This window comes from Brevibacterium yomogidense, assembly GCF_016107685.1.
In the GTDB taxonomy this organism is placed as follows: domain Bacteria; phylum Actinomycetota; class Actinomycetes; order Actinomycetales; family Brevibacteriaceae; genus Brevibacterium; species Brevibacterium yomogidense.
Window position 1 is genome coordinate 747,362 of sequence record NZ_JABASY010000002.1, and the last position, 57,671, is coordinate 805,032.

Below are 57,671 nucleotides of genomic sequence, written 5' to 3' on the forward strand. Positions count from 1 at the left end.
GTTCAGCCTCAAGGGCTGCTTCGATCGACTCACGAAGATCGAAATCGACGTCCTCGTCGTAGCCGATCTCCTGTACGTACTGTCCCCGCTTGAAATCGAGCGGGGTCGATGCGGAGTCTCGCGATTTCCTCTCTGAGGCAGAAGTGCTCATGCGACCATTCTCCACATCCCTGCCCCCCGGGCAAACGCCGGGGGGCTCATTTCCTGCTGTGAGAGGCGAACAACACACGGACAGGCGCTCAGAGGCGCGGAACACCCCATATGCTGGAGACAACCCCAGAGCGGGCTGCGCCACCGCCCTCGAACCCAGTAGAGCGGCCACGGCGGAACCCGCTGGTGCTGTCACCCAGCACCGCAACTTCGATGAGGAGGAATGCCGTGCCGACTAATCCTGGAGGACCGATCCTCAACGGGCTTCCCAGCCAGGTCCCGGATATCGATCCGGAGGAGACGCGAGAATGGCTGGAGTCACTGGACGGGCTCATCGCTGAAGCCGGTCCCGTACGTGCCCGCTACATCATGCTCAGCCTGCTCGACCGGGCACGCAAGAGCAATGTGGGCGTCCCCAGCCTCACGGCCACGGACTACATCAACTCGATCAGCCCGGAGGACGAGCCCTGGTTCCCCGGCGACGAGGAGGTCGAGCGCACCTTCCGTCGCTGGAACCGCTGGAACGCGGCGATGCTCGTGCACCGCTCGCAGCGTCCCGGCATCGAGGTGGGCGGCCACATCTCCACCTACGCGTCCTCGGCGACGCTCTACGAAGTGGGCCTCAACCACTTCTTCCGCGGGAAGGACCACCCCGGAGGCGGCGACCACGTCTTCTTCCAGGGCCATGCCTCCCCCGGAATGTACGCGCGCAGCTTCCTCGAAGGCCGCATGGACGCCGACCAGCTGGACGGGTTCCGCCAGCAGGCCAGCCACATCGTCGACGGCAAGAACCTCGGCATCCCGTCCTACCCCCACCCGCGGCAGATGCCGGACTTCTGGGAGCACCCGACCGTGTCGATGGGCCTCGGCCCCATGAACGCGATCACCCAGGCGCAGTTCGACAAGTACCTGCACAACCGCGGCATCAAGGACACCTCGCAGCAGCAGACGTGGGCGTTCCTCGGCGACGGTGAGCTCGACGAGCCGGAGAGCCGCGGCATGCTCCACGTCGCGGCGTACGAAGAGCTCGACAACCTCAACTTCGTCATCAACTGCAACCTCCAGCGCCTCGACGGGCCGGTCCGCGGCAACGGCAAGATCGTGCAGGAGCTCGAATCGTTCTTCCGCGGTGCCGGCTGGAACGTCATCAAGGTGATCTGGGGCCGCGAATGGGACGCGCTGCTCGCGCAGGACCGCGACGGCGCACTGGTCAACCTCATGAACCAGACCCCGGACGGCGACTACCAGACGTACAAGGCGGAGGACGGCGGTTTCGTCCGCGACAACTTCTTCGGTCGCGACCCGCGGACTAAGGCGATGGTCGAGGACCTCACCGACGAACAGATCTGGAACCTCAAGCGCGGTGGGCATGACTACCGCAAGGTGCACGCCGCGTACCGTGCGGCGCAGAACCACACGGGTCAGCCCACCGTCATCCTCGTGAAGACGGTCAAGGGCTATTCGCTGGGCCCGTCCTTCGAAGCGCGCAATGCGACGCACCAGATGAAGAAGATGACGATCGAGGACCTCAAGCTGGCCCGCGATCACTTCTCCATCCCGATCACGGACGCCCAGCTCGAAGCGGATCCGAAGAAGCCGCCGTACTACCACCCGGGCGAAGACGCCCCGGAGATCCAGTACCTCCAGGAGCGCAGGCGCAAGCTGGGCGGCTACGTCCCGGAGCGCAGGTCGAAGTACACGCAGTTCGACCTGCCCGGGGACAAGGGATACGAAGCCGCGAAGCGGGGCTCGGGCAAGCAGGAGATCGCCACGACCATGGGCTTCGTGCGCGTCCTGAAGGACCTCATGCGGGACAAGAACATCGGTCACCGCATCGTGCCGATCATCCCGGACGAGGCGCGGACGTTCGGAATGGACTCGTTCTTCCCGACGGCGAAGATCTACAACCCGCACGGTCAGAACTACATCTCCGTCGACCGCGACCTGTTCCTCGCCTACAAGGAGGCGACGGACGGCCAGCTGCTGCACGTGGGCATCAACGAAGCCGGGGCGACGTCAGCGCTCACTGCGGCGGGCACGTCGTACGCGACCCACGGCGAGCCGATGATCCCGTTCTACATCTTCTACTCGATGTTCGGGTTCCAGCGGACCGGCGACTTCTTCTGGGCCGCCGGCGACCAGATGACGCGCGGCTTCGTCCTCGGCGCGACCGCGGGACGGACCACGCTCACCGGTGAGGGGCTGCAGCACGGCGACGGCCACTCGCACCTGCTCGCCTCCACGTACCCGTCGATCGTGTCGTACGACCCGGCCTACGTCTACGAGATCGGGCACATCCTCCGTGCGGGCCTCGAGCGTATGTACGGCCAGGACCAGGACAATCCTGAGATCGATCCGAACGTCATGTACTACATCACGATGTACAACGAGCCGATGCGACAGCCGAAGGAGCCGGAGGGCCTGGACGTCGACGGCCTCCTCAAGGGCATGTACAAGCTGGCGGACGGACCGGACACGGACGGGCCCAAGGTCCAGCTGCTGGCCTCCGGTGTCGCGGTCGCGTGGGCGTACGAAGCGCAGCGGCTGCTGGCTGAGGACTGGGGCGTGAGTGCGGACATCTGGTCCGTCACCTCCTGGAGCGAACTGCGGCGCGACGGGCTGGCCGCTGACGAGGCGCGCCTCCTCGATCCTGCGTCCGAACCGCGCGTCCCGCACGTGACGAAGGCGCTGGAGGGGACGGAGGGCCCGGTCGTCGCCGCGAGCGACTACATGCGGGCCGTGCAGGACCAGATACGCCAATACGTGCCGAACCACTACACCTCGGTGGGCGCGGACGGCTACGCCATCTCGGACACGCGCCCGGCCGCACGTCGGCACTTCCTGATCGACGGACCGTCGATCGCCGTGCAGGCCCTCATCAGCCTCGCGGACACCGGGAAGATCGACATCGAGAAGGCCGCCGAGGCCGCCCGGAAGTACCAGCTCGACGACCCGACCGCAGGATCGTCGGGTTCGCTGGAGGGTGGCGCCGCCTGACCTGCTGAGCTCCCCTGGGTCGACGGGGGCCGACACGCCCACGCGGCGTGTCGGCCCCCGTCCGCATTCCCACCCGCTTTGTCGAGTGTCCACAACGCAGTAGGGGCCGACACACGATAGTGTGACCCTCATGCTGGCATCGAAACCGCCCCACAAGGCCTCCCCCGGGCGCACCGACACCGCTCGCAGACTCCAAGCCCGTGAAGAGCAGCTGGGCACGGTCGTCACACAGCGCCTGGACGCGCAGCTCGCCTGGTTCCGGAGCATGGATCCGGCCGACCGACAATGGGTGTCGGTGGTCGCGAAGTCCGGCATCTCCTCGTTCATCGCGTGGTACCAGGACCCGACCACTCCCCTGCGAGGGGTGCTGGACGTGTTCCGGTCGGCCCCTCGAGAACTCGTCCGGTCCGTCTCCCTGCAGCAGACGCTGCAGCTGCTGCGGGTCGTCGTCCAGGTCGTCGAGGAGCGTGTGCCGGACCTCGCGCAGTCGCAGGAGCAGCCGGAGCTCAAGGAAGCCGTCCTCGTCTATTCGCGGGAGATCGCCTTCGCCGCCGCGGACATCTACGCGCGGGCCGCAGAGGCCCGCGGCAGCGGGGACGCACGCCTGGAGGCGATGGTGATCGATGCACTGGTCCGCGGCGACTCCGTCGACGAACTCGCCAGCAGGTCCGCGGCGTTCGGATGGCAGTCCCAGGGCAGCGTCGCGGTCCTCATCGGCCGCGCTCCGCGCCGGTCGGCGCACAAGAGCATCTCCGAGATCCGTCGTGCGGCCCGCACGTGGGCAGAGGACGTGCTCGTGGGGATCCACGACGACCGCCTGCTCATCGTCCTGGGCGGCAGCGACGACCTCGACGCCGCAGCCCAGTCCCTCTCCCACTACTACGGGCCGTCCGATGTGGTGGTGGGGCCGGAAGTGTCGTCGCTGGCGGAAGCGGGGACGTCAGCGGCCTCCGCGCTCTGGGCACTGCGGACCGCCTCCGCGTGGCAATCCACCCCGCGGCCGGTGAACGCCGACGATCTCCTCCCCGAACGGGCCATCGCCGGCGACCGCACTGCCGTATCGGCACTCATCGACGACGTGTACGCCCCTCTTGCGGCGGGCAGCGGGAGCCTCCTGGAGACAGTCGCCTCCTACCTCGACCGCGGGGGATCACTCGAGGCGACCGGTCGGTCGCTCCATGTCCACCCGAACACCGTCCGGTACCGCCTGAAGAAGATCACGGGGCTCATCGGGCACGACCCCACGGACTCCCGCGCCGCGTTCGTCATCCGCATCGCCTTGGTGTTCGGTCGACTGTCCACGGTGGGACAGTTATCGCCACCCCACAAACCCTCTCCAGGATCCTGACAGCTGTCGTAGTCTGCACTATTGAATCGAACGATGGGATATCACTGCTCGTGCTAGTCACCGCATGCCCTGGACAGGGCGCTCAGAAGGCCGGATTCCTCACGTCCTGGCTCGAACTCCCCGGGTTCGCCACCTCATTCGACTCGCTCGCGGAAGCGTCCGGGATCGATCTGCGCATTCACGGGACGACCTCCGACGACGCCACCATCACGGACACCTCGATCGCTCAGCCGCTGCTCGTGGCCGCCGCGATCGCGTCCTACACGGAGATCTTCGGTGATGAGCTGTCGACCGACGCCGTCGCCGGCCACAGCGTCGGTGAGCTGGGGGCTGCCGCGATCGCGGGCATCCTCTCCCCCGCGCAGGCCATGACCCTCGTGCAGGCGCGCGGAGCCGCCATGGCCGCCGCTGCGGCAGCGGCCCCGTCAGGCATGGCCGCGGTCGTCGGCGGTGATCCCGACGATGTGCTCGCCGCCATCACCGACGCTGGTCTCGAACCCGCCAACGTGAACGGTGGTGGCCAGACGGTCGCCGCAGGCGCGAAGGACCGCATCGACGCGTTCGCGGACAATCCGCCGGAGCGCGCCCGCGTCATCCCGCTCAAGGTCGCCGGTGCCTTCCACACCTCGTTCATGGCACCCGCGTCAGAAGCCGTCGCTGCGACGGCGGGGACGCTCGCGCCGCAGGACCCGACGGTGACGATCCTCACGAACGCGGACGGGACCGCCGTCGCTTCGGGCCCCCGGTATCTCGATCTGCTCGTGTCCCAGGTGACGAATCCCGTCCGCTGGGACCTCTGCCAGCAGACGCTCGTCGACTCCGGCGTGACGGGGATCCTCGAGCTGGTGCCGGGCGGAACCCTCACCGGACTTGCCAAGCGTGCCATGAAGGGCGTCGAGGTCTTCCCCGTGAAGTCGGCCGACGACATCGACGCTGCCCGCGAATTCGTACGCGCCCACGCGGGCGCCTGAGACCACACCTTCCGGGAAGGACTCCCCCAGTGACCACACTCAAGACAACCCCCGCCTCGTCGTACTCGCGGATCTCCGGGATCGGCGGATACCGGTCGGAGCACGCGGTGCCCAACGAGGCACTCGTCGGCCCGATCGACTCCTCCGACGAATGGATCCGCCAGCGCACGGGCATCGTGACCCGCCACCGCGCCGGTGCGGACGTGGGCGTGCTCGACATGTCCGAAGAAGCGGCGTCCGAAGCGATCGCGAACGCCGGGATCAAGCCCGGTGACGTGGGCGGGATCATCATCGCCACCGTGACGTTCGGATACCCGACCCCGTCTGCTGCGTCAGCACTCACAGAGCGTCTGGGCACCGGCCCCGTCCCCGCCTGGGACATCTCCGCCGCGTGCGCCGGCTACTGCTACGCGATCGCTCAGGCGGACGGTCTCGTGCGTTCGGGCGTCATGGACAACGTCCTGGTGATCGGCGCGGAGAAGCTCTCCGACTTCGTCGACCCGACGGACCGCTCGATCTCCTTCCTCCTGGGCGACGGCGCTGGCGCGGTCATCGTGTCCTCCTCGGACACACCGGGGATCGGACAGAGCGTCTGGGGCTCGAAGGGGGAGAACTGGGAGACTATCCGCGTCACCAACTCCTTCCTCGACATGAAGAAGGACGCCGAGGCACCATTCCCCACCCTGCGACAGGACGGGCCCAGCGTCTTCCGGTGGGCCGTCTGGGAGATGGCAGAGGTCGCTCAGCAGGCGCTCGACGCCGCCGGCATCGGGCCGGAAGATCTGGCCGCGTTCATCCCGCACCAGGCGAACATGCGGATCATCGACGAGCTGTCGAAGCAGCTCAAACTGCCGGAGTCGGTGATCATCGGTCGTGACATCGCGGAGAACGGCAACACGTCGTCCGCGTCCATCCCGCTCGCCACGGAGCGCCTGCTCCGCGAGAACCCGGACCTGCACGGCAAGCTCGCCCTGCAGATCGGGTTCGGGGCGGGCCTGGTCTACGGCGCGCAGGTCGTCGTCCTCCCCTGAGAGACGTCCGACCATGACGTAAGATCACGCTGGGATCGTCGTCGAATCACGTTTCCTGCAAGCCGTCGCGGTGGTCCACAAGCCCCCGGCGGGAAGAAGAGAGAAGGATAGAAAATGGCACACAGCGAAGCTGACGTCCTCGCCGGACTGGCAGAGATCGTCAACGAGGAGACCGGCCTTGAGACGGACGCCGTCGAAGCCGGCAAGTCGTTCACGGACGACCTCGACATCGACTCCATCTCGATGATGACCATCGTCGTGAACGCTGAGAAGAAGTTCGGCGTGAAGATCCCGGACGACGACGTGAAGGACCTCGTCACGGTCCAGGACGCAGTCGACTACATCGTGAAGGCCCAGCAGGCCTGATCACCTCCCTTTCCGCGGGGTCGGCGACCCCGGCCCCGCGGAGGCCCCACTCAACGATTCGACGAGGTTTCTCACAATGACATCCACTGTCGTCGTCACCGGCATCGGTGCCGTCACGCCCCTGGGCTCGACGGCCCAGGAGACATGGCAGGCTGCGCTTGCGGGCACCAGCGGCGCCCGCACCCTCGACAACGACTGGGCTGAGAAGTACGAACTGCCCGTCGATTTCGCAGCCACCGTCGCCCCCAACGTCGTCGAGGAACGGCTCAAGAAGGTCGAGGCGAAGCGCCTGGATCCCGCCAGCCGCTTCGCACTCATCGCGTCACGTGAGGCGTGGGAGGACGCCGGAGCCCCGGATGTCGAACCCGAGCGCCTCGCGGTGTCGTGGGCCACCGGCATCGGCGGCGTCTGGACGCTGCTCGACGCGTGGGACACCCTGCAGGAAGAGGGCACCCGTCGCGTCATGCCCCTGACAGTTCCCATGCTCATGCCGAACGCACCGGCAGCGGCGATCGGCATGGAGTTCAAGGCCCGCGCGGTCGTCCAGACGGTCGTGTCCGCCTGCGCATCGTCCACAGAGAGCGTCGGGCAGGCCTTCGAGATGATCCGCTCCGGCAAGGCGGACGTCGTCATCGCCGGTGGGGCTGAGGCCGCTGTCCACCCCATCACTCTGTCCGCCTTCTCCTCGATGCGGGCGCTGTCCCGCCGCACGGATTCGCCGGAGACGGCGTCGCGCCCCTTCGACGTTGACCGCGACGGCTTCGTCATGGGTGAAGGCGGTGCGACCCTCATCCTCGAGAGCGAGGACCACGCGCGCGCACGCGGCGCCCAGATCTACGCCGAGGTCGCCGGCTGGGGGACATCGAACGACGCCTACCACATCACCGCCGGTGAGCCGGAGGGCGCCGGGTCGATCCGGGCGATGCGCACCGCGATCGAATCCGCGGGCATCGACCCTGCAGACATCAAGCACATCAACGGGCATGCGACCTCGACACCGGTCGGCGACATCCCCGAGTCGATCGCGGTGAACAAGCTGCTGGGCGACGGAGTCGATGAGGCGCTGTTCTCTGCGACGAAGTCGATGACGGGCCACCTGCTGGGCGGTGCCGGCGCGGCCGAGGCCATGTTCGCCGTCAAGGCGCTCAAGGAGCGCACGGCACCGCCGACCATCAACATCCAGACGGTCGACCCGGACGTGCACCTCAACATCGTGCGCGACACGCCCGCTGAGCTTCCGAGCGGGGACATCGCTGCGATCACGAACTCGTTCGGGTTCGGCGGGCACAACGCGGTCGTGTCGTTCAGAAGCGTCTGAGCGTCAGCGTGACGACGTGACAGGGGGCCGGTGCTCATGCACCGGCCCCCTTCCTGCTCACGTGGTGTTCCGCGCGCTCAGCTGGCGCTGTTCTTCGTCCTGCGGTCGCTCTCCCTCTTCAGAGCATCGACGAGTTCGTCCTTCGTCATCGAGGACCGCCCTTCGATCCCCAGGTCCTGCGCCTGCGAGTACAGCTCGTCCTTCGACGCGTTCGCGTTCACTCCCCCGGCGGTGTCTCCCCCGCCGCTGCGCCTGCCGTGCGCGGCACGGGAATCGGAGGGCCCGGCCTCTTTCTTGGGCTGCCAGCGGTCGCCGACCTTCTCATGCGTGTGCTTGAGCGACGACCAGGCGGTCCGGGCGGCGCGCTCCTCGTCGTCGTACTCCTCCATCGCGGAATCATAGGTCTTCGCCCATGTGCGCTGCGCTTCCTGGTCGGACCGCTCCAGTGTCTGCGGGATCTCGTTCTTCCGCGGTTCTCCCTGTGCTGTGGTCTTCGGCATCGCGTACACCTCCTATGGCAAGCTGTCTTGCTTCTTCTCCACGGTACGCGGCGGGACGCGAGGGAGGAAGGGGGGGGAACGCGAAAGGGGCGCCGTCCGTGTGGACGACGCCCCTTCCCTGCGTGCTCCCCCGGCTGGGCTCGAACCAGCGACCCTTCGATTAACAGTCGAATGCTCTGCCAACTGAGCTACGGAGGAAGAGTGCTCGACGTTGCGAACACGAGTTGAAACATTATCACCCGCCCCCCGGCAGTGCAAAACGGACTGCCGCACCGTGCCGGACGTCACAGCGAGGACACCGCCCCGTCATCAGCAACGCTTCAGGGGAACTCAGTATCGTAGAGCCGATGACTGTTCTCGCCATCGGCCTGGCTTTCCTGTCAGCCGTCTCACTCGCCTACGGGGCGCTCCTCCAGCATCGGGGTGTCTCAGGCCTGCACGCTGACGAGGGTGCGCTCAGACTGCGGACGCTCGTGCGGCTGCTGGGCTCTGCGCAGTGGGTGTGGGGGCTGGTCATCCTGGCGGCCGGCATCGTGGCCAACGTGACCGCTCTGGCGCTCGCCCCCGTCATGGTCGTCCAGCCCGTCGGAGCCTTCTCCCTGGTCATCTCGATCCTCCTGGGCGTCTTTCACCGGGGGCTCGCGATCGATCGACGGATCCTGCTGACGGTGGCCCTCTGCATCGTGGGCGTCACGGGCTTCGTGACGGTGTCGGCGCTCATCGCGACGACGTCGCCGACGACCCCGCAGGAGTCTCTCGTACTCGCGATCGCGGCGCTCGTGTTCGCCCTCGCGGGTCTCACGACGATCATCGTCGTCTCCCACCCTCGGCAGCTGCTCCTCATCACGGGTGCCGGGGTCCTCTTCGCGTTCTGCGCGACGAACATGCATGTCGTGAGCTCCCACATCGTCGCGGTCGGACTTGCGGAGGGCCTGTCCACGCTGCCGTGGCTCAACGCCGTCGCGCTGGCGGCCTCGGGGCTCGTCGGGTCGTGGTTCGTCCAATCGTCCTACGCTTCCGGCCCCCCGGAGATGGTCATCGCAGGCCTCACGGTCATCGACCCGATCGTGGCGGTGCTGCTGGGCTCCATCGTCCTGGGCGAGGCCGCCGGTGCCACCGTCCTGTCGCTCGTCGGGATGGGTGTGTTCGGCGCGCTCGCCTGCGTGTCCGTGTTCTCCCTGTCACGTCACCATCCCGATGCCGTCGAAGCCGAGGCGCGCCGCTCCCGGATCAAGCACGGTCCTGCAAACGGTCCTGCAACAGGGCCGTCGGCCCAGGAAGAGGTGTCCGATCGTGCCGGCTCCTGACCCCGCGGTTCCTGACTCCACGGCCTCTCCCACCACTGCAGGGCGGCCCCTGCGCATCCTCGTCGCAGCAGAGACCTACCCGCCGGAGATCAACGGCGCGGCCGCTTTCGCGAACCGGCTGGCCACGGGTCTCTCCTCTGCCGGCCACGAGGTCCACGTCGTCGCGCCGTCCGCCTCCGGTCTCCCCTCGCACGACTGGGAGGGCGGGGTGCGCGTCCACCGGCTGCGCTCCCATCACTGGCCGCTGCACCCCACGTGGATGATCTGCATGCCGTGGCAGGTGGCGCCCGCGCTGTCCCGCCTGCTCGACGACATCAGACCCGACGTCGTCCACACGCAGGCGCACTTCGTCATCGGGCGCTACGCCGTGTCGCTGTCGAAGAAGCGGGACATCCCCGTCGTCGCGACGAACCACTTCATGCCGGACAACGTCCGCCCGTATGTCCGTGCCCCGCGCCCCGTCCTCGACGCCGCCGCATCGGTGGCATGGAAAGACCTCCGCAGCCGCTTCCAGGAGGCGGACCACATCACGGTGCCCACGCAGCTGGCGAGCGACCTCCTCACGGAGAACGGCTTCGACCAGCCCGTCGAGGCGGTGAGCTGCGGAATCGACCTCACCCGGTTCGACGGTGTGGACCCCGCCGCCGAGGCCTCAGCCGGATCCCCTCCCTCCGTCCTCTTCGTGGGGAGGCTGTCGCAGGAGAAGCGGCCCCAGGACATCGTCACGGCACTCGCACGGACGGACCCGGCACTGGGACTCGAGGCGCGGATCGTCGGCGCAGGGGATCAGGAGGAGGTGCTCCCGCGACTGGCCCGGGACCTCGGCGTCGGGGATCGTGTGCACGTGCTGGGCAAGGTGAGCGACGCGCAGCTGGACGCCGAATACCGGCGGGCGACGCTGTTCTGCATGCCGTCGACGGCGGAGCTGCAGTCGATCGCGACGCTCGAGGCGCTCGCGTCCGGTCTGCCGGTCGTCCTCGCGGACGCCGTGGCTCTGCCGCACCTCGTGCGCGACGGTGTCAACGGTCACCTGTTCCGCCCGCGGGACGTCGACGATCTTGCGCGGGCCTTCACGAGTGTCCTCACGGCGAGTGAGGCACAGCGGCGTGCGATGGGTGAGGAGTCGAAGGAGCTCGTCCGGGTTCACGACATCCGCCGGACGATCGCCCGGTTCGAAGAGATCTACCGGGACGTCGTCACCCCGCGGCGGTGAGCGGAGGCGGGTCGAACACGACCGCCTCATGCGTCATCCGCGCCGGATCGAAGCGCATCAGCGCGTCGTCGATGTCACGCCACGGGCCGAAGCCCAGCGACTCCCCCATCCAGGCCCACAGGTCGAACCCGTGGACGGCCAGCTGTGCGGGTGTGACGGCACCGTCCCGTTTCGCCAGGCGTGCACCGGTGGGCCCCAGCACCAGGGGGACGTGGACGTACTCCGGCACCGGCAGACGCAGCAGTGCGCAGAGGTGGGCCTGGCGCGGTGCGGAGGAGGCGAGGTCGTCGCCGCGCACCACCTGGTCGATGCCCATGTCCGCGTCATCGACAACGACGGCGAGGTTGTACGCCCATACCCCGTCGCCGCGCCGCAGGACGAAGTCGTCGACGTGCGACGTGACGGAGCCGAGCATCGTGTCCTCCACCGTGTGCTCGCGCACGTCGGACGCCAACCTGAGTGCCGGCGCACGGCCGACCGCCGCCAGTCGCGCACGTGCCTCCCCCCGCTGCGCCTCCGTGAGGTGCCGACACGTGCCCGGGTAGGCGCCCGGTGGCGCGTGCGGAGCGCTCGGTGCTGACTGGATGTCCCGGCGCGAGCAGTAGCACTCGTACACGAGTCCCCGACCGGCGAGGTCGTCACATGCCGACGCATACAGATCGGTCCGGTGCGACTGTGTCACGACGTCCCCGTCGATGCGCACCCCCAGTCCGCGGAACTCCTCCAGCTGACGCTCCCCAGACCCTTCGCGCACGCGATCGAGGTCCTCGGTCCGCCAGCGGAAGGCACGCCCTGACCATCGAGCCCACAGATACGCGACGACGCCCGTGCGCACATTGCCGATGTGGAGGTCGCCGCTGGGTGAGGGTGCGAAGCGTCCGGCCGGTGTGAGCATGGACTCAAGAATAGTTGTCCCGGTTGCCCCTTGTGCCCACAGGGCATATAAGGGGAGCGTGAGAGATTCCGCCGCAGCTTCCTCAGCAGCGGGTGCAGAGAGCTTCACGACGGAACAGCGACGCATCCTCCTCGTGTCCTTGATCGTCGCCTTCCTGTCCCTGCTGAGCGTGTCCATCGTCAACGTCGTCCTCCCGTCGATCGAGCAGTCGATCGACGCGAGTTCCGCCGCACTCCAGTGGATCCTCTCCGGATACGCACTCGCATTCGGCGTGGTCCTCGTGGCGGCCGGCAGGGCGGGTGACATCTACGGGCGCGGGAAGGTCTTCGTCGCAGGCCTCCTGCTCTTCGGCATCGGCTCGTGTGTCGCCGGGTTCGCAGCCGACCCGCTCACGCTCAACATCGCCCGCGTCGTCATGGGGCTCGGTTCCGGCTTCATCAACCCACAGGTCACAGGGCTCATCCAGCAGTACTTCGCCGGCGCACAGCGCGGGCGCGCATTCGGTCTGTTCGGCGGCATCGTCGGTGTGTCGGTGGCGATCGGACCGGTGCTCGGCGGCACTCTCGTGGCCGCGTTCGGTGCGGAATGGGGCTGGCGGTCGTCGTTCCTCGTGAACGTGCCGTTCGTGGCGCTCGCGATCGTGGGGGCGTTCCTCTGGCTGCCGCCGTCGGCGTGGCACGCAGCAGTCGGCAGCAGCCCCGCGAACTCGGCCGTCATGAGCGCCCAGGCCGGCGGAGCCGTCGGAGAGACCCCGCAGGCCTCCCGCGTGAGCATCGGCCTGCAGAAGATCGCGGACCTCGACCCCGTGGGCGTCGTGCTCCTCGGTCTGGGCACACTGCTGGTCATGCTACCCTTCGTCGAGAGGAACGCCGGCGCCTGGATCTGGTCGACCCTGGCGGTGGGGATCGTCCTCGTCGTCGTGTGGGTCCGCTGGGAGAAGCGGTCCAAGCGGAAGGGCCACCCGCCGATGGTCGACATCGACCTGTTCCGCACCCGCTCGTTCTCGAACGGGACCCTGCTCGTGAGCATCTACTTCCTCGGGATGACGAGCGTGTGGGTGCTGCTGGCCCTCTGGATGCAGTCCGGGCTGGGCCACACGGCACTCGCAGCTGGACTCATCGGCCTCCCCTCCGCCATCGCGAGTGCGATCTTCGCCCCCATCGCGGGCCGTCACATCACCCGGATCGGACGGCCGCTGGTGCTGTGGGGCTTCGCGTTCGCGCTCAGCGGCCTCGGCCTCACGATCGGTGCGGTCGCCCTCCACTACGCAGTGGGGACGAGCGAGTGGTGGCTGCTGGGCACACTCGCGCTCCTGGGGGTCGGCCAAGCGCTCATCATCAGCCCCAACCAGACGCTGACGCTGTCGGAGGTCCCGCTGCGGTACGCGGGATCGGCCGGCGGGGTGCTGCAGACCGGACAGCGTGTCGGGACGTCGATCGGCATCGCGATGATCACGGGTGTGACGTTCACGGTGCTCGCCTCGTACGGGTGGATGACTGCCTTCATCGTGGGATTCGGGGTCATCATGACCGTTGTCGCGGCAGCGGGCGCGGTAGGAGTCGTCGACCTCGTCCAGGGTCGTAGACGGCGACGCACCTGACCCCACCGGCCAACGGCGCTTCTGACCGCACTGCACGTCACGGAACACGTCACAGAACAGGTTTACTTGTCACACGAATGTGACATCCACCACCCCTCCCCGTGAGGAGCGCATGAGAGAATGGGCGTTCGAGACGGACACCTGAAGGGAACGACGACGTGGGAACGACCGATGCCGCTGTGCGCCTCGATTCGGACCTCGACCTGGAGAGGCTCGTCCGCTCCGGTCTCATCACCACCTACTTCTCTCCGGTGGTCGATCTCGACACGGATGCGGTGATCGCCCATCGCGTCTTCCATGGCAGCGCGGAAGTCCCGTCGTTCGGCATGGACGACTTCGTGGCGCTGCGCCGGGCGGTCCGCGGGTCCCCTCTCGCGGGTGATTTCGACTCCTCCCTCCGCTCGATCGCCCTGAGGGAGGCAGAGACCCTCGAACTGCCCCCGTCCAACCGGCTGCTGCTCACGACGGAACCGCAGTCGCTGGTGACCGTCGAGGATCGCACCGGGGAACCCGACCGCTCCGCGATCCTCCACCTCCATCCGGAACGGGTGGCGATGGCGCCTGCGATGACGATGCGCTCTGTCCGCCAGGCACGGTCCCTGGGCTGGGGCATCGGAATGTCGTCGATCGGCGCGGACCTCACGACGACGTCGTTCCTCCCGCTGGTGAACCCCTCAGTCGTCATGCTGCACCGCGACGTGCTGAGGATCGACGACCCGAAGCACATCGCGGAGCTCATCCGCCTGCTCCACGCGCACGTGGAGCGGACTGAGGCGATCATCATCGCGGACGGGATCAACGACGAGGCCGACGTGCTGACCGCGCGGGCGATGGGCGTCCGCTTCGGCACGGGGCCCTACTACGGGAACCCGTCGCGCACTCCCGTCCCCGTCGACGCGGCCCGCGAGGATCCTCTCGCGTCCCACTACACACGCAATCTGCCGGCGCAGGGTACGCCGTTCACGATCGCGCAGGCGCTGCGGCGGGATCCGATGGTCATGGACGGGGTCATGCTGGAGGCACAGCTCGCGTCGCTCGAGGAGCGGACGCTCACCGCGGGGAAATCCGCGGTCGTCATCGGCGTCTTCGCCGGCAGCGAGACACTGCAGGACACCACCATCGACAGGTACACCCGGGTCGCGGAGAAGGTCGGGTACACCGTGATGCTCTCGAACGGCTTCGACACTCCCCCTGTCCCGGCCGCGTGGGGCGGTCCGGTCGACACGTCGGATCCGCTCGGCCAGGAGTACGCGGTCGTGACCGTGGGGCCGGACTGGTCGGGGATGACTGTCGGCAAGCGGCGACCCGCACCGGGTGCGGACGGCAGGACGGAGTACGACGTCTACGTGACGACGGACCGCTACGCCTGCGTCGACGCCGCACGGTCCGTCATGAGCCGTATTCGCGCACTGCGCTGATCCTGGGTTTCACGTCCTGCGACGTCCTGCGGGCATGCATGCGTGTCAGCGGGGCTGGCAGCCTGCGCACCAGTAGAGCTTGCGCCCCTGCATGTCTGCCAGGCTGATCGGCGTGCCGCACACTCGGCAGGGCTCCCCCGCCCGCCCGTATACGTGGTGCCGGTCCGCGACGGAGTCGAGCATCGCCTGCTTCGCCCGTCCCCGCAGTTCGGTCCGGGTCACGATGACGCCGGTGTCGATCCCGACGGGCAGCAGTCGGCACCAGTCGTCCCAGAGCGTGCGCAGCTGCGCCTCGTCGAGGTCCACGGTGCGCGTGTAGGGATCGATCCCGGCGCGGAACAGCATCTCCGCGCGGTAGATGTTGCCGATTCCCGCGATCATCGACTGGTCCATGAGGAGCGACCCGATGGGGGTCCTCCGGTGCGCGGCCTTCTCCCGGAACCGGGTCCAGCCGCGCCGCTTGCCGTCGACTGCGGGGTCCGGTCCCAACCTCTCGAGGTGTGCCGCCGCCTCCGGGGGCGTGATCACCTCGCACACCGTGGGCCCACGCAGGTCAGCACACACGCGGTCGGTGAGGAGACGGACGCGCACGGCACCCACCGGTTCCGGTGGCCACACACCCTCCGTTCCCGAGGTGCCGGTCACCTCTTCCTCCCCCGCCCGGACCCGCGCGACCCGGGCAGCGCGCGGGGCGCCCATCGAACCGGACGCGGCGTCCGCGTACTCACCGGTCTGCCCGTCACGGACCGTGTCCGGTTCCCCATCGGTGAGGCGGGTCGAGAAATCCCAGGCGCCGTAGATGCCCAGATGCACGCGCAGATGCAGGTCGTCGGCGAAACGGGCGAACATCTGCTTGCCCACCGCGTAGCAGTCCTGCATGACCTTCCCCTCCAGCAGTGCGGCGCCGTCGGCAAAGCGTCCCTGAGGGGACGACGCACGGATCACCTCACCCACGAACGTGGAGCGGAAGCGTGCGGCGATGCGATGGACGGAATGGCCTTCGGGCACAGAGGGCACCTTTCAGGACGGGACGGAAGGACGGACGAGGACCTTCGTCGGCAGAGGAACCACGGCGTCACCATCCTATGGTGGTGCCGCCCTGTGGCAGACTCGTCGTGACCGAACAATCGTTCAAGACTCTCGACGGAGTGAGTGCACATGGAGCCGTTCTACCGGCAGGTGGATGAGAACCGTTTCGAATCGACGAGCGCCACGAGCGGGCCCTGGAGGGCGGACGCGCAGCACGCAGGCCCGCCTTCAGCTCTCCTCGCCCGCGCGATGGAGGTTCATGCTCCCCGCGAGGGGATGCGCTTGGCGGATGTGCGGACTGACATCCTGGGGCCCGTCCCCGTCGCACCCCTCACGGTCACGGTCCGGACTCTTCGCGGCGGACGCTCCATGGAGCTCCTCGAAGCGGAGGCGACCGCCGATGACGGTCGTCCCGCACTCATCGCCCGCGCGTGGCGGATCATGCGTGCCCCGGAGGATTTCCCGCGCCTCGCAGCCGACGGGGAGACAGCACCGACCGACTTCCCCACGGACGCGCCCCGTCACGCGGGAACCGTCATCCCCGGGTCGGACACGAGCGGGTACGCGCGATCGGTCGAATGGCGGTTCGTGTCCGGCGGTGTCGGCGGTCGTGGCGAGACGGTCGTGTGGGGACGGCAGCTCAACGCACTCGTCGACGGGGAGGATCCTTCACCGTGGCAGCGGGTCCTGGTCCTCGCCGATTCGGGTGGCGGCGTGACGTTCTCCCTCGACCCGGCGAAGCACCGCTTCATCAACTGCGACCTCCATGTCGCCCTCGAGCGGGACCTGGAGGGCGAATGGCTGCGGATGGAAGCGGCGTCACGCGCAGCGGGCGGGCACGGCGGCATTGTCCACGACGTCCTGTCGGATCGACAGGGACGGATCGGTGTGGGACTCCAGGCGATGGTGGCGCAGGACGTCGGCTGACCGGTCGACGCCGTCTCACCCTCTGCGCAGCCGTCGTGCGGTCCACAGGACCAGCATCACCGCGACGACGACCGCTGCCGCGAGCGCGACGGGCGTGAACCGCGCCGCATAGACGAATCCCACGGTGACGCAGATCGAGACCACTGTGCCTTCGATCTGCCACATCACGACCCTCACACCAGCGGCATCGCCCAGCGGACTGGGGATCGGGGTGAGCAGTCGAACTGGCAGGGGGCCTCGGGCGCTGTCCGCTGCGCGTGTGAGGACGAGCAGTCCTGCGCAGACGCATGCGGTCACCCCCGCGACGAAGGGGATGCCGGATGCCGCGCCGACCACGCTCGCGACGACCCCTGACAGCACCGCGACGCTCGCGGGCATCACGGAATGGGCGAGGAACAGGGATGCGGAGGAGACGCCGAACAGTCGCGGTCGACCGGCCCCTTCCACTGTGCTGCGGAACCCGTCGCTCATGGCTCCGAAGGAGGCGAAGCCCAGGAATCCTCCGGCCGTCGCGCTCACCCACGCAAGCTCCACTGGCAGCGCGAACGCGCTGACGAGCAGGAGGGCCGTGGTGAGTGTCCCGGCCAGGGCCGTCGCACCTCGTGCAGGAGTCCGCATCGCACCGATCACGTCGCGGTAGGCGACCGCGAGGGGGAACGGCAGACCCTCCCGGATCGTCTCGATGCGTCTGCCGCACCACGGGAGGGGCCGGAACGTCGCGAGAGCCTGACCCACCTCGCCGACGGAACCGGCAGCCACTGCAGCATCGCGCCGCTGAGCGTGGTCGAGCAGCTCCGGACCGCGCAGACGGGTGAGCAGCCAAGGGACCAAAGCGGCCGACAGAACTGCGACGGCACCCCAGGCAGCAAGGCCGTGCCCGATCAGGCTCGGCTGATCCAGCCCTGTATCAGCGGCGAGTCCGTGCGGGAACACAGGCGGGAGCAGGACTCCGATCACAGCGGCGACAACGGCGCTGATCGCTCGCGTGGGCGCACTGAGGGACTGACCGCACAGCCACGCCACCGCCACAACCCACCCCGCGCAGGCGGAGACTCCCAACTGGACGAGGATGCTGCCGAACGGCAAGCCGATGGACAGTCGCAGCGACCATGCCACGACTCCCATGAGGAGCACGCTGGCAGCAGTGACCCCCGCCGCAGCCAGGAGGAAGGGCCTCAGCAACGTGCGAGCACGGCTCAGGTGGTTGCCCGCCAGGTGGACCGTGAGGAAGGGCCGCAGCACTGCGGGACCGATCGTGCCGCCTACGACGATCCCGCTCACAACAGCGACGGTGAGCAGCAGCGACGGCGACCCATAGGGCGGATCGCTGAGGAACCGGACGACCTCGGGGTGAGTCAGTGCGTGCGCCCCGGAGCGGACGAGCGGAAAGCCGATGACGAGGGTGACGATCGCGACAGCATAGAGCGCGGACCACCGGTCACCGGGCGTCCCCGAGGGGCGAGCGGCTCGGCGCACACGCGCGGGAAGGCGGAGCGGACCCGTCACCGCGAGCTCAGGTCCAGGGTCTTCGTCCCGACGGTGCGGACGATGTCGTCGCTATGGGTGGCGACGACGAGGGTGCGACCTTCGTCCCGCAGTGCGGCCAGGAGGCCAGCGACATGGGCGCACCGTTCGCTGTCGAGCCGTTGTTCTGGCTCGTCGAGGACAAGGAGCGACGAGGGGCGGATCAGCGTGAGGGCGAGCCCCGCGAGCTGGAGCTGTCCTGCGGAGAGCTCATGGGGGAATCGGTCGGCCAGGTGCGGGATGCCCACACGCTCGAGCCAGTCATCCGCGAGCAGACCAAGCGTCCCCAGCCCTGTCGAGCGGGCGCTCCACGACAGCGCGACGAGCCGCAGCTGCTCGCGGACGGTGAGGTCACGTGCGAAGGGCGGCAGTCCGATCATCCCCGCCACGGCCCGGCGGAAAGAGGGTGACCGCTCATCGGGGACGCACCCCTCCACGTGCACCGTTCCGGTCGTCGGTGTCGCGAGTCCGCACAGCAGTGTGAGGAGTGTGGTCTTGCCGGTGCCGTTCCCTCCGGTCACCGCAAGTGCTTCTCCCGGATGCGCAACAGCGGAGACCGGTGGAAGGAGGACCGACCCGTGAAACACGACCGACGCTTCGTCGAGGCCGACGACAGGGTCGCGAGAGTGGGCGAGAGGTGTCACGCGGCGAGCCTATCCGGTCTCACGGCGCGGCAAAGCGGTGGCACCGCGTCGTCGAGGTGCCACCGCTTCCGCGGAGGAGGTGTCCGAGATGGTCGGGACGGGGGCGGTCAGCCGACCTTCGTGAGCCAGCGGACGGGTGCGCCGTCTCCTGCATAGCGGAACGATTCGAGTTCGTCGTCCCATGCCTGGCCGAGCACGCGCTCCATCTCGATCGACATCTCGATCGGATCGCCCGCCGTACGCGCCATGACGGTGCGGATGACGTCTTCGGGCACGACGATGTTGCCGTGCGCATCCGTCACGGCGTGGTAGATGCCGAGCGCCGGTGTGTGGCTCCAGCGGCCACCATCCACCCCTTCGCTGGGCTCTTCCGTCACTTCGTAGCGCAGGCCGTCCCAGCCGCGCAGCGCGGATGCGATGCGGGCACCGGAACCGGCCGGCGCCTTCCAGCAGATCTCTGCTCGGAACATGCCGGGTGCGGCGGGCTGCTCCGTCCAGTCGAACTTCGCGTGCGCGCCGATCGCCCCGCCCGCGGCCCATTCGATGTGAGGGCACAGCGCACGAGGTGCTGAGTGGACGAACAGTACGCCCTGAGTCATATCCATCTGTTGCCTCCTCTTCGCGGATACGTCTTCCCCAACGATCCGTGCCGAGGCGGCATGCGGTTATTGTACTATAGGCACCGGCGCTGGGAGGACTCGTTCTCCTGGGTCTTCGCTGGTGACCTGTGGTGACACCTCCGGGCACCTCCGCCCCCGTAGCTCAGCTGGTTAGAGCAGAGGACTCATAATCCTTTGGCCGTCGGTTCAAGTCCGACCGGGGGCACCCACGCAGAACCCCCGCTCTCCCGTGTGAACACCGGGAAGGCGGGGGTTTCCTCGTACAGCAGAGCGCTCTGATGTGACAGGTGAGCCGCCTTGCACCTTCGACGCGTTCAGCCTGTTCGCGAAAGCGAGTGGCAGTTTTGTGGCACTTTCAACGAGCGGCTCTTACCTGATCGGGATCCGGTCGTCGCCTGAGCTGTGTGATGCCCATGGTTGGCCCTCGCATCAACTGTCCATTGGCGCGAATGGGTCATAAGGAGGTGACAGCTGGCCACACTCGCGCTGCTCTTCGTTGCCTTGACCGGATGTCAGACGAGCGAGGCGTCGCCTGTGAACGAGATGGTCCCGCAGCCCGCGGTGACGATCGGAGGTGCACCAGGCCTGGTGGGCGCCTGGACTGCGGACCATGTGACCGCTGATCCCGCCCCTGCGCCTGTTGCTGTCCCGCCTGCAGAGACCTTCCCTGATGGGTGGCATTGCAATGGACCCGCCTACCAATGCCGGGGTGCAGAGGCAGAGCGGCAACGCGAACGGGAACAGTTCGAATGGCTCGAGGAACAGGAAGACCGGGACCGCCAAGCCAGGGAGGAAGCTGAGGCTGAGGCTCACGCACCACACACGTGCGAAGGGTCCGGCATCTACGGCGACTACAGCCCCGAGGGCTACGTCGACTGCTGAACCAAGTACGGGATATCGGATGCTGCTGGGCTTTTGGCGCGACCACGTGAGGCTGAAGACCCGGCTGTGCGCGAATCGCATGTCACAGGTGTGCCCCGGAGCGCAATGCTCCGGGGCACACCTGTGACATGGGGATCTTCTCCCCTGGGTCGAGGGGTCAGCTGCCCGCCGGGCTGAAGTCGGTGCTGCCGACGAACTCCGGGCGCGGTGCGGGTGCGGCGAACGGCTCGACGCACGTGTTCTCCACCGAGTTGTAGACGATGAACACGTTCGACCGGGCGAACGGTGTGACGTTCCCGTTGGAGGCGTGCATGCAGTTCGAGTCGAACATGATCGCCCCACCGGCGCGTCCCTCGAGCACGTCGATGCCGTACTCGTCAGCGAAGTCCGTGAGGGTCTGCGGATCCGGGGTGCCGGCGCCCTGCATGACGAGCGACTGCTTGTAGTTGTCCTCCGGGGTGCCGCCCACGCACGAGATGTACTTCTTGTGCGAGCCCGGCATGATCATGAGCGGACCGTTGAACGAGTAGTTGTCCGTCAGCGAGATCGAGATGCTCACCGCACGCGGTTCCGGCATCCCATCCTCAGCGTGCCAGGTCTCGAAGTCCGAATGCCAGGAGAACTCCTTGCCCACGAAGCCCGGCTTGTAGTTGATCCGGCTCTGGTGGATGTAGACCTGTGAGCCCAGCAGCTGTTCGGCGCGCGCGACGATCCTCGGATCGTTCGCGATCTTCTTCACCACCGCGTTCGTCCGGTGGACGTCGAAGACAGATCGCACCTCGTCCGACTGCGCTTCCACGATGGTCCGCTCATCGGCCCGGGCATCCGGGTCGGTGGACAGGCGCTTCAGCTCCGCACGCAGCTCGTCCAGCTCTGCCGGGGTGATGAGCTGGTCGATCAGCAGGTAGCCCTTGTCTTCGTAGTGCCGGAGTGTCTCCGCATCCATCGGCCCGTCTGCGGCGGTCCCGTGAACCACGGGGCCGGGGCGGTCGAGCACTTCGGTCCGTTCACCGCTGCGGGTCGGGTAAAGGTCTGCGATCTTCGTATCCGTGATCGTCAAAGGTTCTCCCTCCTTGTGCGACACATACGATTACTCGTGTCTGTACATCACTTGTCGGGTCTCCAGCGGACGACCTCGCAGGTGGTCCGCTGCATCGGCTGTCCTCGACGAGGACCGGCCGGTGCCTTCGACGCTACCCAGGGGCTTTTCTTCCTGCAACCCTGCCCCTACAATCCCCTCCCGCTACGGCTGGCCCTTAGCGCTATGGTCGGGTCACCGCGTCGACCGCGTCGACCGCGCCGCCGAACCGGCGATCGCGTCCCGCGTACTCGAGGATCGCGTCCCACAGGGTCCGCCGGTCGACATCCGGCCACAGGACGTTCTGGAACACCATCTCCGCATACGCGGACTGCCACAGGAGGAAGTTCGACGTGCGCTGCTCACCCGACGAGCGGAGGAACAGGTCGACGTCGGGGACCTCGGGAGAGTAGAGCCGGGAGGCGATCGTCTTCTCCGACAGCCGCTCCGGCGACAGCCGTCCCGCCGCCACTTCTCGTGCAGCGTCCTTCATCGCGTCGACCAGTTCGGATCTGCCCCCGTAGTTCACGCAGAACTGCAGGATGAGGCCTTTGTTGCCCTTCGTCATCTCCTGCGCGTCCTCCAGCTCGCGGATGACGGACTTCCACAGCCGCCCGGGTCTGCCCGACCAGACGATCCGCACGCCCAGTGCGTGCAGCTCGTCGCGACGGCGGCGGATGACGTCACGGTTGAAGCCCATGAGGAAGCGGACCTCTGCCGGGGAGCGCTTCCAGTTCTCTGTGGAGAACGCGTAGGCGCTCAGGTATTCGACGCCCACCTCGATCGCGCCGTGGATGACCTCCAGCAGCGACGCCTCCCCCGCTTTGTGGCCCTCCGTGCGCGGGAGACCGCGGTCGTTCGCCCACCGCCCGTTCCCGTCCATGACGACGGCGACGTGGCGGGGCACGAAGGCCGGGTCGATCTGCGGGGCACGCGCACCGGACGGATGCGGCGGAGGTGCGGGGTAGCTCATGTGCGCTCCAGGACGTTGAGGGAACGCACACGGCGTTCCAGGTGCCAGTGGACGTAGGTCGTGACGAGTCTCGAGGACTCGAACGCGGTGTGGTCGGCTGTCGACGCGACACGCGCCCAGTCCCCACTCAGCAGCGCCGCGAGGTGCTGGACCGCGCCCGTCGAGGTGAGGGCGGTGCCGTCCGGACGGCAGTCCGTGCACACGGTGCCGCCCATCGCCGCGGAGAACCCACGGTGGGGCCCCGGCATCCCGCACTGTGCGCAGTCGACGAGACTCGGCGCCCAGCCTGCCAGCGACATCGCACGCAGCAGGTACGCGTCCATGCTCTGACGAGGCGGGTGCTCCCGGTTGCACAGCGAGCGGATCGCGGATAGCAGCAGGAGGAAGTGGCCCCGCGTCCGCGGTTCGTCCTCCGTGAGCTTCTGCGCGGTCTCCGCCATCACGGTGGCCGCGGAGTAGACGTCGTAGTCCGACATGATGCCGCGGGCGAACGGCTCCTTGAGCTCCACCTGCGTGACCACGTCGAGTGACCGGCCGACGTGGGCTTGGAGGTCGATGAACATGAAGGGCTCCAGCCGGGACCCGAACTTCGACTTCGTCCGCCGGATGCCCTTCGCGACCGCACGCACCAGGCCGTGGTCACGGGTGAGGAGCACGACGATGCGGTCGGCCTCGCCCAACTTGTGCCCGCCCAGCACGATCGCTTCATCCCGGTAGTACTTCACCGGCTGATTGTCTCACTCTCCGCACCGAGAACCCCGGAGGCACGCCTCCACAGCCGCCGAGGCGGTGGTGACGATCACACGGATTGTCACCACCGCCCCGGGGAGGGTGGAAGACGCTGTCAGCGGGAGGCGCGGTTCACCGCGGAGATGATCGCCTTGAGCGTCGCCTTCGTGATGTTGGGGTGCAGACCCGCGCCCCACAGTACGCGGTCGCCCACGGCCAGTTCGACATAGGCGGCGGCCTTCGTGTCCGCCCCGGTGCCCACTGCGTGCTCACTGTAGTCCTGCAGACGGATGTCCGCGTCGAAGTGGTCGTTGAGGATCGACACGAGGGCGTCGACCGGGCCGTTCCCGCGGCCTTCGTAGACCCGCTCCTGTCCATCGACGCGCAGGAACGCCTCGATCCGCTCGGAGAACCGACCCGCGTCCTCGTCCTCTTGATGAACCGATTCGGTGCGGAGGCTCATGAGCTCGAAGCGGCCCCAGCCCGTCTCTTCCTCTTCGGACGGCAGGTACTCGTCGGCGAAGATCCTCCAGATCTCCTTCGCGCTCACCTCACCGCCGGCCTCGGTCCGCGACTGGACGACCTTCGAGAACTCCACCTGCATGCGGCGGGGCATGTCCAGACCGTGCTCGCTCTTGATGAGGTAGGTGACGCCGCCCTTCCCGGACTGCGAGTTCACCCGGATGACCGCCTCGTACGAGCGGCCCAGGTCCTTCGGATCGACCGGGAGGTACGGCATGTCCCATTCCATCTGGTCGACGGGGACACCCGCACGCAGCGCCTTGAGCTCCCGGTCCGCGAACGCCTTGTTGATCGCATCCTGGTGCGAACCGGAGAACGACGTGAAGACGAGATCGCCGCCGTACGGGTGGCGTTCGTGCACGCCGATCTGGTTGCAGTGCTCGACCGTGTGGATCACCTCGTCGATGTCCGAGAAGTCGAGCTCCGGATCGATCCCCTGGCTGTACAGGTTCATCGCCACCGTCACGAGGTCCAGGTTGCCCGTGCGCTCGCCGTTGCCGAACAGGCATCCCTCGACACGGTCAGCGCCGGCCATCAGCCCCATTTCGGCGGCGGCGACCCCGGTCCCCCGGTCGTTGTGCGGGTGGAGCGACACCGCCACGTCCTCCCGGTACGGCATCTGCCGGATGAACCACTCGATCTGATCCGCGTACGCGTTGGGTGTGCCCCGCTCCACGGTCGCCGGCAGGTTGACGACGGTCTCACGGCCGTCGGCCGGCTGCCACATGTCGAGGACGGAGCCCACGATGTCGACGGCGAACTCCGGTTCCGTATCCACGAAGATCTCCGGTGAGTACTGGTAGCCGAAGTCCGCGTCGCCCAGCATCGACTCCGCGTGCTTCATGACCGCCTGCGTGCCGCGCAGCGCGATGTCGCGCGTCTGGTCGAAGCCCTCCCCCTCGAACCCGAACACGACCTTCCGGAAGACCGGTGCCGTCGCGTTGTAGAGGTGCACGGTGGGCTTGCGGGCCCCTCGGAGGCTTTCGACGGTGCGCTCGATGAGGTCCTCGCGCGCCTGTGTGAGGACGCTGATGCGGACGTCGTCCGGGATCGCGTCCTCTTCGATGATCTGCCGCACGAAGTCGAAGTCGGGCTGGCTGGCGGCCGGGAAGCCGACCTCGATCTCCTTGAACCCCAGCTTGACCAGCAGATCGAACATCCGCCGCTTGCGGTCCGGTGTCATGGGGTCGATGAGTGCCTGGTTGCCGTCACGCAGATCCGTGCTCAGCCAGCGCGGCGCCTTCGTGAGTCGCTGGTCCGGCCAGGTCCGATCGCGCATGTCCAGCTGAATGCGGTCGTAGAACGACCGGTACTTGTGGAACGGCATGGGACTGGGCTTCTGCAGATTGGCCATCGCTGCTCTCCTGTGGTGCGTGTGATGCGGAAGTGAGGGGCCGACGGACGCGTCGGACACCGCGACGAGGGTGCGGCCCTGGTGCTTCAGGCCTCGTCGCGGCGAATAAGGAGGAGCAGACCCCATGCCATGCACGTCACCCTATTCTCCTTCGGCTTCCGCACGCATGTCCGAGTCCGCATGGTGGACGCGGAGCGCTTGCAAGCACATTCACGGCTGGTCGAAGCCCGCGGAGCCACGCGCGACGGAGAACGCCGCACCCGAGTCGTCCGATCGGCACGACACGCCGGTCTCCGAGGACGTGCACGTCATCCCGTGGGCACTCACGGCCTGTCCGTAGTCCAACGCTTCGGCGTCCGACGGGAACGGGGCGGGCGTGCAGGAGAAACCGGCTCCGTCGCGGTTGGCGACGACGATCGAACCCCACGCATCCATCGTGCAGCCGTCCGGCGCATCCGGCGGGTCGTAGTCGAACGACTGCACGATGCAGCGCGCGCGCTCCGCGTCGATCGTGCACCCGATATTGCCCGACGGGGTCACGAACGATTCGACGTCCGCCGCCTCCGGGGGCGTGCTCGCATCGTCCGCTTCGTCGACCAGCCCGCCCTCACCGGTGGACTCCTGCGTCGCCGGGGGCGGCGCCGTCTGCTGCATCTCATCACCCGATCGGCTGAGCGCGTCGACGACGATCCAGCCGCCGATGCCCAGGACGATGAGTCCGGACAGAACGACGAAGGCGATCGCGAGGGCCGGCATCCGTCGTCTCTGCGGAGGCCGACGCCCCTCTTCCCCCTGGAGGTCCGTCCCGTCGTGAGTGCCGGCGGCGTAAGCGACGTGCGGATGCCGACCACTCGCGACGGTGTGCGCAGGTGGGAGCGCGGAGGGGGACGGAGCAGACGGGGGCGCCGGCGGTGCCACCGGTGGCGGCACAGGCGGCGGGACGGCGAAGGTGGGCACCTGTGGTGGGGGCATCGCCGTCGAGAAGACTCCCGGGGCCGCCTGCTCACGCGCACGCGCCTCGTCCTGCGCACCGGCCCGCGGCGCCCACTCCGCCTGCGGACCGGCCTCGCGCGGACCGTCGATCGCTTCGACGCGCGAGGACGCGGCGATCTCCCGCAGCTCCTCCATCGACAGCACGCGAGTCGATTCCCCGCCCGCGTCCGCATCCGGCTCCGCGGCGGATTCCGACCCCGCACCGGATTCCGCGTCGAGGCGCCGCGCCTCCGCGATCCCCTGCGGGGTGAGTGCCTGTGTCTGTGCGTCGTCCGTGGGGATGCTCCGCCCCGTCGATCCGCCTGCGCCCTGCTCGGCAGCGCCCGTCCCGCCGCTCGTCGCTGCGCGGGCCTGATCGAGGAAGATCTGCGTCGTGAGCGACGGATCCTCTGGCTCCTGCGGCTGACGGCGCGGAGGAGGATGCTGCGGCGGAGGAGGAATCGACATAATGCCGTCATCTTACGACGGAGGCCCCTGAACGCTCTCTCAAGAAGCACGCGCGCCGGACCCCGCGGACGGTGCGCCTTCCGTGACTCGGACGTTCTGCGGTGCCAGACTGGGCAGCATGACCCGATCGCACACAGGGACTGCGCACCACGGGGCCCGCTCCGCCGCGCGCGGCACGAGCATCCTCCTCGCCGGTGCCCTCGTGGTGTCCGCCCTCGCGCTCGCGCCCCCGGGAGCACACGCGGCGACCGCCTCCGACGACTCCGCGGCGTCGTTCACCGCACCCGCGCAGCGTGGGATCGTCCAGTTCGACGCTCCCCGCCAGCGCATCCCCGCACCACTCGGCGACCCCGCTGCCGGTGGCGCTGACGATACGTCCACCGGCGCTCATGGCAACGCCGACGGATCCGACGGCGGCGCAGCCGAGGCCGTCTCCGATCTGGCCGATCCCGCGACCGGCCTGGGGCCCGCGACAGCCGGACGGATACCGGACGGGACAGAACAGGTCCTCGTGGCCTCGGGCGCGGACGACGATGCGACGCGCACCGCACTCGCCCTGTGGGAGGAGGACGACGGGACGTGGCGGCGCACAGTGACGATGACAGGGCGCAACGGCGCGAACGGATGGAAGCAGGACCGGCACGAAGGCGACCGCACCACTCCCGCCGGCGTCTTCAGCCTGAGCGACGCAGGCGGCTACCTCCCGGACCCCGGTTCCCAGCTGCCATACCATCGCGATGAGGGACTGCGCAGTGGTGCCGAAGCCGTCTACGGGGACGGGTACGCATCCGTCTTCGACTACGTCATCGCCATCGACTACAACCGGAAGACCGGAGTCGCCCCCACGGAGAACACACGGCCCGACGGCTGGGACGCCGGCGGCAAGATCTGGCTGCACGTCGAGCACGGCAGCCCCACGCGAGGCTGCATCGCACTGCCGGAAGACGACATGGAGACACTTCTCACCACCCTCGACCCGGACCGTTCGCCCCACATCGCGATGGGCAGTGAGGAATTCCTCGCACAGTGACCGCCGGCACCCACCTCACCCAGCTCCTGCCCCGCCATCGTGCGCTCGCGCCGCTGCGCGATGAAGCCGAACTGGTCGGCCTCTACCTCGACCGGACGAATGCACCGCGGAATGCGCTCCACACCGAGGACCCCGGCCGTCCATGGGTGCGCGCGAACATGGTCACGACGGTCGATGGCGCGGTCACCGGCTCGGACTCTCTGTCCGGCACCATCTCGTCGCCCGCGGACAAGCGGGTGTTCTCCGTCCTGCGCTCCGTGGTGGACGCCGTCGTCGTGGGAGCGGGCACCGCGCGAGCGGAGCGCTACACGCGCCTCCACGCCAAACCCCGGCACGCAGAGCAGCGGCGGAACCGCGGGCAGGTACCCGCACCACTCCTCGTACTCGTGTCCCGGTCCGGCCGGTTCGACCTCGACCGCATCGACGCCGCGGGCAGCGGTCGGGTCGTCGTGCACGCCGTGGAAGACGCCTGCGATGCGGAGCGACGCGCCCTCATCGTGGACCGCCTGGGCGACGACGCGCTGATACTCCACGAGGACAGCGTGGAACCGGGCGCCGTGCTCACCGACCTTCGGACACGAGGGTGCCGTGAGATCCTCCACGAAGGAGGTCCCGACCTGCTGGGCGACTGGATGGACACAGGCGCCATCGACGAACTCTGCCTCACGACATCACCGCTGCTGGCCGGCGCACCTCCTGCAGGGGCTCCCCGCGGTCTGCTCGACGATCACGGAGACCCCGCAGCGACCGCGCTCCGGCTCCTGAGCCTCGTGTCGGACGGGACGACCCTCATCCAGCGGTGGGGCCTGCCACTCCCGGGCTAGGTCCGATCGGACCGGTCGAAGAGTCCGGCGGGGACGAGGACGCAGTGCGGACGGATCAGGACTGCAGGGACGACGACTCCGGGTCCGGACCTCAGGGACTGGACGTGAGGGTCAGGACCTCGGGGCCGACACCGTCGGCCGTGTCACAGGTCCAGTTTCGACTCGAGGAAGTTCGCGACATCGTCCTCCCAGCGCTCCGGGTCCACATTCCATTCCTTCGTGTGCGCAGCCGTGTCGTACTCCGGCATCGTCACCAGATCGAAGCGGACCCGCGCGAGGGCGTGGGACGGACCCGACGGGACGAACGCGTCGTCGTCCGAATGGATGAGCAGGACCGGCTTGTCGAGCTCCGCCGCGCGCGTGACCCAGTCGAGCCGGTCGAGGTCGATCGGCGTCTGCAGACCCGTGATCGATCGCGCCCAGGGACGCGTGATCATGTCGAGGGTGAGCCGAGCGATGGGTGTGGGCAGATAGTTCAACTTCGCCTGGTTGTCGAGGACGTCGTGCCAGTCCACCACCGGGCCGTCGAGCACGAGCCCGGCGATGAAGCCCCTGTTCCGCCCGCGCGAAGCCGCTTGGAAGGCGATCGCCCCGCCCATGGACCATCCGAAGACGACGACCTGCCGCGCGCCGTGCGCCCGGGCGTAGTCGATCGCGACATCGACGTCGAACCACTCCGTGTCCCCCAGCCCGTACCGTGCGCGACCGCCGTCACGGACCTCTGCGTCGTTGCGGTACGACATCGCGATCGACGGCATGCCGATCGAATCGAGGACGCGGCCCGCGCGCAGCACCTCCGCCCGCGTCGAGCCCCGACCGTGGACCAGCACGGCCCAGGTGTCGAGCGGGTCGGGAGCGGATGTGGGGAGCAGCCACGCCGGGAGGTCGCCCACGTCCGAGTGCAGGACGACGTCCTCGAACGGAATGTCCAACTGCGAGGGGTGGGTGAAGACCGTCCCCGTCCATCGCCCGCTCCTCGCTGCGGTGAGGTCGCCGGACATGACGGAGACCACCCGCCGCGCGACAGTCTGCGATGCGGGATCGTACTCGAGGATCTCGCCGATCTGCGCGAGCCCCCGACCGCTGTCGAACATGAGGCCGTACCTGCCGGGAAGGATGGTGTCCTTCGTCGCCGGCAGCTGCACCACCAGGTCGTCGTCGAAACCGGACACGTGAAGGATGTCGAGGTCTTCGGGCTGGTGCTCCGGGACGACGATCCGCCGGGCGAAGTAGACGGCGAGACCCGATGACGCGACGGAGATCAGCGCCCCGGCACCGGCGGCGATCCCCGCCGCCATCACCGCAGTGCGCAGCGCCTTCTCCCGCAGTCCCAGCTCCCGTGAGGTGTCGTGGCCCATGACCCCCGATCCTAGCGGGGAAGGCTGTGCGACGGGAGGGAACACACGACGCGCCCCGGCCGTTACTCTGGTGGCACCCGGAAGGTGTCAGGATCCGATCCGGCGGCGGAACGTGCATACAGGGCGCGAACCGGCGGATCGGGACGACACGCACAGAGATGAGGGATCGGAAGTGGACGACAGCACGACCGCGGGCTCGACAGCGGCACGCACGGAGACGGAATGGCGCGACATCCTCACCCCGGAGGAGTACCACGTCCTGCGGGAGGCGGGCACGGAGCGTCCCTTCACGGGCGAGTACGAGAACGACCCGACGGTGGGAGTGTACGCGTGTCGTGCCTGCGGCGCGGAGCTGTTCCGGTCGGAGACGAAGTTCGACGCGGCGTGCGGATGGCCGTCGTTCTACGCACCGCTCGCGAAGGAGAGGGTCCGCTACATCAAGGACACCACGATGGGGATGGAGCGGGTGGAGGTCCGCTGCAGCGCCTGTGACTCGCACATGGGTCACGTATTCGGCGGCGAGGGCTTCCCGACGCCCACAGACCTGCGGTACTGCATCAACTCGCTGAGTCTGCGTCTCATCCCGGCCGACGACGCTGCTGCCGAACGCGCATGAGCCCCCTGCACGATGTGGTGGCGGCGCCCGAGGCCGCGGAGTCAGCCACGGGAGCCCGGACGGTCTCTCCCGACGGGTGGGTGCTCACCCATGCCGCGGGCCTCACCGCCTCGGAGCTCTACGGCATCCTCCAGCTGCGCAGCAGGGTCTTCGTCGTCGAGCAGGACTGCGCCTACCTCGACATGGACGGTGTCGACCTGATGCCCGGTGCACAGCACCTCTTCCTGCCCGCCGCCGACCCCGCACCCCGGCCCGCTGCGGATTCGCACGGGGGAACCAGCGGGCTCAGCCTCGAACCGCGGGCCTACGCCCGGATCCTCCCGGACGGCTTTGCAGACGGCCCTGCCGCCCGTGCGGGCGCCCGCAGCGTGGGCCGCGTCGTCACCTCCCCCGATGCCCGCGGCGAAGGCCTGGGCCACCGCCTCATGCAGGAGGTCGTCCGCGTCTTCGGTCACGGCGGGCTCACCCTCAACGCCCAGTCGCACCTCGCGGAGTACTACGGTCGGCAGGGCTTCACGGTGGACGGACCGGAGTTCCTGGAGGACGGCATCCCCCACGTGCCCATGCACCGTCCGCCGCACGGCCGGTGACACGCAGAAGGCGGGTGGACACTGTGCCCACCCGCCTTCTGTATGCCCTTCGGCTGATCAGCGCCGACCGGACTGACCTGCGCCAGCCGGACTGATCAGCGCCAGCCGGTCAGGATGTCCTCAAGCTCCCGACGCGGCCCCGTGAAGAACGGGATCTCCTCCCGCACGTGCAGGCGTGCCTTCGTGTCCCGCAGGTCGCGCATGAGGTCGACGATGCGGTCCAGGCGGTCCGCTTCGAAGGCGAGCACCCATTCGTAGTCGCCCAGCGCGAACGACGACAGCGTGTTCGCCTTGATGTCCTTGTACCCGGCCGCGGCCACGCCGTGATCGCGGAGCATCTGCGACCGCTCCTCGGGGGGAAGGATGTACCACTCGTACGACCGGACGAACGGGTAGACGCAGATGTACCCGCCCGGCTGGTCGTCCGTGAGGAATGCGGGCAGGTGGGACTTGTTGAATTCGGACGGGCGGTGGATCGCCATCGCAGACCACACCGATTCGAGCGCAGCACCCAGGCGCGCGCGGCGCACCGCGGCGTATCCCTGCTGGATGAGCTCCGGGGTGGGCGCGTGCCACCAGAACATGATGTCCGCGTCCGCGCGGAACGCGGACACGTCGTAGATCCCGCGGACCACGAGGCCCTGCTCCTCGAGCGGAGCGAGCGCGTCCCGCACCTCGGTGGCGACGGCTGCGCGGTCCTCGTCACCCAGTTCGTCGACCACCGCGAAGACGGAGTAGGCGACGTAGCGGATCTCTGCGTTCAGCTTCTCGATCTGTTCCGGCGTGGGCTGTGTGTACTCGCTCAAGGAGTCCTCCTCATAGTGGGATTCGGTGGTCGTAGGGGTGGGTCAGTGGTCATGCGGCCGTGAGGCGGTCGACCGTGAGTGCGGCGCGACCGATGCAGGCGGGGACGCCGACACCGTCCAGGTAGCTGCCCGCCAGGTGGATGCCGGGAAGGCGGGACGCTGCCGCATCGATCTGCGCGACCCGCTGGGCGTGGCCCGGACCGTACTGCGGCAGCGCGCGAACCCAGCGCTTCACCTCCGCGTGCAGCAGGTCTCCGTCGTAGCCCGTGAGACCCTGCCATTCCGCGAACGCGCGCTGGACGAGTGCTTCGTCGTCCAAACCGGTCCATTCCTCGTCGCCGCGACGACCGACGCTCACACGCACGACCCGGTGGTCGTCCGGCAGCGCCTCGGCCATCCACGGCCACTTGTTGGACGAGAACGTCGAGGCCTTCACGAGTCCGCCCAGCGCCGGGGGCACGAGGAAGCCCGACCCTTCCAGCGGTGCATCGCGGTCCCGCAGGACAGCGGTGACCACCGCCGAGGTCGCATAGTCGATCCCGTCCAGGAGGCCGCCCAGCCCGCCAGCTGCCTGCGGGTCTCCCTCGACCAGCACGCTGCGGGCCGCCCATGCGGGCAGAGCGACGATGACGGAGTCGAACTCCTCCGCCCCGCCTTCGGTCTGGACGAGGCCACGGGCTGCGACGGCACGGACGGGTTCCCGCCACCGCATCGACGCGCCCCGCGCTTCGAGGTCGGCGACGAGAGCGGGGACGATCCGATTCATGCCGCCGGCCAGGGACAGGAAGACCGGAGGCGGTTCTTCATCGGGTGCGCGCGTTCCGCTCTGCGTCCGCCCCGCACCCGGGATGTCCGCACCGGCTGTCCGGGCGCGCGACCGGAGCACCGACCGCACGGTGTCGAGCACGGACGTCCCCTGCCGTGCCGCCGGGAGAAGTGCGGGGATCGTGGCCTCCAGCGACAGTTCCCGGCACCGGCCGGCGTACACACCGCCCACGAGAGGGTCGACGATGCGGTCGACGAACTCGTCTCCCAACCGTGCTGCGAGGAACTCCCCGCAGGAGACGTCGCCGTCGACCGGAGGAGTCAGGGTCTCCGCGGCGACCCGTTCGACTCCCCTGTCGCTCAGCACACCGCGCAGCGACTCCGCATCCGCCGGGACCCCCATGAGCGTGCCTGCCGGGATCGGGGCGGTACCGGCCGGTGTGACGAGCCGCGAGCCGTGCTGGCGGGAGGGGAAGACCGGGACGAGTGAGAGGCTCTCGATGAGGTCCCGCGCTTCGGGGCGGCGATTCAACGACGCTTCGGCCCCGTCGTCCGCTCCGCCGGGCAGGAAACCGCCCAGATCGGTGCGGGACAGGCAGCCGCCGGCCCTGTCAGCCGCTTCGAACACCGTGACGTGCATGCCTCGCAGTGCTGCGGCGCGTGCGGCTGCGAGTCCGGAGACTCCGGCTCCGACGACGGCGAGGGTCCGAGCCACAGCGGTCAGGCGCTCAGGATCTCGGAGGAGATCCGGTGGACCTCCTCGACGATGAGGCCGGGGACCGCGGGGTCCGTCGTCGGGAGCACTCCGTGGCCCAGGTTGAAGACATGGCCCCCTTCATGGGCGAGTCCCGCGCGCACGATCTCCTCTATGCGGGGCCGCAGGACGTCCCACGGGGCGAAGAGCATGGCGGGATCGAGGTTGCCCTGCAGGGCCTGACCGGGGCGGACGCGGTTGGACGCGTCTGCAAGGTCCACACGGAAGTCCACACCGACGACGTCGCAGCCGACGGTCGCCATGTCGCTCAGCAGCTCGCCCGTCTGCACGCCGAAGTGGAAAGAAGGCACGTCGTGGTGCGACAGCGACGAGAAGACGGCCGCGGAGTGCGGCAGCACGTACTTCCTGTAATCCGCCGCGGACAGGTAGCCCGCCCACGAATCGAAGAGCTGGAACGCCTGAGCACCAGCAGAGAGCTGGACGTCGATGAAGGTGGCGGACATCCGGCCGAGCTTGGCGAGCAGATCGGAGAACAGCTCGGGATCCCCGAGCATCATGGCCTTGGTCTTCTCGTGGTTGCGGCTGGGTCCGCCCTCGATGAGGTAGCTCGCGACGGTGAAGGGGGCGCCGGCGAAGCCGATGAGTGCGGTGTCCGGGTGCTTCTCATCGAGTTCCGCCCGGATGCGGCCGATCGATTCGGCGATGTCGCCGATCATGTCCGGGGTGAGGTCGTCGAGTCGCGCGAGGTCCTCACGGGTGCGCACGGGATGCTCGATGACGGGGCCGGTCCCCGGCACGATCTCCACGGACACGCCGGCCGCCTCGAGCGGGACGACGATGTCGGAGAAGAAGATCGCCGCGTCCACGCCGTGGCGACGGACGGGCTGGAGGGTGATCTCCGTGACGAGGTCGGGGGTGCGGCACGACCCGAGCATCGTGGTGCCCTCCCGCAGTTCGCGGTATTCGGGCAGCGAGCGTCCCGCCTGCCGCATGAACCACACCGGAGTCCGGCTGACGGGCTTCGACAGGGCGGCGGAGACGAGAGTGTTGTGCATGATCCCCAGTCTCGCAGACCGACCATCGGCGTGAGAACACCGTTGGTGCGCGATACTCCCCGTCTCAGTCAGCGGTCCGGTCCTCCAGCCGGTGGAACGCCCGGTTGCGGTACACCAGTGCATCGCCCGGGTCTCCACGCCGCACGTCGGTGATCTCCGCCACGACGACGACGGCTTCACCCAGCTCGACCGTGTGCGTCACGTGCCCGATGAGGGAGGCCGCCGCGTCACCGAGCACAGGAGTGCCGTCCGGAAGGAACTCCCACCCCTGTTCAGGTGTGAACCTCTCCGCACCGTGCGCGGCGAAGATCTGCGCGAGCTCCGCATGATCCGCGTTCACCAGGTTGACGCTCAGCGCACTCGCCTCCAGCACGCCCACAGCGGACCTGCTGGAGCGCATGAGCGAGAACAGCACGGTCGTGGGTGTGACGGACACACTCGCGACGCTCGAGGCGGTCATGCCGACGGGCCCGCCGTCGCCCGCGGCCGCGATGATCGCGATTCCGCCGGGATGATGTCTGAACGCAGCTCGGAACTCAGCGCTCAGATCGTGGTCACCTGGTGTGGGGGTCGTAGTGTGCAACGCGGTCATCGTCCTCCGTTCCGCCGTCGCGACTGTCCGCTCACCGGACCGCGTACGGCTCATGATCGTGAATGCGCGGCCGGGGTGAATGTATTCCGGCGCCGGTCCGGCGTGGGTCCTCCACGTCACACTCCGCAACGCCTATCGTGGAGGTCGTGGCATCACCGTCCCCGATCCATCCGGTCCCCCAGGCATTCGCACGTGTCGAGTCCGTGCTCGCGGACGCCTCCGACGTGCCCCACGTATCGGTCTCGACGATCAAGGCGCCGTCGAAACTCGCGCCCTTCGCCACCGCGATCGGCGCGGAGGTCCACGCCGACGCGTCGTTCCAGCGCGTCACGGGCGAGGAGATCGACGAACTCGCGACCGGTCGCATCGTCGTCCTCCATGACCCCGCCTCTCCCGCCGAATGGGAGGGCGACTTCCGGGTCGTGTCGTACATCCGCGCGGAACTCGAGCACGACATGGGCCACGAGGCCATGCTCGGCGCCGTCGCGTGGTCGTGGCTCACGGACGCACTGTCCGCGCATGACTGCGAGACCGTCGCGGCGGGCGGCACCACGACGCGGGTCCTGTCGGAGAGCTTCGGCACGCTGGCAGCGCGCCCGTCGACCATCGATCTGGAACTGCGTGCGTCGTGGACGCCCGTCCTCGACGAGCCGGAGGACATCGTCGACCACTTCGACGCGTGGATCGACCTCCTCACGACCGTCGCCGGCCTCCCACCACTCCCCGAAGGCGTCACCGCACTGCCAGGAAGGCGCCGATGAGCTCTGACCACGCGGACGAAGCACTCCCCCTGCTGCGGGTCCCCGCCGACGGGGTCCCCGATGTCATCGACACCACCAGAGGACTGAAGGAAGCGGCAGAGGTGCTCGCGAGCGGTACGGGCTCCGTCGCCGTCGACGCAGAGCGGGCCTCGGGGTTCCGCTACGGCCAGCGCGCATTCCTCGTCCAGCTGCGCAGGGAAGGGGCAGGGACCCTCCTCATCGACCCCGAGCCCTTCGACGACCTCGCAGTGCTGGACGACGCCCTCCGGGGCAGCGAATGGGTCCTCCACGCCTCCACTCAGGACCTGCCGTGCCTCTCCGACCTCGACATGAAGCCGGATGCGCTCTTCGACACGGAACTGGCCGCCCGCTTCCTGGGCTTCGAGCGCTTCGGTCTGGCCGCGGTCGTGGGCGAGACGGTGGGCGTGCGCCTCGCGAAGGAGCATTCGGCCGTCGACTGGTCGACCCGGCCACTGCCGGACTCGTGGCTGTCGTACGCCGCATTGGACGTCGAGGTCCTCCTGGAGGTCGCGGACCGGTTGGACGCCCAGCTGCAGTCGACGGGGCTCGCGGAATACGCGCAGCAGGAGTTCGAGCACCTGCTGGGCTTCACCCCCACGGTGCACGAAGAGCCGTGGCGACGCATGAACGGCCTGGGCAGCCTCAAGGTCCCGCGTCAGCTGGCACGTGCCCGGGAGCTCTGGCTCTCACGCGACCGGATCGCAGCGCACAACGACGCCGCGCCCAGCCGCATCCTGCGGGACCGCGACGCGGTCACACTCGCGCAGAATCGCGTGCGGACGGCAGACGACGTGTTCCGCGTCCTGGGGACGGGACGCCTCACGCGACGGCATGCCCAGCGGTGGGCCGACGCACTGGTGCGCGCCGATTCCCTGCCGGAGGCGGAGCTCCCACGTCGCAGTCGTTCGACGTCACCGGGCCGCAGGCTCGACCGTGCACTCGTGAAGGAGCGGACCGAGTCCTTCAAACAGGGGATGCGGGAACTGTCCGCATCGACCGGGATCCCGCACGATCTCCTCCTCCAGCCCGCCCTCGTCCGGTCTGCGGCGACGCTGCGCGACCCTGCTGACCCGGATGTGCTCCTCGCCTTCCTCACGGACGAAGGCGCGCGGGAGTGGCAGCGCGAGCTGTCCTTCCCGGTGCTGCTGGCCGCTGCCCGCAGTGTGAAGGGCTGAAAGAAGCCCGCTGCGACGACACGGACGCAGTGTCCGACCGTCCTCAGGTGCGTCGGGGCAGCCGTGCTCGGATCTGCTCCGTCATCGCGTCGACGGTGAGGCCTGCGTAGTCGAGCACCTCGTCACGAGTCCCCTGCGGCAGGAAGCCGTCCGGCACGCCCAGTTCCACGACCCCCACCGATGAGTCGTCAGCACGCAGCTCCTGCCGGAGTCGTGAACCGACGCCGCCGGTGCGGATGCCGTCCTCGATGACGGCTGCCAACCGGTGCTCCTGCGCCATGACCTGGACGGATTCGGGGACGGGAAGGGCCCACCGGGGGTCGACGACGCTCGCACCGATCCCGGCCTCGGCAAGACGCTCCCGGACCGCCAGCGCGCGGTCGGCCAACGCACCCACGGACACGATGAGCACATCCGGCCCGAGCCCGTCCGGCACGTCCGCGAGCACGTCCGCACCGTCGTCGGTGCGGCGCAGCTGTGCGATCTCCAGTCCCACGTTGCCGCGGGAGAACCGCACGACGGTGGGGGCGTCCTCGACGGCGACGGCTTCTCGCAGTTCCTCCACGAGGCGCTCCGCATCGCGTGGAGCCGCGAGGCGGAGTCCAGGGACCACCTGCAGGAGCGCCATGTCCCAGATGCCGTGGTGGCTGGGCCCGTCGGGACCGGTCACGCCGGCCCGATCGAGCACGAACGTGACCCCCTGGCCGTGGAGCGCGACGTCCATGAGCAGCTGGTCGAATGCGCGATTCATGAACGTCGCGTACAGGCAGACGACAGGGTGGAGGCCGCCGTAGGAGAGTCCCGCGGCGGATGCGACAGCGTGCTGCTCGGCGATCCCCACGTCGAACACCCGGTCGGGGAATTCCTCACGGAATCGGGTGAGGCCCACCGGCGCCAGCATGGCTGCTGTGATGGCGACGATGTCATCGCGCTCCCGCGCGATCTCCGTGATGGCGTCGCCGAAAGCACTGGTCCACGACCGCCCGCTGCTGGGCTGGGACTTGCCGGTGAGCGGGTCGATCACCCCGACGGCATGGAACTGGTCTGCTTCGTCCGCGACTGCCGGTCCGTACCCGTAGCCCTTGCGGGTGAGCGTGTGCACGATCACGGGGCCGCTCTCATAGTCCTTCGCAAGGGCCAATGCCCGTTCGACTGCCTCCTGGTCGTGCCCGTCGACCGGTCCGATGTACTTGAGGCCCAGCGCGTCGAACATCCCGGTACCGCCGTCCGCGGTCATGTCGCGCAGCCCGCGTTTGACACCGCGCATCGCGGTGTAGGCGGCGCGACCGGGAGGGCCCGATTGCTGCAGGCGCTCCTTGCCCCACGACAGCAGCTTCTCGTAGCTGTTCGACGCCCGCAGGGAGTCGAGGTGCGCTGCGAGTCCTCCCACCGTGGGCGCGTACGACCGGCCGTTGTCGTTGATGACGATCACCAGCTTGCGAGGCGGCTGCGAATCATCCGCGGCGATCGTGTTGAGCGCCTCCCAGGCGACGCCGCCCGTGAGCGAGCCGTCCCCGATCACGGCGACGACCCACCGGTCGTCCTCCCTGCGGATCTGGTGGGCCTTGGCGATCCCGTCCGCCCAGGACAGCGACGTGGATGCGTGCGAATTCTCCACGACGTCGTGTTCGCTCTCCGCCCGCGAGGGATAGCCGGACAGGCCCCCTCGCTGACGGAGGGTCTCGAAGCGCTCGCGGCGCCCTGTCACGTACTTGTGCACGTACGACTGGTGCCCCACGTCCAGGAGGATCGTGTCCCGGGGGCTTTCGAACACACGATGGAGGGCGAAGGTGAGTTCGACGACCCCCAGGTTCGGGCCGAGGTGGCCACCTGTACGCGACACCGTCTCGACGAGGTCCTCACGGACCTCCTTGGCGTAGACCTCGCATTCTGCGAGCGTCAGCGCACGGAGGTCGTCAGGTGAGGAGACGGACTCGAGGAACGTCATCGGCAGGCGACTCCTATCGGGAGGGTGGACGACGCTCCATGCTACCGCCTGCGGCCGACCTCGCTCTCACTGGCAGGATGGGACCAACGACGGCGCCTGCAGCGGGCGGATACAGATGGGAGAAGGATGTCCACGGACCGGTTCTCGAGGACGGCGCGCATCGCTTCGCTGCTCTCCGCACTGCTCATCGTCCTCAGCATCGTCGCCTGCGTCGCGCTAGCCGTCCTGGGCCGGCCGGACGAGCGCGTGACGGCGGTCGACGTGCATGACGACGCCGGAGTCCTCGACACGGTCCTCGTCGAGGAGGACATCGCCGCCCTGCGCACGTATGAGCCAGTCCGGGTCGTCGTCTGGGCGCGGGACGGGGAGTACTCGGACAACATCAATGCGGAGACACTCGAGTGGGCGCGCTCCCGCCCTCAGGACGGCCTCCTGTCACCGGACGGACGGTACTGGGCGGACGGGCTCCTCCTGCTCACGGTCTCCGTCGAGCAGAACGACGGCACCGGCAGCGGTCAGGTCGGCACGTACTTCGGCGAGGACGTCAAGGTCGAACCCGTGAGCGCCCAGGAGGACCTGCAGAGCCACGGGTACGACGACTTCCGCGACAGGAACTGGGAGGACGGGGTCATCGCGATCGCGGACGCGGCTGCCGGGGAGATGGCCCGGCCCGCCTGGACGCGGTTCGGCGTCACCTACGGACTCCCCCTGGGGGTGGCGGTCCTGGCGGGCCTCAATATCGCAGGCATCCAGGTGATGCGCAGGCGGTTCCAGGACGCCGACGACCGTTTCACACTCGCCACCCGCGACGTCCACGCCACGGTCTCCGCCACGGAGTTCATCGTCGACCACGGCTTCGGCGGTCGGGTGAAGAACACGGCGGCATCCGTGCTCCGCCAGTACGACGAGACACTCGATACACGCGATGCGATCGCGGCGGCTCCGGTTCGGACAGTCACTGCTGCGAACGTCGGGCTGTGGAAGCGGATCCACGGTGTCACGCGCACGGCCGAGGACATCGAGGACTCGGCGGGCCTCGTCCGCAGGGCGACGGCCCTCTACATGGGAGAGGGGAACTGGGAGGAGGTCTGGACCGACGAGGTCGAGGAGACAGCCTCCCACCTGCGGGACGCCCGGGACAACTCGGACATCCGCCGACGTATCGGCGGTGCCGCGGCGGCCGACCTCACCCACTTCTGCGACACGGCGCTCGAACAGCTGGAGGCAGTGCGCGCCCGCGGCGTCGCGGGCGACGGGGAGAACATCTCGGAGTGCCTCGACGAGATCGCGCGGATCCGCGAGGAGCTCACCCGTCGCATGGGGATGATCGAGCGGGTATCTGCGCCCGCCAACCGTTCACTGGCGAGGCATGTCGACAAGGCGATCTGGCAAGAGCGACGAAGGCGGAACCGCAACGCGCGGTCGATCACCGGCTTCTACGACAGGACCTCGTTCTACTCGCCGCGATCCTTCGCGGTGGGGTATGCCGTCGGAGCCAAGCGCCACCGCGCGGCGGAGCAGCGGAAGAAGATGGCCAGGAGCTCCGGCGGGTCGAACACCAGCTTCGGCTCCTCCGGCGGAGGGTTCCGCGGAGCCGGGAGCTCGTCCCGCTTCTGAGTCCTCCCACCGCCAGGCACACTGCACACCCGTCGCGCATCCCGCCCTTCCGGCTACGACGAAGCCCCCACCGATCTGATCGGTGGGGGCTTCGTTCCGTGCAGGGTCCCGCTCTGCGGCGGACCGTCCGGTCCGGGCGCGGTGGCACCCGGATCGGTTCAGGTCACGCTGTGGCGAGCTGACGGAGCACGTACTGGAGGATTCCTCCGTTGCGGTAGTAGTCCGCCTCACCCGGGGTGTCGATGCGGAGGACCGCGTCGAATTCGACCTTCGAACCGTCGTCCTTCGTCGCCGTCACGCGCAGCGTCGAGGGCGTCGTGCCCTCGTTCAGCGCGGTCACACCGGCGATGTCGAAGGTCTCCGTGCCGTCGAGGCCCAGGGACTCCGCGTTCTCTCCCGCAGGGAACTGCATCGGCAGGACCCCCATGCCGATGAGGTTCGAGCGGTGGATGCGCTCGAAGCTCTCCGCGATGACCGCGGAGACACCCAGCAGCTTGGTGCCCTTCGCAGCCCAGTCACGCGACGAGCCGGAGCCGTACTCCTTGCCGCCCAGGATCACCAGCGGGATATCCGCTGCCTGGTAGTTCTGCGACGCGTCGTAGATCGTGGTCTGCGGGCCGCCGTCCTGGGTGAAGTCACGCGTGAAGCCACCCTGGACACCGTCCAGCAGCTGGTTCTGCAGACGGATGTTCGCGAACGTGCCGCGGATCATCACTTCGTGGTTGCCGCGGCGCGAGCCGTAGGAGTTGAAGTCCTTGCGCTCGACACCGTTCTCCACGAGGTACCGGCCGGCCGGCGTGTCGGCCTTGAACGAGCCCGCCGGGGAGATGTGGTCGGTCGTGACCGAATCGCCCAGCTTGGCGAGCACCCGCGCACCCGTGACATCCGACACGGGCGTCGTCTCGAGCGTCATCCCGTCGAAGTAGGGGGGCTTCCGCACGTAGGTCGACTTCTCGTCCCACTCGAAGACGTTGCCCGACGGCGTGTCCAGCTGCTTCCAGCGGTCGTCACCCTCGAAGATCGTCCCGTACTCGGACGTGAACATGCCTGTGTTGATCGAGGACTCGATGAGCTCCTCGACCTCTTCGGGCGTCGGCCAGATGTCCTTGAGGTAGACGTCGTTGCCGTCGGTGTCCTGCCCCAGCGGCTGGGCTTCGAAGTCGAAGTCCATCGTGCCGGCCAGCGCGTATGCGATGACGAGCGGGGGCGAGGCCAGGTAGTTCATCTTCACGTCGGGGCTGATGCGACCCTCGAAGTTGCGGTTGCCGGACAGGACGGCGCTCACCGAGAGGTCGTTGTCCTGGATGGACTTCGAGATCTCTTCCTCGAGCGGGCCCGAGTTGCCGATGCAGGTCGTGCAGCCGTAGCCGACGATGTAGAAGTTGAGTGCTTCGAGGTCGGGGATCAGGCCGGCCTTCTCGTAGTACTCGGTGACGACCTTCGAGCCGGGGGCGATCGAGGTCTTGACCCAGGGCTTGCTGTCAAGGCCCTTCGCACGCGCCTTCCGCGCCACGAGTCCCGCCGCCATCATGACGGAGGGGTTCGAGGTGTTCGTGCACGACGTGATCGACGCGATGGCGACGTCACCGTGGGTCAGTTCGAACTCGCGTCCGTCCGGCATGGTGACCGGAGCGGACCTGTTCTCCTCACCCGGCTGCGCGTAGTTGTGGATGTCCTTCTGGAACTGTGACTTCGCATCCGTGAGCTCGATGCGGTCCTGAGGACGCTTCGGGCCGGAGATCGACGGGACGACCGTCGACAGGTCGAGCTCGAGGTACTCCGAGAACTCGATGTCCGCATCCGGATCGTGCCAGAGGCCCTGTTCCTTCGCGTACTTCTCGACGAGCGCGATCTGCTCTTCGGAGCGACCGGTGAGGCGCAGGTAGTCGACCGTCACCTCGTCGATCGGGAACATGGCGGCCGTCGAACCGAATTCGGGGCTCATGTTGCCGATCGTGGCGCGGTTCGCGAGCGGCACTGCGGAGACGCCCTTGCCGTAGAACTCGACGAACTTCCCGACGACACCGTGCTGGCGGAGCATGTCCGTGATCGTGAGGACCACGTCCGTCGCGGTCACAGCGGGAGGGATCTCGCCGGTGAGCTTGAAGCCCACGACGCGCGGGATGAGCATGGAGACGGGCTGGCCGAGCATCGCGGCTTCCGCCTCGATGCCGCCCACGCCCCAGCCCAGCACTCCCAGGCCGTTGACCATCGTCGTGTGGGAGTCGGTGCCCACGAGCGTGTCCGGGTAGGCGCGGAGGACGCCGTCGACCTCACGCGGCATGACGACACGCGCGAGGTACTCGATGTTGACCTGGTGGACGATGCCCATGCCCGGGGGCACGACCTTGAAGTCGTCGAACGCGGTCTGGCCCCAGCGGAGGAACTGGTAGCGCTCACCGTTGCGCTGGTACTCGATGTCCATGTTGCGCTCGATCGCGTTCGCATTGCCGAACGAATCGATCTGCACCGAGTGGTCGATGACGAGTTCGGCCGGTGCGAGCGGGTTCACCTTGTCCGCGTCGCCGCCGAGCTCCTTCACCGCTTCGCGCATCGTTGCGAGGTCCACGATGCAGGGGACGCCGGTGAAGTCCTGCATGACCACGCGTGCGGGGGTGAACTGGATCTCGTGGCTGGGCTCAGCCGACGGATCCCACGAGGCCAGTGTGCGGATGTGGTCGGCCGTGATGTTCGCACCGTCCTCCGTCCGCAGGAGGTTCTCGAGGAGCACCTTGAGGCTGAACGGGAGCTTCTCCGAGCCTTCCACCGCATCGAGGCGGTAGATCTCGTAGTCCTTGCCGTTGACCTCAAGCGTGCTCTTGGACGTGAAACTGTCGACGTTGCTCAACGTGTTTCTCCTCTTCAGCAGCTCGCGACACTCGCAGAACACGCGCCGACCGAATTAGGCAAGCCGGATGTTCCGTAAAGTATCTTGATGTCAAGATACATTCTATCGCGTTGCACTGCCCCCGGCCATTCCGGGTTCCGCCGGGCGTGCCGGAATCGAAGGTTCAGCGGTCGAGGACGGCGAGGAGCTCCAGGTGTCCGGTCACGGGGAAGAGATCGTGCGCAACGATGGTCGACACGCTGAAGCCTCCGTCGATGAGCCTCCGCAGATCGCGCGCGAGAGTCGCGCCGTCGCAGGAGACGTGGACGATCCGCTCGACGGAGGAGGCAAGGAGTGCGTCTACGACGGCGGGCCCTGCACCGCTGCGCGGCGGGTCGAGGACCGCCACCCGGGCGTCGGGCACGAGAGCCGCGCGCTCGACCCGTCCCGCTTCGAACCGCGCGTCCAGTCCCGCTGCGTTCTCGCGGGCGTCGGCGACGGCTTCCGCGGAGCCTTCGATGCCGGCAACTCGGTGGCCCTGTTCGGCCAGCGCGATGCCCAGCAGGCCCGCCCCGCTGTAGAGGTCGAGGACGAGGCCGCGGCCCGGCTCGCCGACCGCCCGTCGGACCCCGTCCACGAGCACACCTGCGGCGTCGCGGTGGACCTGCCAGAAGCCCTGCCCGCGCACATGCAGGTCGCGGTCGATGCCTGGGACGCGCTCTCTCACGAGGCCGCTGCCGGCGGCCAGCGCGAGCGGCCCCGCCGACGACCCGCCGCGGTTGCGGGCGCCCCTGTCAGCAGCGCGACGGCGCGGTCCACTCCGGCGACCGCCCCGCGCGGGACCCCGCCGAGGCCGCGCAGAGTCATCGCCCCGCGGGCCGGTTCCGGACTCGGCGGCCTCGACGAGCACACTCCAGTCTCCCGCCCATTCCCGTGAGCGCCCTACGAGCGCCTCCGCATGGTCGGAGGCTGCGCGGCCGCGCAGCACGAGTGCTCCCGCTCCGTGGCCCACTGCCAGTTCGACCCTCGTGGCACCGGGGACCTCCAGGTCCGCGAGGCCGAGCGCGTTCAGTTCGTCGACGGCGAGGGGGATCGCGCTCCGCTCGAAGGGGATGACGGTGTGGCTGCCAGGCGCCAGCATGCCGAGCCGACCGGCGTCGTCCACGGCGCACTGCACACGTGTCCGCCAGCGGATGCCGGCACCCTCGCCGCCTGCCGCGTCCGTCGGGGCGGGGACGACGCGGAACCCGACATCATCCGTGTCGATCCCGCCGATCCGGGTGAGCTGGTCACGGGCCGCCTGCTCCTTGAGTGTGCGGGAGTGCGCGAGCTCGACGTGTGCGAACTCGAAACCGCCGGCACCGGGGACGCCCAGCATGAGGCGGCGGTCGGGGACCCTGTGCGGGGAGGGTTCGTGCACGTGCACCGTCTCGGCGCGCAGGACCCTCCGCGACTCGCCCGTGATCTCTGCGTCGACGGTCTCCCCCGGGATCGCACCGGCGACGAAGACCGTGCGGCCGTCGTAGTGGGCGAGGGATTCGCCGCCTGCGGCGGGCCGGAGGATCTCGAGCCTCACTCGGTCATGCGGCGTCAATGGTGCCCTCCTGCCCCTCGTGCATCAGCGGACTTCAGCGATCTCCGGACCGCGCTCGAACGGGTCGAGGTCGTCTGAGCGTGTCGCGGTGGCGGCCTCCGCCGCTCCGTCCGACGTCTGCTCCTTCACCGTGGGCGGAGTGAGGGGGATGAGCTCTCGGGGCGGCCTCGCCTCCGTACCCCGGTCGACGACGGCGCCTCGGAGCAGCCCGACGAGCGCGTTGCGGGTCTCCTTGTCCGTCACCGCGGAACCGGAGAACACCGCCCTCAGGAACCAGCGCGGGCCGTCGACGCCCGCGAAGCGTGTCACACGGACGCCCGTCCGACCGTCCTTCGCCCGCACGGGGACCTGCGTGACGAGTTCGTTCCCGAGGTCCGTATAGAGTTCGTCCGCCTTGCCCCGCCGGCGGCGCACCCCGTCCGCGATCTCGTCCCGGACGGCCTTCCAGATGCCTTCGCCGCGTGGTGCCGCGAAGACCTGGAGCTGCATCCCGCCCTTGTCGTGGACCATCGTCACCGCGAGGACGCGGTCGGTCTTGTCCTCGGTCTCGAGGCGGATCTGCATGCCGTCGATGACAGGAACAGACAGTGCACCGAGGTCGAGCCGGTGCGTCTGAGGAGCCTCCTCGTCGACGTCGAAGGGCCCCTTCTCCGCGCGATCACGGGGCGCTTCCTTCGGGTGGACGTCCAGATCGTCCGCGTCCGCGGCACCAGCGGCTTCGTCGGCACCGCTCGCCGACGCAACCGCCGCGTCGACGGAGGTCGACTCCTCGTCGCCGCTCGGCTCGTCCGCGCGGGGGGCACTGCTCTCGGGTCGTGCCTTCTTGAATCGGTCGAAAAGTCCCATGGATCCTTCCTTCGGGCTGTGCTCCCACGAGTCTAGTGCCGCGGGGCGTGTCGCGAACGGCCGCGGCGGGCGCACACGCGCCCTGCAGTCACGAGGCTCCGTCGAATCCGCCGGTCGACCCGAAGCCGCCCGTGCCGCGGACGGTGTCATCGAGCTGTGCGACCGCGGTGAAGCGCGCGTGCGCGACCTGCTGCACGACGAGCTGTGCGATGCGGTCGCCCCGCCTGATCGTGTAGGCACTGTGCGGATCCAGGTTGACGAGGGGGACTTTGACCTCTCCCCGATAGCCGGCATCGATGGTCCCAGGAGCGTTCACGACGGTGACCCCGTGCTTCGACGACAGTCCCGAGCGCGGGTGGATGAAGCCCGCGTGGCCCTCCGGCAGGGCGATCGCCAGGCCGGTCGGCACAAGCTCCCGTGCGAAGGGCTCGAGCACGACGTGCTCGGCGGCGCACAGGTCCGCCCCCGCATCGTCCTCGTGGGCGTACGCGGGTACCACCGCATGCGGCACGAGGGCCTGCACACGGACGTCCGGTCGTCTGCTGTCGTCTGCGCTTCCGTGGGTCACGGCGCCACTCTACACAGCGCCAGGGCACTCCCAGCCGTGTGGGAAGATGGGCGTATGGCCACCGCATCACCCGCATCCTCGTCCACCCTGTACAGCGAACGGCTCTCCCCCAGTGTCGGATGGTGGATCACGGTACTGTTCCTCTCTGCGATGACGTCCCTCCTCGCACTCCCCCTCACACAGGTGGGCGCAGTGGTCGTCCCGCTCGTCGTGGGCGCGGCTGTCATCGCCTGGATGCGCTCGCTGTCCACGCCCATCGTGGTGACGGACCAGACGTTCGTCGCCGGCCGCGCACACATCGACCGCACCTTCATCGCAGGGGCGACCGGGCATGACGCGGAGCAGTCGTTCGCACAGCGCGGCCACCTCTTGGACGCGCGCGCGCACCTGGTGCTGCGACCATGGGTGAAGACCGTCGTCCGTGTGGAGATCGACGATCCCGCGGACCCGACGCCGTACTGGCTCGTGTCCACCCGGCGCCCTGACGCCCTCGTCTCCGCACTGTCCTCGTCGGCGTCGCCGTCCGCCTCCTGACCCAGCTCCGACAGCACTGGACACATAGAAGAGGAGGAGAGGCCGCCTGTGCGGTCTCTCCTCCTCTTCTGATGCTGTGGCGTGTGCCGTGCGCTGCAGGAGTGTGAAGCAGTAAGCCCTGTCCCGGAATGCGGTGCGGATCAGCCCTGTGCGGGTCAGCCCATGCAGTCGGTGCAGATCATCGCGTCCGCATCCGCGAGCTGCGAGCGGTGACGGACGAGGAAGCATTCCATGCAGGTGAATTCGTCGTTCTGCTTCGGCAGGACGCGGACGGACAGCTCTTCGTTCGAGAGGTCCGCACCCGGGAGTTCGAACCCTTCGGCCGCGACGGCTTCGTCCTCGTCCACGTCAACGCGGCTCGCCATCTGCTGGTTGCGCTGCGCCTTCAGCTCTTCGATGGAATCGCTGCTGACTTCCTCGTCCTGCTTCTTCGGCGCATCGTAGTCGGTTGCCATCTGGCGTGATCACACTCCGGGAAATGGGGGCTGCGCGGGGGGTGCTGGAGGGCACCGCCCGCTGTGTCCCCTGCATTCTGCACGGACACCCCCCACCGCGCAAGACCTTTCTCGAAGAATTCGGTGTGATTCACGACTGATTCTCGACTTGTGCGTCGCATCACCAGGAAGCACCAAGGGTCACGTGGGAGGATCACGGCGGAACAGTCCCCGCGCACGGCGTTTTCGCAGGGGCCAGCGGTGCGGCTGCGACACTCCTCGGGGCCGCACGGGAAGGAGGAGTCATGAGCAGTTTCCAGGCCGCACTCGACGAGCGCATCGTCGAACTCAGGCAGAGGCTCGCCGCAGCACGCGACGCACAGGATCAGCACGAAGAGGAAGCGCTTCTGGGTCACCTCGAGACGCTCATCGACATCGCCGGCCGCAGCGATGTGGACACGACGGAGATGGAGGCCGTGCTCGCGGTGGAAACGGGGGCGATCCCGATCATCCCGGCTCCTGACGACCACGACCGCTGAACGCCGTGGAAGCAGTGACACGAGGGAAGCAGTGACACGAGGAGAGCGCCGGCGGACGCTTCCGTCGGCGCTCTCCTCCTCCGTCCGTGCCGCGACCCAGACGAACAGGACCTTCAGCTCTCAGTCGCTCGGACGGCGCTGGCCCTCAGACGGCCAGGGCAGTACTCCTCAGGCCGTCCAGATGGGTTGCGTCGGCCTGTCCACCGAGCCCAGGCAGCAGTCGATCGCACATGCCCCGCTCGTGGGCACGAGCGGTTCCTCAGAGGTGACGGAGGGGGCGTCGACTTCCTCGCCCCGCGCTTGTGCGGCGCGCTCCTCCAGCAAGTCGATGAGTCCCGCGACGAACTGTGGTCGTGTGCCCACGGTGCCTGCACGGACGAAGTCCATGCCCAGCTTCCCAGCGGTCTCCGCCGCTTCCGTGTCGAGGTCGAACTTGACCTCCATGTGGTCGGACACGAAGCCGATGGGCACGAGCATGACGCCCGTCACGCCGTCTGCCGCGAGTTCTTCCATCCGATCGTTCACGTCGGGTTCGGACCACGGGATGTGGGGGGCGCCGGATCGCGAGCAGAAGACGAGCTCCGACGGCAGGACCGCCCGGTCCCCCAGCTCCTCCGTCAGCCAGTCGATGAGGAGCCGGTGCTGCGCCTCGTACCCGACGGTCCGCAGCTGGGAGGCCTTCTCCATCGAGTCCGGGATGGAATGGGTGACGTACAGAATGCGCTGGCGCTCGGGATCGAGGCCTCCGGTCGCTGCTTCGAGCCGATCCAGTCCTTCCCGCACGCACGCCAGCTCTGCCTGAGCGAAGCCGGGGTGGTTGTAGTACTGGCGGATCTTGTCGAACTCGACCCGCATCCCTTCGTCCTTCAGCGCCAGGGCGGTCGCGCCGAAGTCCTCACGGTACTGACGGCACGAGGAGTAGCTCGAGTACGCGGACGTGTCGATCGCGAGCAGCCGAGCGGTGCCCGTGTCCCGCGCGAGCTCGCGTGCGACGTCCGTGAGGTAGGGGTCCCAGTTGCGGTTCCCCCAGACGAGCGGGATGTCCAGTCCTCGCACCTCCAGTTCCTCCGTGAGCGCCGCGAGCAGCGCTCGATTCTGGTCGTTGATGGGCGACTTCCCGCCGAACCCGTAGTAGTGCTCGCCCACTTCGACGAGCCGCTCGTCCGGTATGCCGCGTCCTGCGGTCACGTTCTGGAGGAAGGGGAGCACGTCCTCGTCCTTCTCGGGACCGCCGAAGGACATGAGGACGACTGCGTCGAAGGGCGCAAGGTTTCTGTCATTCACGTCGTCAAGCGTATCCGTTCACGCAGACCGGACCATCCGGTCCCCCGACACGGGCGCTCCAGTCTCACACCGTGGGCCGATTCCGGCGACTCGCGGCCCGAAGTCCACGTCTCGCGCGTCCGACCGTGACACGATCGGAGTCAGTCGTCACGTGCGAGGAGGAACTCACGATGAGCCAGTTGACCCTGCGCGGTCTGACGGAGGACGAAGAGGCACTCGTCCTGGTCGACCCAACGGGCGCGGAGCATCGGCTGCCTGTGGACGACGCAGTCATAGGCGCCGTCCGCCGTGCTCGCCGCGCCCACGCTTCGGAAGCGCCTCGAGGCGAGTCCCTCAGGCCTCGCGACATCCAGGCCCTCATCCGTTCGGGTCTCTCCGCGGAGGACGTCGCCGCGGAGACCGGGGAGGACGTCGAGCACATCGAGCTCTACGAGCGGCCCGTCCTGTCGGAACGCCGCCACATCGCGCAGCAGGCCGGTCGCGTCCTCGTCTACCCCGATACGGATGCGGGCGCTCCGACTCCGCTCGCCGCCCTCGCCCTCCAGCGGCTCGAACTGCGCGAGGTCGACCCGGAGACGATGGAGTGGGACGCGTGGAAGCGCCAGGACGGCACCTGGTTCGTGGAGCTCACCTTCGTGGCGGGCTCCCGTCGTCGCAGCGCCGGCTGGTCGTACGCTCGAGGGTCCGTGGTCGCACAGGACGACGAGGCCCGGTGGCTGTCCGACACGGGCCCCACTGATTCGGGGCCGATCCCCGACTTCGGTTCGGGTGCGGAGCGTCGCCGCCGTGCCGCGGATCCGCTTCCGACCGCGTCCGCGCGTTCCGCACCGTCACGTGACCATCAGACGGAGACGGGGCGCATCCTCGAGAGTCTGCGTCGCCGCCGCGGCGTGGCGCCCTCGCTCTCCGACGACGAACCCCTCGGATCCGCAGACCGGGGCGAATCGGTGGAGCCGACGTCCGGCCCTCCTTCCTCCGGAGGATCCTCCGATCCGGCCCCCCAGCCGTTCGGGTCCGGCGGTCTGCGGCTCGTCGGGGATGCCGACGACCGGACGATCGACGGCGCGCACTCCGCGCCGAGCCATCCGCAGGAGGCGCAGGACGGCGGCATCGTCGCGCTCCCGGCTGACGACGGCGCGCACGCGGAGGGATCGTCGCGCAACCATCCGGACCAGCACACGGAGCCGATAGGGACCCCGCAGTTCGACGTTCCCGAGCCCGGGGCCCCCACACCATCCACCGCGACGGAACCGCCCGAGGCCCCGGACAACGAGGATCAGGGAACCGGCCCGGGTGAGGACCACCCGTCCCTGCTCGACGACCCGGCCCTCGACGGGTGGCAGAGTGCGGACGGCCCTTCGGCACCGGCGACCGGAGGCTTCGACGTGAGCGTCGACGCGCCGCACAACCTCCCCGCTGACCTGCCGACTCCGGCTGGCGGCTCCCTCCCCGACACGGCTGCCCAGCCCGACGAGGCTGCCGAGGGGGAACCGCACACGAAGCGCAGGCGGGGCCGTGCCTCCGTCCCCAGTTGGGACGAGATCATGTTCGGCGGTCGCGGCAAGGACTGACCCGCAGACGGTCGGCGCCCTCCTCGGTCCGATGAGCGCCGCGCACGAGCGCCGCGTCGTGCGTCACGAGGATCGTGCCCACGTCGGCGAGCACATCGCCGAGGTCGTCGATGAGTGCCTGCGCCGTCGGCTGATCGAGATGTGCGGTGGGTTCGTCGAGGATGACGACGTCTGCGCCGACGAGCAGTGTGCGCGCGACCGCCAGGCGCTGCCTCTGTCCGCCTGAGAGCTTCTCCCCCGCCGCACCCACGCGCGCATCGAGTCCGATGTCCGCGACGAGTCCGCCCAGTCCGGCGCTCGTGAGGGCGGCGATGAGCTCGTCATCGTCCGGTGCCTCGTCGCGGGGTCGGCTGATGAGGAGGTTCCCCCGCAGCGTCGAATCGAAGACGTGCGCCTCCTGAGGGCACCATGCGATGCACCCCGCGAGGTCCGCGGGTGTGAGGCCGTGTGCGTCGTGACCGTTCACGAGGATGCGGCCCCTGTCGGGTTCGAGGAAGCGCAGCAGGGCGCTCACGAGGGTCGTCTTGCCGGAACCCGTTGGCCCCGTGACGACGGTCGTGCCGGGGACGGGGAAGTCCGCGGTGAGTCCGCTCACAACGGGTCGGCTGGTGCCGGGCCATCGGAGGGAGAGGTCCTCGACACTGAGGGAGCGGACCGTGTCTCGCGGCGCGGCGAGCCCATCGGGACGAGTCGCCGTTTCCGCACTGGACGCTCCCTCGTGGGGCGACGCCAGAACGGGGTCCGCGTCGGGCGGGTCGAGGTCGTCGATGCCGGAGAGGACACGCCTGAGTGCGGGCCACTTCTGCACGGCGGACAGGGAATCGAGGAGTGCGTCGGTGAGGCCGAGCGGCAGCAGCACCGCCACGGCGAGCAGTTCCGCGGAGAGTCCGCCGGCCCCCACGAGAGGACCGAGCAGTGCGAGGATGCACAGTGCACTCGCCGTCGTCGCGGCGGTGACGCACGCTTCCCCGGCCCCCGTGGCCCGCAGTGCACGTCGTTCGTCGGCGGTGGCGCGCGCGTCGTCGGCCGCCAGCTGCTCCGCCGGCGCCGTCCATGTGCGGTCCGGGACGAGGTCGTCCCGCGCTGACAGGAGCCCGACGATGCCGGACAGCACAGCAGCGCGTGCGCCTATGCGGGCGGCTGTGGCGCGGCGGTCGGCGAGCAGCGCGACGGCGGACGCCGGGAGCAGCGCACAGAGGATCCCGGCGAGAAGCATCCATCCGGCCACGGGGTGCACGAGGAAGAGCGTGCCGATGGCTGCGGCACTCACGAGCACAGCGACGAGGGGCGGGAGGACGACCCGGGGGACGAGATCGCGGATGTCGTCGACGTCGGCGATGAGGGACTGCAGGGCGCCGCTTCCGCGAGAGACCCGACGGTCCGCCGTTCCCCGGCGGGCCAGTCCCTCCCACAGACGGACCCGCAGCGAGGTGAGTGCGTCGAGGACCGCGTCATGGAGCCACAGGCGCTGTGCGTACGCGAAGACGGACCGCGAGAGCCCGAAGAAGCGCACTCCCACGATCGCGACGAGCAGGTACATGATGGGCGGCTGCGCGGACGCGCGCACGATCAGCCAGGCGGACAGGCCGGTGAGCGCCGCACCGGCCGCGGTCGACAGCACTCCGAAGAGCACGGAGAGCAGGAACTTCGGGGTGAGCGGGTCGATCGCGCGCACGAGTCGCGCGAACAGCTGCAGCGTCCCCGGTGCGGCGGAGACCGCCGGTGCGTCGAGTGGGGCGTGCTCGCGCTCGGCACGGTCCTCCGAGGCCGGGCTCTCCGCGGGCGCCTCGTCCTCGAGGGGAAGGGAGCCCGGTGCCACGTCCACGTGCCCGTCCTTCACCTGCGCGTGATGGCTCGCGCAGGCGACGAGCCTCGCATCATGCGTCGCGGCGATGACGGGGACATGGGCGCTCAGGTCGACGATCGCGCTCCGGATCCGCGCCGCGACCGCGTCATCGAGGTGAGCGGTGGGTTCGTCGAGCAGCACGAGGCCCGATCCCCCCATGACGGACGCGCGGGCGCGGGCGAGCGACAGCCTCCGCTGCTGTCCCGGACTCAGTGCGGCGCAGTGCATTCCGGGGTCCACGGGCAGGCACGCGAAGCGCAGACATGCGTCGACAGCGGCGCTGCGGGCGGGCGCGTCGATCGGGGCTTCCCGCAGCTCGTCCGGCAGCCGCAGTGCGATCTCCTCTCCGACGGTGCGGGCCAGGGTGCGCGGTCGCTGCGGCGCGAAGGCGATGCGTGGAGGGACCTCGATCGTCCCCGTCACCTCCGTGCCGTGCTCGGCGCGCAGCAGTCCCGCGAGTGCCGCGAGCAGAGTGCTCTTCCCCGCGCCCGAGGTCCCGGTCACCGCCGTGAGTCCGCCGTCGCCCAAGTCCGCGTGCACTCGCTCGAGGACCGGCGTCGGACGTCCGGCGTAGCGGACGGTGAGACCGTCGACCCGGGCCCCCGGCCTCGGTCGCGGCTCGAACTCTGCACCCGCGGGTTCCGTCGCGGCAGCTCCCCAGGCTGGGGCCGCCAGGGTCGGCGCCACCGGTTCGTCGATGATCCGTCGCACCCGGTCGTAGGCGGCCAGACCGTTCTCGGTCGAGTGGAAGGCCGCCCCCAGTCGTCGCAGCGGCAGGTAGCACTCGGGGGCGAGGACGAGCGCCAGGAGGCCCTCTTCGAGGCCCATGTGCCCGTAGACGAGGCGCACGCCCACGAACACCGCGACCACCGCGACCGACAGCGTCGCGATGAGCTCGAGTGCCAGCGCGGAGAGGAAGGCCACCCGCAGGGTCGTCATCGTCGTGTCCCGGTACGTCGTGGACACGTCGCGCAGAGCGCGGGTCTGAGCGGGCAGGCGCCCCAGCCCCACGAGCACCGGGACACCGCGCGCGAGCTCGACGAGGTGACCGGACAGTCGGTCGAGCGACCGCGTCGCATCGTCGACCCGCTCTGCCGTGTACCGGCCGATGAGGATCATGAAGACCGGCACGAGCGGCAGGGTGAGGACGATGATGAGCGCGCTCACCCAGTCCGCCCACAGGATGCGCGCCCCGACCACCAGCGGCACGACCGCACTCGCCGTGAGCGCGGGGACGACCGCCGTGAAGTAGTCGTCGATCTCGTCGAGCGACCGTGTGGCCAGCAGCGCGAGGGCCCCGTCAGTCCCCCGCACATCCCGCCCGGTGCCGGCGAACACCCGGGCGATGAAACGGCGGCGCAGACCGGTCTTCGCACCCGCAGAGCTCATCGCTCCCGCCGCCTTCCCCGCCCACGCACCCATGGCCTGGCAGAGGACGCCGATGACGCCGATGACGAGCGGACCGCGCAGCGAGCCACCCTCCATCGCACGCACGACCCCCCGTGCGATCGCATCGGCGATGAGGACCAGGCCGGCGGCCTGCACCGCCGCGACGACGCCGGCAGCCCAGAGGCCGAACCTCCCCGACGGAGAGTCGAGCGCCAGGCGCAGCGGCGAGCGTGCCCCGGTCGGCGCCTCGGCGGCGGATTCCCCGGTGGTGGACGACCCGGCGACCGGCGGGCCGGAACCGGCAGGAGCCTCGGGCACGGGGGCCTCGGGGGATCCCTCGACGCGTGGGACTGCGGCGGAGGCTGCGGTCGACGTCATGCGGAGGTGCGTCCTCTCGGGTAGCGGGAGCTCAGGGAGTGAGTGAGGCGTGGCCGCGGATCGCGACCGGCACGGTGTGTGCGGGCGGGATGTGCTCGACGGTCAGGCGCTTCGCGAACACGGAGTAGCTCCAGATCTGATAGCCGAGCACTGTGGGGACCCCCACCGCCGCCACCGCGAACATGACACCCAGCGTGTAGCCCGACGACGACGCGGTGTGGATCGTGAGATCGAACGCCGGGTCGAGGGTCGACGGCAGAACGACCGGGAAGACCGTGGTGAAGATCGCGGCCACCCCGGCGGCCAGGAAGACGGACTGACCGAGGAAAGCGGACTTCTCCCCGCCCGCCCGCAGGCGCACCCACGAGTACGCCGCGGCGAGGAGGGACACGCCCACGAGCGACCAGCCGAGGACCCCGCCATCCGACTGCACCTGGACGTAGACCACCCAGCCGATCAGCGGCAGGAGGAACAGCGGGGCCCAGCGGGTCGCCAGGGCATGCGCACGCACCCTCACCTCGCCGTCCGTCTTGAGGGTGAGGAAGAGGAGCCCGTGGAGGACGGAGAACCCGACGGCTCCCAGCCCACCCAGGAGAGCGGGGAACGTGAGCCAGGAGAAGGCACCGCCCACGTTGTCGCCGTTCGCGTTGAGCGGCAGCCCCGTCGTCGTGAGCGCCAGCATCGCGCCCACGCAGAACGCCGCGACGAGCGACCCGCCGGACAGGCACCACGTCCACCCGTCGACCCACCGCTGCGAATACCCCCTCTTCCCGCGGTACTCGATCGACACGGCCCGGAAGATGAGCGCGAGCAGCGTGAGGGTCAGCGGCAGGTAGAGCGCGGAGAAGAGACTCGCATACCACAGCGGGAACGCGGCGAACATCGCTCCGGCGGCGGTGATGAGCCACACCTCGTTGCCGTCCCACACCGGACCGATCGTGTTGAGGAGGAGCCGTCGCTCCCTCTCATCCCGGGCGAATGTCTTCATGAGGACACCGACCCCCAGGTCGAACCCCTCCAGGAAGAGGTACCCCAGCCACAGGACCGCGATGAGCACGAACCAGATCACGGGAAGCGCTTCAGCCATGTCGTCTCCTTGAGTCTCCAGATCCAGGTGTCAGTACGCGAACGAGAGGACGTCGTCCTCGTCACCGTCCGCCGTCGCACGGGTCGAATGGCGGGTGTCGTCTGCGAGTTCCGGCATCGCCGACACGACACCGCCCCGCGCGTACTGCACGATGAGCTTGAGCTCGAACACCATGAGCACGCCGTACACCAGGGTGAGTGCGATGAGCGAGGTCAGCAGGGCGACCGGCCCGACCGTCGGGGACACCGCCGCCGCGGTGTACAGGAACACCCCGTCGATCCCCGTGTGGTCCGGGTTCGGCGCGACGACGAACGGCTGGCGGCCCATCTCCGTGAAGATCCAGCCGGCGGAGTTCGCGATGAAGGGTGCGGCGATCCCCCACAGGGCCAGGCGGGAGAGGAACCTCGACCGGGGCACCGTGCCCTTCCGGGTGACGATGAGGGCGAAGACCGCGGCCGCCGCGGCGAGGGCGCCGAACCCGATCATGAGGCGGAAGCCCCAGTAGGTGACGAACATCGACGGCTGGTAGTCGATCTCCTGACCCGCATACTTCCCGTACATCGAGTCGTCCGGCATGTGGGTGCCGTACGCCTCCTCGTATTCCGGGATGAGCGAGTTCACCCCCGGCACGTCCGTCTCGAAGTCGCCCTTCGCGAGGAAGGAGAGGACTCCGGGGATCTCGATGACCGGGGTGACGTCGTCGCAGTCGTTCGAATCGAGATTCCCGACTGTGAGGACGGAGAACTGAGTCCCGTCGTGGCACGCGGCCTCGGCGGATGCCATCTTCATGGGCTGCTGCTCGTACATGAGCTTCGCCTGGATGTCACCCGTGAGCGCGACCGCGGCGAAGGAGAAGACGGCGACCCACGCCCCGATCCGCAGCGACTTCCACCACACGGTGTAGTCGGTCTCGTCCCGGCCGGGGATGTCCGGGGCGGAACCGACCACGACCCGACCGGAGTCGTCGACCGTGTCGATCTCGTCGACGCGCCTCCGCCAGAGATGGTGCCAGGAGATCCCCAGCAGGAAGGCCGCTCCGACGGAGACTGCTCCGGCGATCGTGTGACTCGTCGCGGCGAGTGCCGTGTTGTTCGTGAGCACCGCCCAGACATCGGTCATCACCGGGCGGCCGTCGATCAGCTCGACACCCACGGGGTGCTGCATCCACGAGTTCGCGACGATGATGAAGTACGCGGAGATCCACGAGCCGATGACGGCGCACCAGAGCACCGCGAGGTGGACGCGACGGCTCAGCCGGCCCCACCCGAAGATCCACAGTCCGATGAACGTCGACTCGAGGAAGAAGGCGAGCAGCGCCTCCATCGCGAGAGGGGCGCCGAACACGTCGCCCACGAAACGGGAGTACTCGCTCCACGCCATGCCGAACTGGAACTCCTGCACCAGGCCGGTCGCGACCCCCATGATGAAGTTGATGAGGTACAGCTTCCCCCAGAACTTGGTGGCCCTCAGCCACACGTCGTTCCCCGTGCGGTGCCACATCGTCTGCAGCACGGCGACGAGGAGCCCCAGTCCGAGCGTGAGCGGGACCATCCAGAAGTGGTACACGGTTGTGATGCCGAACTGCCAGCGTGCGATGAGCACCGGATCGAGCTCCACGAGACCTCCCTCAATGCGGCTGAGCTGCCCCTCCAGGGGAAGCACTCCATGTTCTACAGCTCGTAGAATACGCGCTCCGCGCTCGACGCTCGAACCCCCAGCACCCCGCGCACACTTTCGTCTCACACTGCGGACGCGAGGTGGACATGACGCCGCGCTGGTCCGGCTCCACACACCTCGCCGTGATAGATTTGAACCCTGCGCATGGCCTCGTTCCACGTGCGCTCATGCCTGGATGGACAGCAGTGAAGGAGAACCGGTGGAGAACCTCGGAGAACTCGAGCGTGATGTGATGGACGCTCTGTGGTCGCAGCGCGGAGGACTCACCGCCGCCGCACTCCGAGACGTCCTCTCCGCCCGCGGACTCGCGCTCACCACCGTGCACACGGTCCTCACCCGCCTCGAGAAGAAGCACTACGTCGTGCGGGACCGCACCACGCGCCCCCAC

Annotated in this window: 49 protein-coding genes and 2 tRNA genes (2 of these 51 running past the window's edge); 23 read left to right on the forward strand and 28 right to left on the reverse strand. The window is 68.7% G+C overall.

Going from position 1 to position 57,671, the window contains the following annotated elements:
* A protein-coding gene (locus tag JFC09_RS07745) for a DUF3052 domain-containing protein (RefSeq protein WP_198393388.1) crosses the window boundary here: on the reverse strand, positions 1-151 show its 5' end (the start). Its footprint begins 278 nt before the window's first position; 151 of the gene's 429 nt are visible here — the first part of the coding sequence; the start codon lies at positions 149-151; its stop codon lies off the left edge, out of view.
* Between the two features lie 212 nt (positions 152-363).
* Here JFC09_RS07745 and aceE point away from each other — a divergent pair, with 212 nt between their 5' ends.
* From aceE to JFC09_RS07775, 6 genes are all read left to right on the forward strand, one after another.
* Positions 364-3,147: a pyruvate dehydrogenase (acetyl-transferring), homodimeric type gene (gene aceE / locus JFC09_RS07750; RefSeq protein ID WP_198393389.1), complete on the forward strand. Its 2,784-nt coding sequence runs from the start codon at positions 364-366 to the stop codon at positions 3,145-3,147.
* Between the two features lie 130 nt (positions 3,148-3,277).
* Positions 3,278-4,495, forward strand: a complete 1,218-nt coding sequence (locus JFC09_RS07755; RefSeq protein WP_198393390.1) for a PucR family transcriptional regulator — start codon at positions 3,278-3,280, stop codon at positions 4,493-4,495.
* Positions 4,496-4,545: 50 nt separating this feature from the next.
* A complete protein-coding gene (locus tag JFC09_RS07760) occupies positions 4,546-5,466 on the forward strand; it encodes an ACP S-malonyltransferase (RefSeq protein ID WP_198393391.1) in 921 nt (306 codons plus the stop codon).
* A gap of 29 nt (positions 5,467-5,495) precedes the next feature.
* Positions 5,496-6,497 carry a beta-ketoacyl-ACP synthase III gene (locus JFC09_RS07765; RefSeq protein WP_198393392.1) on the forward strand — a complete coding sequence of 334 codons (1,002 nt, stop codon included), beginning with the start codon at positions 5,496-5,498 and terminating at the stop codon, positions 6,495-6,497.
* A 114-nt stretch (positions 6,498-6,611) separates the two neighbouring features.
* Positions 6,612-6,863, forward strand: coding sequence for an acyl carrier protein (locus tag JFC09_RS07770; RefSeq protein WP_198393393.1), 252 nt, complete (start codon positions 6,612-6,614; stop codon positions 6,861-6,863).
* 76 nt (positions 6,864-6,939) lie between these two features.
* Entirely contained in the window at positions 6,940-8,181 is a 1,242-nt protein-coding gene (locus JFC09_RS07775; protein ID WP_198393394.1) for a beta-ketoacyl-[acyl-carrier-protein] synthase family protein, read from the forward strand.
* Between the two features lie 77 nt (positions 8,182-8,258).
* Here JFC09_RS07775 and JFC09_RS07780 read toward each other — a convergent pair whose 3' ends face one another.
* Both JFC09_RS07780 and JFC09_RS07785 read right to left on the reverse strand, forming a co-directional pair.
* Complete coding sequence (locus tag JFC09_RS07780) at positions 8,259-8,681, reverse strand: ChaB family protein (protein WP_198393395.1); 423 nt, start codon at positions 8,679-8,681, stop codon at positions 8,259-8,261.
* Between the two features lie 125 nt (positions 8,682-8,806).
* Positions 8,807-8,879: transfer RNA gene (locus JFC09_RS07785), tRNA-Asn, on the reverse strand.
* Positions 8,880-9,028: 149 nt separating this feature from the next.
* Between JFC09_RS07785 and JFC09_RS07790 the strand changes: the two genes are divergently transcribed.
* Entirely contained in the window at positions 9,029-9,988 is a 960-nt protein-coding gene (locus tag JFC09_RS07790; RefSeq protein ID WP_198393396.1) for a DMT family transporter, read from the forward strand.
* Positions 9,975-11,201 carry a glycosyltransferase gene (locus tag JFC09_RS07795; RefSeq protein ID WP_332839694.1) on the forward strand — a complete coding sequence of 409 codons (1,227 nt, stop codon included), beginning with the start codon at positions 9,975-9,977 and terminating at the stop codon, positions 11,199-11,201. Before JFC09_RS07790 ends, JFC09_RS07795 begins: the two co-directional genes overlap by 14 nt.
* Here the strand turns inward: JFC09_RS07795 and gluQRS are convergent.
* Positions 11,185-12,096 (reverse strand): tRNA glutamyl-Q(34) synthetase GluQRS, encoded by a 912-nt coding sequence (gluQRS, locus tag JFC09_RS07800; RefSeq protein ID WP_198393398.1) that lies wholly within the window; start codon positions 12,094-12,096, stop codon positions 11,185-11,187. The genes JFC09_RS07795 and gluQRS overlap by 17 nt on opposite strands.
* 58 nt (positions 12,097-12,154) lie before the next feature.
* Here gluQRS and JFC09_RS07805 point away from each other — a divergent pair, with 58 nt between their 5' ends.
* Both JFC09_RS07805 and JFC09_RS07810 read left to right on the forward strand, forming a co-directional pair.
* A complete protein-coding gene (locus JFC09_RS07805) occupies positions 12,155-13,696 on the forward strand; it encodes an MFS transporter (protein ID WP_332839695.1) in 1,542 nt (513 codons plus the stop codon).
* A gap of 158 nt (positions 13,697-13,854) precedes the next feature.
* Entirely contained in the window at positions 13,855-15,114 is a 1,260-nt protein-coding gene (locus JFC09_RS07810; protein ID WP_198393400.1) for an EAL domain-containing protein, read from the forward strand.
* Positions 15,115-15,159: 45 nt separating this feature from the next.
* On the opposite strand, the gene JFC09_RS07815 is transcribed toward JFC09_RS07810, so the two are convergent.
* Positions 15,160-16,122, reverse strand: a complete 963-nt coding sequence (locus JFC09_RS07815; RefSeq protein ID WP_198393401.1) for an Fpg/Nei family DNA glycosylase — start codon at positions 16,120-16,122, stop codon at positions 15,160-15,162.
* Between the two features lie 150 nt (positions 16,123-16,272).
* On the opposite strand from JFC09_RS07815, the gene JFC09_RS07820 reads away from it, so the two are divergent.
* Positions 16,273-17,070, forward strand: a complete 798-nt coding sequence (locus tag JFC09_RS07820) for a thioesterase family protein (protein WP_198393402.1) — start codon at positions 16,273-16,275, stop codon at positions 17,068-17,070.
* Positions 17,071-17,085: 15 nt separating this feature from the next.
* On the opposite strand, the gene JFC09_RS07825 is transcribed toward JFC09_RS07820, so the two are convergent.
* From JFC09_RS07825 to JFC09_RS07835, 3 genes are all read right to left on the reverse strand, one after another.
* Positions 17,086-18,576 carry a hypothetical protein gene (locus JFC09_RS07825; RefSeq protein ID WP_198393403.1) on the reverse strand — a complete coding sequence of 497 codons (1,491 nt, stop codon included), beginning with the start codon at positions 18,574-18,576 and terminating at the stop codon, positions 17,086-17,088.
* Entirely contained in the window at positions 18,573-19,238 is a 666-nt protein-coding gene (locus JFC09_RS16685) for an ABC transporter ATP-binding protein (protein WP_198393404.1), read from the reverse strand. The genes JFC09_RS07825 and JFC09_RS16685 overlap by 4 nt, the downstream gene beginning before the upstream one ends.
* 107 nt (positions 19,239-19,345) lie before the next feature.
* The gene (locus JFC09_RS07835) at positions 19,346-19,837 is read right to left on the reverse strand and encodes a DUF3145 domain-containing protein (RefSeq protein ID WP_198393584.1); all 492 of its coding nucleotides are present in this window, start codon (positions 19,835-19,837) and stop codon (positions 19,346-19,348) included.
* Between the two features lie 152 nt (positions 19,838-19,989).
* Between JFC09_RS07835 and JFC09_RS07840 the strand changes: the two genes are divergently transcribed.
* Positions 19,990-20,063 (forward strand) — tRNA-Ile (locus JFC09_RS07840).
* 834 nt (positions 20,064-20,897) lie between these two features.
* Here JFC09_RS07840 and thpD read toward each other — a convergent pair.
* From thpD to JFC09_RS07865, 5 genes are all read right to left on the reverse strand, one after another.
* A complete protein-coding gene (thpD, locus tag JFC09_RS07845; RefSeq protein ID WP_232483230.1) occupies positions 20,898-21,800 on the reverse strand; it encodes an ectoine hydroxylase in 903 nt (300 codons plus the stop codon).
* Between the two features lie 202 nt (positions 21,801-22,002).
* Positions 22,003-22,791, reverse strand: a complete 789-nt coding sequence (locus JFC09_RS07850) for an isoprenyl transferase (RefSeq protein WP_198393405.1) — start codon at positions 22,789-22,791, stop codon at positions 22,003-22,005.
* Positions 22,788-23,516: a DNA repair protein RecO gene (gene recO / locus JFC09_RS07855; protein WP_198393406.1), complete on the reverse strand. Its 729-nt coding sequence runs from the start codon at positions 23,514-23,516 to the stop codon at positions 22,788-22,790. The genes JFC09_RS07850 and recO overlap by 4 nt, the downstream gene beginning before the upstream one ends.
* A 119-nt stretch (positions 23,517-23,635) precedes the next feature.
* Positions 23,636-25,396: a 2-isopropylmalate synthase gene (gene leuA, locus JFC09_RS07860; RefSeq protein WP_198393407.1), complete on the reverse strand. Its 1,761-nt coding sequence runs from the start codon at positions 25,394-25,396 to the stop codon at positions 23,636-23,638.
* A 210-nt stretch (positions 25,397-25,606) separates the two neighbouring features.
* Complete coding sequence (locus JFC09_RS07865; protein ID WP_198393408.1) at positions 25,607-26,836, reverse strand: hypothetical protein; 1,230 nt, start codon at positions 26,834-26,836, stop codon at positions 25,607-25,609.
* A 118-nt stretch (positions 26,837-26,954) separates the two neighbouring features.
* Between JFC09_RS07865 and JFC09_RS07870 the strand changes: the two genes are divergently transcribed.
* Positions 26,955-27,866, forward strand: coding sequence for a L,D-transpeptidase family protein (locus JFC09_RS07870; RefSeq protein WP_198393409.1), 912 nt, complete (start codon positions 26,955-26,957; stop codon positions 27,864-27,866).
* Positions 27,863-28,690 carry a dihydrofolate reductase family protein gene (locus JFC09_RS07875; RefSeq protein ID WP_198393410.1) on the forward strand — a complete coding sequence of 276 codons (828 nt, stop codon included), beginning with the start codon at positions 27,863-27,865 and terminating at the stop codon, positions 28,688-28,690. Before JFC09_RS07870 ends, JFC09_RS07875 begins: the two co-directional genes overlap by 4 nt.
* Positions 28,691-28,833: 143 nt before the next feature.
* On the opposite strand, the gene JFC09_RS07880 is transcribed toward JFC09_RS07875, so the two are convergent.
* Positions 28,834-30,048 carry an alpha/beta hydrolase family protein gene (locus JFC09_RS07880; protein WP_198393411.1) on the reverse strand — a complete coding sequence of 405 codons (1,215 nt, stop codon included), beginning with the start codon at positions 30,046-30,048 and terminating at the stop codon, positions 28,834-28,836.
* Positions 30,049-30,220: 172 nt separating this feature from the next.
* On the opposite strand from JFC09_RS07880, the gene msrB reads away from it, so the two are divergent.
* Together msrB and JFC09_RS07890 are read left to right on the forward strand one after the other, a co-directional pair.
* Positions 30,221-30,664 (forward strand): peptide-methionine (R)-S-oxide reductase MsrB, encoded by a 444-nt coding sequence (msrB, locus tag JFC09_RS07885; protein WP_198393412.1) that lies wholly within the window; start codon positions 30,221-30,223, stop codon positions 30,662-30,664.
* On the forward strand, positions 30,661-31,254 hold the full coding sequence (locus JFC09_RS07890; protein WP_198393413.1) for a GNAT family N-acetyltransferase: 594 nt from the start codon (positions 30,661-30,663) through the stop codon (positions 31,252-31,254). The genes msrB and JFC09_RS07890 overlap by 4 nt, the downstream gene beginning before the upstream one ends.
* Before the next feature lie 95 nt (positions 31,255-31,349).
* Here the strand turns inward: JFC09_RS07890 and hemQ are convergent, their stop codons facing one another.
* The 4 genes from hemQ to JFC09_RS07910 form a co-directional block, all read right to left on the reverse strand.
* Entirely contained in the window at positions 31,350-32,060 is a 711-nt protein-coding gene (gene hemQ / locus JFC09_RS07895) for a hydrogen peroxide-dependent heme synthase (protein WP_198393414.1), read from the reverse strand.
* A 49-nt stretch (positions 32,061-32,109) separates the two neighbouring features.
* Positions 32,110-33,540 carry a protoporphyrinogen oxidase gene (gene hemG / locus JFC09_RS07900; RefSeq protein WP_332839696.1) on the reverse strand — a complete coding sequence of 477 codons (1,431 nt, stop codon included), beginning with the start codon at positions 33,538-33,540 and terminating at the stop codon, positions 32,110-32,112.
* Positions 33,541-33,545: 5 nt separating this feature from the next.
* On the reverse strand, positions 33,546-34,595 hold the full coding sequence (hemE, locus tag JFC09_RS07905) for a uroporphyrinogen decarboxylase (protein ID WP_198393415.1): 1,050 nt from the start codon (positions 34,593-34,595) through the stop codon (positions 33,546-33,548).
* Positions 34,596-34,659: 64 nt separating this feature from the next.
* Complete coding sequence (locus tag JFC09_RS07910) at positions 34,660-35,187, reverse strand: flavin reductase family protein (RefSeq protein ID WP_232483231.1); 528 nt, start codon at positions 35,185-35,187, stop codon at positions 34,660-34,662.
* Positions 35,188-35,333: 146 nt separating this feature from the next.
* Here JFC09_RS07910 and JFC09_RS07915 point away from each other — a divergent pair, with 146 nt between their 5' ends.
* Positions 35,334-35,948: a DUF3000 domain-containing protein gene (locus JFC09_RS07915; RefSeq protein ID WP_198393416.1), complete on the forward strand. Its 615-nt coding sequence runs from the start codon at positions 35,334-35,336 to the stop codon at positions 35,946-35,948.
* Complete coding sequence (locus JFC09_RS07920) at positions 35,945-37,144, forward strand: ribonuclease D (protein WP_198393417.1); 1,200 nt, start codon at positions 35,945-35,947, stop codon at positions 37,142-37,144. The genes JFC09_RS07915 and JFC09_RS07920 overlap by 4 nt, the downstream gene beginning before the upstream one ends.
* A 43-nt stretch (positions 37,145-37,187) precedes the next feature.
* On the opposite strand, the gene dxs is transcribed toward JFC09_RS07920, so the two are convergent.
* Complete coding sequence (dxs, locus tag JFC09_RS07925; RefSeq protein ID WP_198393418.1) at positions 37,188-39,092, reverse strand: 1-deoxy-D-xylulose-5-phosphate synthase; 1,905 nt, start codon at positions 39,090-39,092, stop codon at positions 37,188-37,190.
* 126 nt (positions 39,093-39,218) lie between these two features.
* Here dxs and JFC09_RS07930 point away from each other — a divergent pair, with 126 nt between their 5' ends.
* Entirely contained in the window at positions 39,219-40,709 is a 1,491-nt protein-coding gene (locus JFC09_RS07930; protein ID WP_198393419.1) for a DUF5129 domain-containing protein, read from the forward strand.
* Positions 40,710-40,872: 163 nt separating this feature from the next.
* Here the strand turns inward: JFC09_RS07930 and acnA are convergent, their stop codons facing one another.
* The 4 genes from acnA to dut all read right to left on the reverse strand — a co-directional run bounded on the left by acnA (position 40,873) and on the right by dut (position 46,544).
* Entirely contained in the window at positions 40,873-43,557 is a 2,685-nt protein-coding gene (gene acnA, locus JFC09_RS07935; RefSeq protein WP_198393420.1) for an aconitate hydratase AcnA, read from the reverse strand.
* Positions 43,558-43,720: 163 nt separating this feature from the next.
* Positions 43,721-45,130 carry a class I SAM-dependent RNA methyltransferase gene (locus tag JFC09_RS07940; protein WP_198393421.1) on the reverse strand — a complete coding sequence of 470 codons (1,410 nt, stop codon included), beginning with the start codon at positions 45,128-45,130 and terminating at the stop codon, positions 43,721-43,723.
* Positions 45,131-45,154: 24 nt separating this feature from the next.
* On the reverse strand, positions 45,155-45,976 hold the full coding sequence (locus JFC09_RS07945) for a DUF3710 domain-containing protein (protein ID WP_198393422.1): 822 nt from the start codon (positions 45,974-45,976) through the stop codon (positions 45,155-45,157).
* A gap of 88 nt (positions 45,977-46,064) precedes the next feature.
* Entirely contained in the window at positions 46,065-46,544 is a 480-nt protein-coding gene (gene dut, locus JFC09_RS07950) for a dUTP diphosphatase (RefSeq protein ID WP_198393423.1), read from the reverse strand.
* 54 nt (positions 46,545-46,598) lie between these two features.
* On the opposite strand from dut, the gene JFC09_RS07955 reads away from it, so the two are divergent.
* Positions 46,599-47,078, forward strand: a complete 480-nt coding sequence (locus JFC09_RS07955) for a DUF3093 domain-containing protein (protein ID WP_198393424.1) — start codon at positions 46,599-46,601, stop codon at positions 47,076-47,078.
* Between the two features lie 155 nt (positions 47,079-47,233).
* Here the strand turns inward: JFC09_RS07955 and JFC09_RS07960 are convergent, their stop codons facing one another.
* On the reverse strand, positions 47,234-47,533 hold the full coding sequence (locus JFC09_RS07960; protein WP_019159748.1) for a DUF4193 domain-containing protein: 300 nt from the start codon (positions 47,531-47,533) through the stop codon (positions 47,234-47,236).
* Positions 47,534-47,817: 284 nt separating this feature from the next.
* Between JFC09_RS07960 and JFC09_RS07965 the strand changes: the two genes are divergently transcribed.
* The gene (locus tag JFC09_RS07965) at positions 47,818-48,051 is read left to right on the forward strand and encodes a hypothetical protein (protein WP_198393425.1); all 234 of its coding nucleotides are present in this window, start codon (positions 47,818-47,820) and stop codon (positions 48,049-48,051) included.
* A 168-nt stretch (positions 48,052-48,219) separates the two neighbouring features.
* On the opposite strand, the gene JFC09_RS07970 is transcribed toward JFC09_RS07965, so the two are convergent.
* Complete coding sequence (locus tag JFC09_RS07970; protein ID WP_198393426.1) at positions 48,220-49,335, reverse strand: ferrochelatase; 1,116 nt, start codon at positions 49,333-49,335, stop codon at positions 48,220-48,222.
* Between the two features lie 170 nt (positions 49,336-49,505).
* Here JFC09_RS07970 and sepH point away from each other — a divergent pair, with 170 nt between their 5' ends.
* Positions 49,506-50,906, forward strand: coding sequence for a septation protein SepH (gene sepH / locus JFC09_RS07975; RefSeq protein WP_198393427.1), 1,401 nt, complete (start codon positions 49,506-49,508; stop codon positions 50,904-50,906).
* Here sepH and cydC read toward each other — a convergent pair.
* Genes cydC through JFC09_RS07990 form a run of 3 tightly spaced genes read right to left on the reverse strand, consistent with a single transcriptional unit; the run spans position 50,878 to position 57,223 of the window.
* Complete coding sequence (gene cydC, locus JFC09_RS07980; protein WP_198393428.1) at positions 50,878-54,519, reverse strand: thiol reductant ABC exporter subunit CydC; 3,642 nt, start codon at positions 54,517-54,519, stop codon at positions 50,878-50,880. The genes sepH and cydC overlap by 29 nt on opposite strands.
* 31 nt (positions 54,520-54,550) lie before the next feature.
* Positions 54,551-55,606, reverse strand: a complete 1,056-nt coding sequence (gene cydB, locus JFC09_RS07985; protein WP_198393429.1) for a cytochrome d ubiquinol oxidase subunit II — start codon at positions 55,604-55,606, stop codon at positions 54,551-54,553.
* A 30-nt stretch (positions 55,607-55,636) separates the two neighbouring features.
* Complete coding sequence (locus tag JFC09_RS07990) at positions 55,637-57,223, reverse strand: cytochrome ubiquinol oxidase subunit I (protein ID WP_198393430.1); 1,587 nt, start codon at positions 57,221-57,223, stop codon at positions 55,637-55,639.
* Between the two features lie 259 nt (positions 57,224-57,482).
* Here JFC09_RS07990 and JFC09_RS07995 point away from each other — a divergent pair, with 259 nt between their 5' ends.
* Positions 57,483-57,671, forward strand: partial view of a BlaI/MecI/CopY family transcriptional regulator gene (locus JFC09_RS07995; RefSeq protein WP_198393431.1) — the 5' end (the start) only. It continues 216 nt past the right edge of the window; only the first 189 of its 405 coding nucleotides appear in the window; its start codon is at positions 57,483-57,485; the stop codon falls past the right edge of the window.

Coding starts and splice junctions, on each gene's coding strand:
- aceE (WP_198393389.1), top strand. CDS start 364: ATGAGGAGGAATGCCGTGCCGACTAATCCTGGAGGACCGATCCTCAAC.
- JFC09_RS07755 (WP_198393390.1), top strand. CDS start 3,278: ATGCTGGCATCGAAACCGCCCCACAAGGCCTCCCCCGGGCGCACCGAC.
- JFC09_RS07770 (WP_198393393.1), top strand. CDS start 6,612: ATGGCACACAGCGAAGCTGACGTCCTCGCCGGACTGGCAGAGATCGTC.
- JFC09_RS07775 (WP_198393394.1), top strand. CDS start 6,940: ATGACATCCACTGTCGTCGTCACCGGCATCGGTGCCGTCACGCCCCTG.
- JFC09_RS07780 (WP_198393395.1), bottom strand. CDS start 8,681: ATGCCGAAGACCACAGCACAGGGAGAACCGCGGAAGAACGAGATCCCG.
- JFC09_RS07790 (WP_198393396.1), top strand. CDS start 9,029: ATGACTGTTCTCGCCATCGGCCTGGCTTTCCTGTCAGCCGTCTCACTC.
- gluQRS (WP_198393398.1), bottom strand. CDS start 12,096: ATGCTCACACCGGCCGGACGCTTCGCACCCTCACCCAGCGGCGACCTC.
- JFC09_RS07820 (WP_198393402.1), top strand. CDS start 16,273: ATGGAGCCGTTCTACCGGCAGGTGGATGAGAACCGTTTCGAATCGACG.
- JFC09_RS07835 (WP_198393584.1), bottom strand. CDS start 19,837: ATGACTCAGGGCGTACTGTTCGTCCACTCAGCACCTCGTGCGCTGTGC.
- JFC09_RS07850 (WP_198393405.1), bottom strand. CDS start 22,791: ATGAGCTACCCCGCACCTCCGCCGCATCCGTCCGGTGCGCGTGCCCCG.
- leuA (WP_198393407.1), bottom strand. CDS start 25,396: ATGGCCAATCTGCAGAAGCCCAGTCCCATGCCGTTCCACAAGTACCGG.
- JFC09_RS07865 (WP_198393408.1), bottom strand. CDS start 26,836: ATGTCGATTCCTCCTCCGCCGCAGCATCCTCCTCCGCGCCGTCAGCCG.
- JFC09_RS07870 (WP_198393409.1), top strand. CDS start 26,955: ATGACCCGATCGCACACAGGGACTGCGCACCACGGGGCCCGCTCCGCC.
- JFC09_RS07880 (WP_198393411.1), bottom strand. CDS start 30,048: ATGGGCCACGACACCTCACGGGAGCTGGGACTGCGGGAGAAGGCGCTG.
- JFC09_RS07890 (WP_198393413.1), top strand. CDS start 30,661: ATGAGCCCCCTGCACGATGTGGTGGCGGCGCCCGAGGCCGCGGAGTCA.
- hemE (WP_198393415.1), bottom strand. CDS start 34,595: ATGCACAACACTCTCGTCTCCGCCGCCCTGTCGAAGCCCGTCAGCCGG.
- JFC09_RS07910 (WP_232483231.1), bottom strand. CDS start 35,187: ATGACCGCGTTGCACACTACGACCCCCACACCAGGTGACCACGATCTG.
- JFC09_RS07920 (WP_198393417.1), top strand. CDS start 35,945: ATGAGCTCTGACCACGCGGACGAAGCACTCCCCCTGCTGCGGGTCCCC.
- dxs (WP_198393418.1), bottom strand. CDS start 39,092: ATGACGTTCCTCGAGTCCGTCTCCTCACCTGACGACCTCCGTGCGCTG.
- JFC09_RS07930 (WP_198393419.1), top strand. CDS start 39,219: ATGTCCACGGACCGGTTCTCGAGGACGGCGCGCATCGCTTCGCTGCTC.
- JFC09_RS07945 (WP_198393422.1), bottom strand. CDS start 45,976: ATGGGACTTTTCGACCGATTCAAGAAGGCACGACCCGAGAGCAGTGCC.
- JFC09_RS07955 (WP_198393424.1), top strand. CDS start 46,599: ATGGCCACCGCATCACCCGCATCCTCGTCCACCCTGTACAGCGAACGG.
- JFC09_RS07960 (WP_019159748.1), bottom strand. CDS start 47,533: ATGGCAACCGACTACGATGCGCCGAAGAAGCAGGACGAGGAAGTCAGC.
- JFC09_RS07965 (WP_198393425.1), top strand. CDS start 47,818: ATGAGCAGTTTCCAGGCCGCACTCGACGAGCGCATCGTCGAACTCAGG.
- sepH (WP_198393427.1), top strand. CDS start 49,506: ATGAGCCAGTTGACCCTGCGCGGTCTGACGGAGGACGAAGAGGCACTC.
- cydC (WP_198393428.1), bottom strand. CDS start 54,519: ATGACGTCGACCGCAGCCTCCGCCGCAGTCCCACGCGTCGAGGGATCC.
- cydB (WP_198393429.1), bottom strand. CDS start 55,606: ATGGCTGAAGCGCTTCCCGTGATCTGGTTCGTGCTCATCGCGGTCCTG.